The organism is Stutzerimonas chloritidismutans (assembly GCF_051486945.1).
GTDB classification, from domain to species: Bacteria; Pseudomonadota; Gammaproteobacteria; order Pseudomonadales; family Pseudomonadaceae; genus Stutzerimonas; species Stutzerimonas chloritidismutans_B.
This window is the reverse complement of the sequence record NZ_JAHVDX010000001.1, coordinates 1,083,983-1,141,216: the sequence shown is the minus strand read 5'-3', so window position 1 is coordinate 1,141,216 and position 57,234 is coordinate 1,083,983. Positions and strand designations below refer to the sequence as shown.

50 protein-coding genes (2 of these 50 only partly in view) are annotated in these 57,234 nt (G+C 62.4%); 21 read left to right on the top strand and 29 right to left on the bottom strand.

What is annotated here, in order from left to right; all coding sequences use genetic code 11:
• The 6 genes from KXR72_RS05145 to KXR72_RS05120 all read right to left on the bottom strand — a co-directional run.
• A protein-coding gene (locus KXR72_RS05145) for a DUF3325 domain-containing protein (RefSeq protein ID WP_437420004.1) crosses the window boundary here: on the bottom strand, positions 1-47 show its 5' portion. The gene continues 292 nt to the left of window position 1, outside the view; only the first 47 of its 339 coding nucleotides appear in the window; it begins with the start codon at positions 45-47; the stop codon falls past the left edge of the window.
• Positions 44-1,714: a PepSY-associated TM helix domain-containing protein gene (locus tag KXR72_RS05140; RefSeq protein WP_437420003.1), complete on the bottom strand. Its 1,671-nt coding sequence runs from the start codon at positions 1,712-1,714 to the stop codon at positions 44-46. The genes KXR72_RS05145 and KXR72_RS05140 overlap by 4 nt, the downstream gene beginning before the upstream one ends.
• Complete coding sequence (locus KXR72_RS05135; RefSeq protein WP_437420002.1) at positions 1,711-2,013, bottom strand: iron transporter; 303 nt, start codon at positions 2,011-2,013, stop codon at positions 1,711-1,713. Before KXR72_RS05135 ends, KXR72_RS05140 begins: the two co-directional genes overlap by 4 nt.
• A 131-nt stretch (positions 2,014-2,144) precedes the next feature.
• Complete coding sequence (locus KXR72_RS05130) at positions 2,145-4,226, bottom strand: TonB-dependent receptor domain-containing protein (RefSeq protein ID WP_437420001.1); 2,082 nt, start codon at positions 4,224-4,226, stop codon at positions 2,145-2,147.
• 120 nt (positions 4,227-4,346) lie between these two features.
• A complete protein-coding gene (locus tag KXR72_RS05125) occupies positions 4,347-5,678 on the bottom strand; it encodes a histidine kinase sensor domain-containing protein (protein WP_437420000.1) in 1,332 nt (443 codons plus the stop codon).
• Complete coding sequence (locus KXR72_RS05120; RefSeq protein WP_437419999.1) at positions 5,678-6,385, bottom strand: response regulator transcription factor; 708 nt, start codon at positions 6,383-6,385, stop codon at positions 5,678-5,680. The genes KXR72_RS05125 and KXR72_RS05120 overlap by 1 nt, the downstream gene beginning before the upstream one ends.
• A 172-nt stretch (positions 6,386-6,557) precedes the next feature.
• Here KXR72_RS05120 and KXR72_RS05115 point away from each other — a divergent pair, with 172 nt between their 5' ends.
• From KXR72_RS05115 to KXR72_RS05100, 4 genes are all read left to right on the top strand, one after another.
• Positions 6,558-7,403: a CAP domain-containing protein gene (locus KXR72_RS05115; protein WP_437419998.1), complete on the top strand. Its 846-nt coding sequence runs from the start codon at positions 6,558-6,560 to the stop codon at positions 7,401-7,403.
• A 418-nt stretch (positions 7,404-7,821) separates the two neighbouring features.
• A complete protein-coding gene (locus tag KXR72_RS05110; RefSeq protein ID WP_437419997.1) occupies positions 7,822-8,799 on the top strand; it encodes a hypothetical protein in 978 nt (325 codons plus the stop codon).
• 124 nt (positions 8,800-8,923) lie between these two features.
• Positions 8,924-9,076 carry a hypothetical protein gene (locus KXR72_RS05105; protein WP_437419996.1) on the top strand — a complete coding sequence of 51 codons (153 nt, stop codon included), beginning with the start codon at positions 8,924-8,926 and terminating at the stop codon, positions 9,074-9,076.
• Positions 9,077-9,200: 124 nt separating this feature from the next.
• Complete coding sequence (locus KXR72_RS05100) at positions 9,201-9,329, top strand: hypothetical protein (RefSeq protein WP_437419995.1); 129 nt, start codon at positions 9,201-9,203, stop codon at positions 9,327-9,329.
• Between the two features lie 63 nt (positions 9,330-9,392).
• Here the strand turns inward: KXR72_RS05100 and KXR72_RS05095 are convergent, their stop codons facing one another.
• Positions 9,393-9,971: a hypothetical protein gene (locus KXR72_RS05095; protein WP_437419994.1), complete on the bottom strand. Its 579-nt coding sequence runs from the start codon at positions 9,969-9,971 to the stop codon at positions 9,393-9,395.
• A 14-nt stretch (positions 9,972-9,985) separates the two neighbouring features.
• Positions 9,986-10,591 (bottom strand): hypothetical protein, encoded by a 606-nt coding sequence (locus tag KXR72_RS05090; protein ID WP_437419993.1) that lies wholly within the window; start codon positions 10,589-10,591, stop codon positions 9,986-9,988.
• A 445-nt stretch (positions 10,592-11,036) separates the two neighbouring features.
• Here KXR72_RS05090 and KXR72_RS05085 point away from each other — a divergent pair, with 445 nt between their 5' ends.
• A complete protein-coding gene (locus KXR72_RS05085) occupies positions 11,037-11,810 on the top strand; it encodes a type IV pili methyl-accepting chemotaxis transducer N-terminal domain-containing protein (protein WP_437419992.1) in 774 nt (257 codons plus the stop codon).
• A gap of 60 nt (positions 11,811-11,870) precedes the next feature.
• Here KXR72_RS05085 and KXR72_RS05080 read toward each other — a convergent pair whose 3' ends face one another.
• Positions 11,871-12,263: an ester cyclase gene (locus KXR72_RS05080; protein WP_437419991.1), complete on the bottom strand. Its 393-nt coding sequence runs from the start codon at positions 12,261-12,263 to the stop codon at positions 11,871-11,873.
• 303 nt (positions 12,264-12,566) lie between these two features.
• On the opposite strand from KXR72_RS05080, the gene katG reads away from it, so the two are divergent.
• A complete protein-coding gene (gene katG / locus KXR72_RS05075) occupies positions 12,567-14,798 on the top strand; it encodes a catalase/peroxidase HPI (RefSeq protein WP_437419990.1) in 2,232 nt (743 codons plus the stop codon).
• 140 nt (positions 14,799-14,938) lie between these two features.
• Here katG and KXR72_RS05070 read toward each other — a convergent pair whose 3' ends face one another.
• On the bottom strand, positions 14,939-15,997 hold the full coding sequence (locus tag KXR72_RS05070) for an SDR family oxidoreductase (protein ID WP_437419989.1): 1,059 nt from the start codon (positions 15,995-15,997) through the stop codon (positions 14,939-14,941).
• An 88-nt stretch (positions 15,998-16,085) separates the two neighbouring features.
• On the opposite strand from KXR72_RS05070, the gene KXR72_RS05065 reads away from it, so the two are divergent.
• Both KXR72_RS05065 and KXR72_RS05060 read left to right on the top strand, forming a co-directional pair.
• The gene (locus tag KXR72_RS05065; RefSeq protein ID WP_437419988.1) at positions 16,086-16,466 is read left to right on the top strand and encodes a winged helix-turn-helix transcriptional regulator; all 381 of its coding nucleotides are present in this window, start codon (positions 16,086-16,088) and stop codon (positions 16,464-16,466) included.
• 401 nt (positions 16,467-16,867) lie between these two features.
• A complete protein-coding gene (locus KXR72_RS05060) occupies positions 16,868-17,611 on the top strand; it encodes a class I SAM-dependent DNA methyltransferase (RefSeq protein ID WP_437420381.1) in 744 nt (247 codons plus the stop codon).
• A 70-nt stretch (positions 17,612-17,681) separates the two neighbouring features.
• Here KXR72_RS05060 and KXR72_RS05055 read toward each other — a convergent pair whose 3' ends face one another.
• On the bottom strand, positions 17,682-18,377 hold the full coding sequence (locus tag KXR72_RS05055) for a GNAT family N-acetyltransferase (protein WP_437419987.1): 696 nt from the start codon (positions 18,375-18,377) through the stop codon (positions 17,682-17,684).
• A gap of 250 nt (positions 18,378-18,627) precedes the next feature.
• Between KXR72_RS05055 and KXR72_RS05050 the strand changes: the two genes are divergently transcribed.
• Entirely contained in the window at positions 18,628-19,266 is a 639-nt protein-coding gene (locus KXR72_RS05050; RefSeq protein WP_437419986.1) for a flagellar biosynthesis protein, read from the top strand.
• A gap of 98 nt (positions 19,267-19,364) precedes the next feature.
• Here the strand turns inward: KXR72_RS05050 and KXR72_RS05045 are convergent, their stop codons facing one another.
• The gene (locus KXR72_RS05045) at positions 19,365-20,084 is read right to left on the bottom strand and encodes an FMN-dependent NADH-azoreductase (RefSeq protein ID WP_437419985.1); all 720 of its coding nucleotides are present in this window, start codon (positions 20,082-20,084) and stop codon (positions 19,365-19,367) included.
• Between the two features lie 116 nt (positions 20,085-20,200).
• Here KXR72_RS05045 and KXR72_RS05040 point away from each other — a divergent pair, with 116 nt between their 5' ends.
• Entirely contained in the window at positions 20,201-21,106 is a 906-nt protein-coding gene (locus KXR72_RS05040; RefSeq protein WP_437419984.1) for a LysR substrate-binding domain-containing protein, read from the top strand.
• A 67-nt stretch (positions 21,107-21,173) separates the two neighbouring features.
• Here KXR72_RS05040 and KXR72_RS05035 read toward each other — a convergent pair whose 3' ends face one another.
• From KXR72_RS05035 to KXR72_RS05000, 8 genes are all read right to left on the bottom strand, one after another.
• Positions 21,174-21,563: a hypothetical protein gene (locus KXR72_RS05035; RefSeq protein ID WP_437419983.1), complete on the bottom strand. Its 390-nt coding sequence runs from the start codon at positions 21,561-21,563 to the stop codon at positions 21,174-21,176.
• Complete coding sequence (locus tag KXR72_RS05030) at positions 21,560-22,822, bottom strand: hypothetical protein (RefSeq protein WP_437419982.1); 1,263 nt, start codon at positions 22,820-22,822, stop codon at positions 21,560-21,562. Before KXR72_RS05030 ends, KXR72_RS05035 begins: the two co-directional genes overlap by 4 nt.
• Before the next feature lie 271 nt (positions 22,823-23,093).
• The gene (locus KXR72_RS05025; RefSeq protein WP_437419981.1) at positions 23,094-23,417 is read right to left on the bottom strand and encodes a hypothetical protein; all 324 of its coding nucleotides are present in this window, start codon (positions 23,415-23,417) and stop codon (positions 23,094-23,096) included.
• On the bottom strand, positions 23,414-24,310 hold the full coding sequence (locus KXR72_RS05020) for a restriction endonuclease (protein ID WP_437419980.1): 897 nt from the start codon (positions 24,308-24,310) through the stop codon (positions 23,414-23,416). Before KXR72_RS05020 ends, KXR72_RS05025 begins: the two co-directional genes overlap by 4 nt.
• A gap of 163 nt (positions 24,311-24,473) precedes the next feature.
• The gene (locus tag KXR72_RS05015) at positions 24,474-24,989 is read right to left on the bottom strand and encodes an REP-associated tyrosine transposase (protein WP_437419979.1); all 516 of its coding nucleotides are present in this window, start codon (positions 24,987-24,989) and stop codon (positions 24,474-24,476) included.
• An 812-nt stretch (positions 24,990-25,801) separates the two neighbouring features.
• The gene (locus KXR72_RS05010; RefSeq protein WP_437419978.1) at positions 25,802-26,944 is read right to left on the bottom strand and encodes an FRG domain-containing protein; all 1,143 of its coding nucleotides are present in this window, start codon (positions 26,942-26,944) and stop codon (positions 25,802-25,804) included.
• Positions 26,945-27,020: 76 nt separating this feature from the next.
• The gene (locus KXR72_RS05005; protein ID WP_437419977.1) at positions 27,021-28,271 is read right to left on the bottom strand and encodes a ribonucleotide-diphosphate reductase subunit beta; all 1,251 of its coding nucleotides are present in this window, start codon (positions 28,269-28,271) and stop codon (positions 27,021-27,023) included.
• A gap of 463 nt (positions 28,272-28,734) precedes the next feature.
• Positions 28,735-31,629: a ribonucleoside-diphosphate reductase subunit alpha gene (locus KXR72_RS05000; protein WP_437419976.1), complete on the bottom strand. Its 2,895-nt coding sequence runs from the start codon at positions 31,627-31,629 to the stop codon at positions 28,735-28,737.
• Between the two features lie 766 nt (positions 31,630-32,395).
• Here KXR72_RS05000 and KXR72_RS04995 point away from each other — a divergent pair.
• Together KXR72_RS04995 and KXR72_RS04990 are read left to right on the top strand one after the other, a co-directional pair.
• Complete coding sequence (locus KXR72_RS04995; RefSeq protein WP_437420380.1) at positions 32,396-33,115, top strand: winged helix-turn-helix domain-containing protein; 720 nt, start codon at positions 32,396-32,398, stop codon at positions 33,113-33,115.
• On the top strand, positions 33,112-34,716 hold the full coding sequence (locus KXR72_RS04990; RefSeq protein WP_437419975.1) for an ATP-binding protein: 1,605 nt from the start codon (positions 33,112-33,114) through the stop codon (positions 34,714-34,716). The genes KXR72_RS04995 and KXR72_RS04990 overlap by 4 nt, the downstream gene beginning before the upstream one ends.
• 32 nt (positions 34,717-34,748) lie before the next feature.
• On the opposite strand, the gene KXR72_RS04985 is transcribed toward KXR72_RS04990, so the two are convergent.
• Together KXR72_RS04985 and KXR72_RS04980 are read right to left on the bottom strand one after the other, a co-directional pair.
• Positions 34,749-35,465 carry a 4'-phosphopantetheinyl transferase family protein gene (locus KXR72_RS04985; RefSeq protein ID WP_437419974.1) on the bottom strand — a complete coding sequence of 239 codons (717 nt, stop codon included), beginning with the start codon at positions 35,463-35,465 and terminating at the stop codon, positions 34,749-34,751.
• 4 nt (positions 35,466-35,469) lie between these two features.
• Positions 35,470-36,402, bottom strand: a complete 933-nt coding sequence (locus KXR72_RS04980) for an HTH-type transcriptional regulator ArgP (RefSeq protein ID WP_437419973.1) — start codon at positions 36,400-36,402, stop codon at positions 35,470-35,472.
• A gap of 122 nt (positions 36,403-36,524) precedes the next feature.
• On the opposite strand from KXR72_RS04980, the gene KXR72_RS04975 reads away from it, so the two are divergent.
• Positions 36,525-37,151: a trimeric intracellular cation channel family protein gene (locus KXR72_RS04975; RefSeq protein WP_437419972.1), complete on the top strand. Its 627-nt coding sequence runs from the start codon at positions 36,525-36,527 to the stop codon at positions 37,149-37,151.
• A 101-nt stretch (positions 37,152-37,252) separates the two neighbouring features.
• Positions 37,253-40,006, top strand: a complete 2,754-nt coding sequence (locus tag KXR72_RS04970; protein ID WP_437419971.1) for a response regulator — start codon at positions 37,253-37,255, stop codon at positions 40,004-40,006.
• Between the two features lie 112 nt (positions 40,007-40,118).
• Here KXR72_RS04970 and ggt read toward each other — a convergent pair whose 3' ends face one another.
• Positions 40,119-41,915, bottom strand: coding sequence for a gamma-glutamyltransferase (gene ggt, locus KXR72_RS04965; RefSeq protein WP_437419970.1), 1,797 nt, complete (start codon positions 41,913-41,915; stop codon positions 40,119-40,121).
• Between the two features lie 220 nt (positions 41,916-42,135).
• Here ggt and cysM point away from each other — a divergent pair, with 220 nt between their 5' ends.
• The 6 genes from cysM (at position 42,136) to KXR72_RS04935 (ending at position 49,212) form a co-directional block, all read left to right on the top strand.
• Positions 42,136-43,038 (top strand): cysteine synthase CysM, encoded by a 903-nt coding sequence (gene cysM / locus KXR72_RS04960; RefSeq protein ID WP_437419969.1) that lies wholly within the window; start codon positions 42,136-42,138, stop codon positions 43,036-43,038.
• A gap of 31 nt (positions 43,039-43,069) precedes the next feature.
• Positions 43,070-44,425 (top strand): 23S rRNA (uracil(1939)-C(5))-methyltransferase RlmD, encoded by a 1,356-nt coding sequence (rlmD, locus tag KXR72_RS04955; protein ID WP_437419968.1) that lies wholly within the window; start codon positions 43,070-43,072, stop codon positions 44,423-44,425.
• A 94-nt stretch (positions 44,426-44,519) separates the two neighbouring features.
• The gene (gene relA, locus KXR72_RS04950) at positions 44,520-46,766 is read left to right on the top strand and encodes a GTP diphosphokinase (RefSeq protein WP_437419967.1); all 2,247 of its coding nucleotides are present in this window, start codon (positions 44,520-44,522) and stop codon (positions 46,764-46,766) included.
• Positions 46,767-47,013: 247 nt separating this feature from the next.
• Positions 47,014-47,838, top strand: coding sequence for a nucleoside triphosphate pyrophosphohydrolase (gene mazG, locus KXR72_RS04945; RefSeq protein WP_437419966.1), 825 nt, complete (start codon positions 47,014-47,016; stop codon positions 47,836-47,838).
• A 130-nt stretch (positions 47,839-47,968) separates the two neighbouring features.
• A complete protein-coding gene (locus tag KXR72_RS04940; protein ID WP_437419965.1) occupies positions 47,969-48,508 on the top strand; it encodes a DUF2058 domain-containing protein in 540 nt (179 codons plus the stop codon).
• 548 nt (positions 48,509-49,056) lie between these two features.
• Entirely contained in the window at positions 49,057-49,212 is a 156-nt protein-coding gene (locus tag KXR72_RS04935; RefSeq protein WP_437419964.1) for a hypothetical protein, read from the top strand.
• A gap of 4 nt (positions 49,213-49,216) precedes the next feature.
• Here KXR72_RS04935 and KXR72_RS04930 read toward each other — a convergent pair whose 3' ends face one another.
• Positions 49,217-49,894, bottom strand: coding sequence for a phosphoribosyltransferase (locus tag KXR72_RS04930; RefSeq protein WP_437419963.1), 678 nt, complete (start codon positions 49,892-49,894; stop codon positions 49,217-49,219).
• Positions 49,895-49,897: 3 nt separating this feature from the next.
• On the bottom strand, positions 49,898-51,229 hold the full coding sequence (locus tag KXR72_RS04925; RefSeq protein WP_437419962.1) for an erythromycin esterase family protein: 1,332 nt from the start codon (positions 51,227-51,229) through the stop codon (positions 49,898-49,900).
• A 186-nt stretch (positions 51,230-51,415) separates the two neighbouring features.
• Between KXR72_RS04925 and KXR72_RS04920 the strand changes: the two genes are divergently transcribed.
• A complete protein-coding gene (locus KXR72_RS04920; RefSeq protein ID WP_437419961.1) occupies positions 51,416-51,649 on the top strand; it encodes a hypothetical protein in 234 nt (77 codons plus the stop codon).
• A gap of 3 nt (positions 51,650-51,652) precedes the next feature.
• On the opposite strand, the gene pdeM is transcribed toward KXR72_RS04920, so the two are convergent.
• From pdeM to KXR72_RS04900, 4 genes are all read right to left on the bottom strand, one after another.
• Positions 51,653-52,309: a ligase-associated DNA damage response endonuclease PdeM gene (pdeM, locus tag KXR72_RS04915; protein ID WP_437419960.1), complete on the bottom strand. Its 657-nt coding sequence runs from the start codon at positions 52,307-52,309 to the stop codon at positions 51,653-51,655.
• A gap of 669 nt (positions 52,310-52,978) precedes the next feature.
• Positions 52,979-55,588: a ligase-associated DNA damage response DEXH box helicase gene (locus KXR72_RS04910; protein WP_437419959.1), complete on the bottom strand. Its 2,610-nt coding sequence runs from the start codon at positions 55,586-55,588 to the stop codon at positions 52,979-52,981.
• Entirely contained in the window at positions 55,585-56,157 is a 573-nt protein-coding gene (locus KXR72_RS04905; protein WP_437419958.1) for a hypothetical protein, read from the bottom strand. Before KXR72_RS04905 ends, KXR72_RS04910 begins: the two co-directional genes overlap by 4 nt.
• Before the next feature lie 44 nt (positions 56,158-56,201).
• Positions 56,202-57,234 carry the 3' portion of an ATP-dependent DNA ligase gene (locus KXR72_RS04900; protein WP_437419957.1) on the bottom strand. 677 nt of this gene lie beyond the right edge of the window, so only the last 1,033 of its 1,710 coding nucleotides appear in the window; its start codon lies off the right edge, out of view — the gene reads right to left on this strand; its stop codon occupies positions 56,202-56,204.

The window sequence follows — 57,234 nt, the reverse complement described above, 5'->3', positions numbered from 1 at the left end:
CCGGCATAGGCCAGCACCAGGCTGGCAAGCAGTGCTGAACCGTTCATGACGAGGCTCCTGGAACCGGACGGCTGAGAGAAGTGGACCGCGCCTTGCGGGCGGCGACGGCCTTGGGGATTTTCCAGGCTGTCCACGCCAGCGACAGACCCATCGCCATCACGCTGGCCGCGAGGGACAGGCGCATGCTGTCGAGTGTCAGGTGGCCGCCTGCCAGGTCGAGCAATGGCAGACCGAGCGCCAGCACGGCGGCTGCGAACAACTGTTCACGCCAGGCGGGCAGCGGCTTGCGGACCCAACCGTGCACCCAGCTCAAGGCCCAGATGCCAAAGAAGATCCGCAGCTCCCAATCCTGGCGGCCGGCCAACTCTGCCGGCAGCAGTCGATTGGCCCACAAGAGGGCGATACAGGCCAGGGAAAGCCCGGCGACCACGGCCACGTTCAGGCTTTCAACGACTCGCAGGAAATGCGGATTGGCCTTGGTCTGCTTGCGTTGCTTGACGGTATAGAGCACCAGACCCGTGGCGATCATCGCGCAGCTGACCAGGCCACAAACGAAGTACAGCCAGCGCATCGGATAGCCGCCGAACTGCGCGAAGTGCAGGCCCGCCATCACCCGCTGGGTCAGCTGGCTGGTGCGTGACGGTTCTGGCGCCTTGATCAGCTCGCCGGTGACACCACTGAAAAGAATGCCTTCGCCCTTCGTCAGTTCGATACGGTTGCCCAGTACGGGACGCGCCGTGACCTGGGCGTTGGCCCGGCCCGGATTGCTCACGGCCAAGCCGCCGATCATGCCTTCGCCGTAATGTGCCTCGGCCCGGCTGACGATTTCGCCCAGCGCAAGCAAAGGCGCTGCCGGTGCCGCCGCCGGTCGGGCGCCACGACTGTCACCGCGAGGCGCCTGCTCGGCGCGACCGCCTTGCTCGCCACGTGCCGTCTGCCCGCCGCGCGGCGCCGGTTCGTTACGCATTGCCTGATCGCCACGGGGGACTTGCTGCTCGCGCTGGCCTTGCTCAGCGGCGCGGGCTGGCTGGGCATCGCGGAAATAGGCCTGGCGATCCCCGTCGTAGAGCGCGTCGACCGCTGCCGGCATGTAGACCAGGAAAAAGATTGCCAGGCCGGTGTAGGTGATCATCAGGTGGAACGGCAGTAGCAGGACAGCGCTGGCGTTATGGCCATCGAGCCATGACCGCTGGCCTTTGGCGGGGCGGAAAGTGAAGAACTCCTTGAAAATCTTCTTATGGATGATGATGCCCGTGATCAGCGCCACCAGCATCGCCATCGCAGCAATGCCCACCGCCCAGACGCCAACGTTGCGTGGCATATGCAGCGTGTAATGAAAGCGAAAGAAGAAATTACCACCAACGGTTTCCCGAGGTTCGATCACCTCGCTCGTCAGTGGGTCCAGCTGCGTACTGCCAGCGCCACGACGGCGTTCGCCCACGGACACGCTGAGATCGGGTGAGCGATCGGTTGGCAGGCTGATGTTCCAATTCGATTCGTCCGGATGATTTTCCATCAGCCAGCGCTGTGCCAGATTGGCGGCCGCCGCAGGCGATGGGCTGTGGTCGGTGAGCTCAGGCTGCATCCACCAGCTGATCTCCTTGTCGAACACTGCCAGGGTCCCGGTCAGGAAAATGGCGAACAGGACCCAGCCAAGCAGGAGCCCGCACCAGGTGTGCAGCCAGGACATGGATTGCGTCAGACTGCCTTTCATTTGATGGCCTCCACCAGCTGTGGCCAGAAGCCGATAGCCGCCAGTGGCAGCGATACGCATACGCCGATCAGCACGCGTCGTAGCGAAGCCGCAGCAAAAGCCCAGAGAATGAACGTCAGGTAGACCACGAACGAAAGCAGCGAGGCGATGGTCAGCGCGTCCATGGGGCCTATCGGCAGCACTCGCGCCAGAGCGGCAGTGAATGCATAGGTGAAGGCGTAGCCGCCAAAAATGGCGAGGGCGGTACGAACGGCGATGTCAGGCCAGGTACTTCTCGATTGCGATACGGAACGAGTCACGACAGGCTCCCGCTGGGAAACAGCTGAAGGTCATACGAAAACGCCCGACGCTGGCTTTACCATGCGGTCGGGCAGTCAATCCGAAGCGGTGTGACGCGCCGGTCAGGCTGCGCCGTCAGCGCATCCGAGCGTTAGAAGTCGACCGTCATGCCCACGACCAGACGGCGTCCGTCGAGCACAACCTCGTAGTCATCATTGGTCACTTCCTTGTTGGCCACGTTGTACACGCCTGCGGTCAGGTCGACATTTCGGGTCAGTTCATAAACTGCGCCGATGTCGACGAAGCCATAGCCCGGCGTTCCTTCGCTCATGCTGGTGCGGCTCAGGTAATCCGAGGTTCGGCTGCGGTAGTTGTACTGCGACCATAGGTTGAGCTTGTCCGTCAGGCGCCAGTCCAGGTTGGTGTTAAACATATGGCGGGGTTGCTTGTTGAGCGGCTCGCCCTTGAACTCACCGGTCTTCTGTTCCGAGTCGGTGAAGGTGTAGCTGCTCATCCAGGTCAGGTCGTTCGTGATGGCGTAATCGAGCGTTACCTCGACACCCTGAATGACAGCCTCGTCAATATTGCGGGTCGTGCTGAGGAAGTAATAGTTGTTGCCGCCGAAGTTACACGCGTAGTTGGCAACGTCGTTGTTGTTGGCGGCGTTAGGGCTTGTGCAGTAACGGTCTTCAGCGATTTTGTCCTTGTAAATCGTATGGAACAACATGACGCTGGTGCCCAGGCCGATCGACCTATCGTCGAACACGAAGCCGATTTCATAGCTGGTGCTGGTTTCAGGATCTAGGTCGGGGTTACCGATGCTCAGTGCCCGCGGCAGCGCCTGTCCGTTGGCGCCGACATTGAGCGAGCCGCCGCCGCCGGTACGCCCGCCGAAGCCTTCGGTAGCCTGGGTGAGGGAGGGCTGCTTGTAGCCGGTCGACACGCCGCCTTTCAGGGTCAGGGCGGGGGTCAGACTGTATACACCGTAAACGCGGGGGGACAGATAACCGCCGAAAAACTCGTCATCGTTGTAGCGCAACCCTGTGGTCACTGCGAAATCATCGGTGACGCCCCATTCCACTTCACCGTAAATGGCCGCCAGCCAGCGATCCGCCTCCCTTACGCCACCGGTGATTCCTTCGTTGTAGAGCACGTTCTGGCCGTTGACGAAACCCTCGTCTTTATATTGGCCGCCGAAGGTAAGGGTATGCGGACCCCAGAAATAGGTGCCTTGCGTGTTGAAGAGATTGACGGTCTCTTTCATCGATAGCTCCTGCACGCGCTCGGACACGTCGCGTTGGAGGTAGCTGTTGAGCAGAAGGTTGCCGTAATTGCCGTCGTGCGATAGCGTCCAGACCTCTTTTTCGAAACGGTTCGTCGACGCCTGACCCTCGAGCAGGGTGGTGGTGACGGGGGTGCTCTTGCCGGCGGTATGCCGGGATTTCTGCGTGACCTCGCGATAACCCAGCGTTATCCGGTCGGCGTCGGTTGGTGTCAGGAACAGGTCCGCCCCGAGGTTGCTTTCGCGAGCCTCCGGCTTGCTTTCGCCGGAGTTGAAGGATTCGCCGCCAACGTAATCGCTTTCGTACGTGTGCGTGTAGGCGCCGCTCAGCTGCAGTCCCATCAGACCGGGGATCAGCGCACCGCCGGCGAATAGCTCGGTGTGGTATTCGTCTTCGTTGTAATCGTTCTGGGAGAACATCTTCTGGGCCCGGACGGTGCCTGCCCATTCGCCGGACGACTTGCGGGTGATGATATTGATCACGCCGCCCATGGCTTCGGACCCATAGAGCGACGACATAGGCCCGCGGATGACTTCGATCCGCTCGATCATTGCCAGTGGCGGAAGCGCCAGTTGTTGCTTGCCGCCTGAGGTGCCGTTGGTCTGGGTCTGCCGACCGGCGGAAATCGGACGGCCATCGACCAGCACCAGCGTATATTCACTGCCCATACCGCGGATGGTGATCTCCTGCTGATTGCCCCCGCCGGACACGTAGACGCCTGGTACGTTTTTCATGGCGTCGATCACGCTTGTGTAGGACTGCTCCTCGAGCTGCTCGCGAGTGATGACCGAGATGCTCGCGGGCGCCTCGGCGATGTTCTGTTCGTAACCGGCAGCGGTCACCACCGTGGTGGGCTGCAACTTGATCGCGTCCTCGGCCTTAGCTGGCACGCTGACGTAAATCGTCAGCGCGATTGCACAAGCCAGCCGGGTCCGATTGAAAATCACCATTGCACCTGCCTCCATGAATAGCGTTACGCCAGTCCGAACCGGACGTAGCCGGGTAGGGCAGTTGCCCTGAGTGGCGCTAATGCTATTTATTCTCATTTGAGAGTAAAGCGCATTTACAATCTATACATTTCGAAGGCGGATGTTCATTCGCAGGCCGGGCTCGCCGTTTTCGGCCCAGATATCGCCGCTCTGCATCAACACCATGCTGCGAGCGATTGCCAGGCCCAAGCCGAAACCGTCGCCGCCGGGGCGGGCGGCGCTGAGTCGGGCAAAGGGATGGAAGATCACATCCAATTGTGCGGCGGGTACGCCGGGGCCCTGGTCGGCGATGCACAGGCGCCAGTAGCCCGGCTCAGGGTGTGCAGTCAGGCGCACAGAGCCGTCAGGCGGGGAGTAGCGGATGGCGTTGCGCAGGATGTTCTCCATGGCCTGGGCGAGTGCGTTGAGGTTCCCCAACACGCGGCAATGCTCCGGCACGTCAACGCGGATGCGCTCGCGCGGCCAGCCGGCCTCGAAGCAGGCGTTCTCGCTGATCACGTCCCAGAGCGCAGCCACCTCCACCGGCTCGCATTCGAAGCGTGGCTGCTCGCTGTCGAGCCAGGCGAATTCGAGGGTGCTATCGACCAGTTGCTGCATGCAGGTCACTTCGCGATCGGTACGCTGGCGCATTTCCTCGGCGCTCAGGTCGCTTTCGCAGGCCACGCGCAGCCGGCTGAGCGGGGTGCGTAGCTCGTGGGAAAGGTCGCGCAGAAGTTGTTGCTGTTGCGCGATGGTGTCGCGCAGCCGGCGCGTAAGGTATTCGAGCGATCGGCCCAGTTCGCCGAGCTCATCGTTGCGATCGGCAATCCCGGCTGGCAGCAGCGAGTCGAGCCGGTTGCCGCGCAGCGCATTGGCTTGCTGACGCAAGGCATCGAGCGGTGAGACCAGCAGGCGATAGAGCATCGCGCAGAACAGCACGGACAAGAGCACCGGCGCCAGGTAGACCGCGCCTGCCGTCAGCAACGCATGGTTGCGCCATGGCCGGAAGCGTTCCGGCAGCCGCATGATCAGCTGCGCATGGGTGCCTTCGATGGGAATGGAGATCAACGGCAGCCCCTGGTAACGCCGGCTCATCGGCCATTCGTAATGGCGGACGAACGTCAGCTGGCCGCGTTGAGCGTCGGTCAACGCCTGGCCGCCGAGCGGTTGCAGCTTCGCGTCCACGACCACCGCCCAACTCGCTTCGCGGGCCTCGACCTGCTCGCGCCAGCGCGCGAGTACCTGCGGGCCCTGCGCGAGCGCCGCGGCGGCCTCTTCCGCGTAGCCAGCGAGCACCTCCAGCGCCTCGGCCGATAGATAGGACGTGCTTCGGTCGATCTTGCGACTGACATAGCCACTGGCCCAGATCATCGCAAGGCAGAAACCGGCGACCAGCACCACCAGCCGCCAGAACAGGGAATGACGGTTGGGCATCAGCTGGCCGGCCGATCCAGCACGTAGCCCTTGCCCCAGACCGATTCGAGGTTCAGCGCGACCTGCTTGCGCGCCAGTTTGCGACGGATGTTGCTGATGTGCATATCCAGGCTGCGGTCATGTTGGGAGTAGCCCCGGCGCAACGCTTGCTGGTAGAGAAAGGGTTTGCTCAGCACCTCGCCGCTGGCTTCGTGCAGCACTTTCAATAGCCGAAACTCGGTCGCGGTCAACCCGATCCAGCGCCCCTCGTAGCGTAGGTCGCTGCGCGGATCGTCGAACCACACCAGGTCGTCGTTGGCAGCGGGGATCTGGTTGCGTGCGCTCCGCTCATAACTTACGCGGCGCAGGATCGCAGCGATACGAACCTGTAATTCTTCGAGGCTGAACGGCTTTGGAAGATAGTCGTCGGCCCCGCTATCGAAGCCTTGGATGCGGTTCGCTTCGTTGCCTAAGGCGGACATCATCAGAACAGGCGTGCACCGGTGTGCGCGCAGCCTGGTCAACAGCTCCATCCCGCTCACGCCGGGTAGCATGACATCGAGCAGGATCAGGTCATAGTCGGCCTCGCTGGCGAGCGCCAGCCCGGTGGTGCCGTCGTCGACCAGGGTTACGTTGAAGCCGTGCCCTTCCAATGCGGTCTTAAGATGATTGCCGAGAACGGGGTCGTCTTCGATCGCCAGGATCTGGCGAAGCGCCGGTGCGGACATTGGGAGAGGCCTGCAAATAAGAACGATTATAAAATGCGACCGCATGGCAATCGCAAGGCCCTTGCAGCGCCTGCGCAACCACCTTTCGCTCAATCAGGGCTCGACGAAGCACTGCCGGACGGTGCATCTTCGGCGTTTCGCCCTGTTACCTGGGTACTGCTGGAGGCCTTACATGCGCGCGTTTCCCTCGTTCCTGCTTCTGCTCACGCTTGCGGTTGGCAGCAGCCTCGCCAGGGCAGCGGGAGAGGAGACGCAGCTGGTCGAGTCGATCAACGCCTATCGCAGCGAGGTACAGCGTTGCGGCGAAGACTCGAGCGAGGAGCTGACACCGCTGGCCCTCGATGTGCGCCTGATCCTGCCTGCCACCGGGGCCGGTGACTTGCAGGGCGCGCTGGGGCGTGCCGGTTACCCGATGGTCAACGTCCAGGCGATCAGTCTGTCCGGCCCCCGTGACGCCCAGGCGGCGATGCAAGTCCTGCGGGAGAGTTTTTGCCGCGTCGTTCTCGATCCGCAGTTCGCCGATATCGGTGTCAGCCGCGAGGGACGCGACTGGCGCATCGTGCTGGCGCGCCCGCTGCTTGGCGCGCATCTGAAGGACGCACCGACCGAAGGCCAGATGCTGCTCGATGAACTCAACCGCGCGCGCGGCCAGGCGCGCCAGTGTGGCGGTGTGCCGTTTGCTGCCGCCGCGCCGCTGCGCTGGAATACCACCTTGGCCGACTTGTCCGAAACCCACAGCCGGGCGATGGCCAACGGCAATTTCTTCGGGCCACTCGACGAGGAGGGCCGCACGCCGGGCGACCGTGCAGAACTGGCCGGTTACGTTGGCGCCCGGGTGGGGCAGAACATCGCTGCCGCGCTGGATCGTTCCAGCGATGTCGTCGAAGGCTGGTTGGCCAGCCCCGGCCATTGCACCAACCTCATGAACCCCGCGTTCACCGAGCTCGGCGCGGCGTATGCGGTCGATCCTCAGAGCGATGCCGGCATCTACTGGACCGCCACATTCGGCGGCCACTAACCCTCGCTCCAGGCTGCACACCCCCGCACCACGCGTTTTCGCTCGTTGGATGGATTCTGTTGCGCAAAACCTTGCGCAAGATCACAACCCTGACAACGGACGCCAGGACGCTCCATGCAGCGGCTGATCAACTCGTTCATCCCTCCCGACACGCAGCGCCCTGGGCCCACCTCTCGCCTCGTTAGCCGGGCAATCCATCGTCGCAGTATCGGCGGCGCGTCAACCTTTCAACTCGCTATCCCGTACGTGTCGCGTACAGGCCGTCGAGTCGCGCACCGGCCACGGTGTGCCATCGAAGTCGGGCTTATAGCTGTGCCCGTCTTGCATGGGATCCGGTTTGCCTGGGCCCATGCAAAAGCACGGGAATCTCCCGTGCGGTAAGGAAGTACAGCCAATTAAAAATCATGGAGATTGCCTCATGTTCCAAATCAAACCGCTCGCTGCCGCCATCCTGACGCTGTTCGCTGCCCAGGCCTTCGCCGATCTCGACACCGCCAGGCAGATCCAGACCGGTGACAGCAATATCGCGACCGCCACCCAGAAAAACGGCCTGTACGGCACCAGCCGAAACGTTGCTGAGCAGTACCAGCATGGCGACAACGGCACGGTCGAGATCTACCAGGAGACTGATTCGTTTGCCAAAGCCGTGCAGACCCAGACCGACTCCTCCAGCTACAACACGCTGTATGCAAAGCAATTCGCTACGGCTGGTAGCTCGCTGTCCGAGCAAACCCAGACCAACGGCTCTGGCAACAACGCGAGCGTGTCGCAGCAGCATTCGACCAGCGTTGAGGCAACGCAGTACCAGAGCGGCAACAATAACCAGGCCAGCACCGACCAGTATGGCGAGACCGATAGCCTGGCGAGCACCTATCAGGTCGGCGACTGGAACACCGCGTTGGTTAAGCAGACCGGGGGCCAGGGCAACGAGGGTTATGTACAGCAGTACGGCAACTATAACGACGCAACCATTACCCAGACGAACGCCAGCGACTCGACCGCGTTTGCAATCCAGGTGGGTGATGGGAACGATCTGACCGCCACGCAAACCGGCTCGGCGAACACGCTGTACTTCACTCAAATGGGCAATGAAAACACGGGCGACTTCAGCCAGAACGGCAACGACAATGAAATCTGGGGCATGTCGGACGGGGACTTCCACAGTGTCGACGTCGCGCAGGTGGGTGATGCGCACGCGGCCGACGTCTTCCAGTTCGGCGGATCGAACAACTCGATCGACATCGACCAGGTCGGCAACGAGCAGTACGCGAGCGTCGTGCAGGAAGGGGGCTCCTACAACCAAGCCACCGTCATGCAGAACGACATGCAGGCGAACATGGCGTTCATCATGCAAAGCGGTAGCGGCAACCTGGCTACCGTGATGCAAAACCAGTAAACGAGCTACACCGGAACGCCCCGCCTCGAGAGAGTGCGGGGCGTTTTTATGTCTGGCCGAACGCTGAATGCGGCAGGGCGTCCTAATCTGTGAAAGGTGTATTCCACGCAACGAGGATCAGCCCATGACCGACCCCAACAATCCGCTCAAGGATGGCCTGACGCCCAAGGACTACGACGAATACGGCGACATGCCCCAGCAGGAGGGCAGCCAGAAGCCGAAACCCGAGGCCGAGCCCAAGGACGAACCCAACGCGGGCGAGAGCCCGCTCGGTTAAGTCACTCTAGTCCCTTCTCGGAGGCCTCTCTGGACATTCCCTGCCAGCCAGCCTAAAAAGGCGCCCTTGCAGGCTGACCGGCACGAACCTACGCACCGGTCACATATTCCAGAGGCAGGTATCCGTGAAAAAGAAAAAACCGGTGGACCCCATCCGCCAAGCGGAAAAGAACCGCGCCCATCGCATCGGCTGGCTTATCGCGCTGGCGGGGATCGTCGCCGGATTTGTATTAGTGGTGTTGAAACCCATGTGACGATCCGCTATCTGCCGCCGAATGGCTGCAAATAGCGGTGTCTAGGCTGCTGGTTGCGACAGGTCAGATGAGGCCTTTGCGGGCCGCTTCCGCCAGATTGGCTTTAGTCAAGTCACGCAGAAGCATGTCGCCCGACTCATTGAACGGCATCGCGAAGATCAGGAACAGATGCATCCAGGTCGTCAGCGTTTCCTGCTGCTCTACACTTCCGAGCTTCTTGCCGGCGCCGTCGCGAAAGGTCATGTCCATGATCAGCTTGTTATCGAACGTGCCAGGCACCAGGAAGAACGTCGCCCCAGTCAAGAAGGCCAGCCCAAGGCTGCCCGTCTCCTGATTCCTCAGCGTCACGGTGACGTAAACATCCGACTGCTCCTGCTCGGTCGTAACCCGTGAGAAGCGTGCGCTGTCGGTAAACGTTTGTGAAATGAGCGTCTCCAGCAACGCCATGTTCGGCGTGCTGGCCTTGGGCGTCCCGTTCAACGAATACTGGGTTTGCACCTTGATGAACGCTGTTGGCTTGGACTCTATCGGCTCGGCCGGTGGCCAAGGCGTGACTTCAGGCAATGAGTGATGTGAATACGTCATACAGCCCTGCAGAGCCAAGGTGGTCAGCAAGGTCAGTAGTGATAAAAGTTTGGTCATACGAAACGTCCTTGTTAGTGCGCCAGCTGTTCAGTGCCGTCTTTGAGTAAGTCTTCAATCAGTTGCGTTAGCTGACGAGCGCCGAGCGACGTATTGAAATAATCGGCATCCCATAGGCCAGTGTTCTGATTCAGCTGCAGCGTCTTTTGAGAAAGAGCCAGTTGCTTGCCAGCGGCATCCTTGATCGTCAGGTTGGCTGCCAGGTCGTATTTGTCGACGTAGATAGGGCCGTTCACCCAAATCCATACCGTTAGGGTCAGAAGCGCGCCTGGGAAGTAGCCCGGATGCGGGGTGCGCTTGCCCTTGAGCGATGTGAATTCGAATTGCAGCTCGACATCGCTCTCTCCTAGTTTCGCCGGGAACGTAATGACTCGCTCGAAGTACTCACCGCGCTCAACATGCCGCGCAATCTGCGTGGTGAGGGTATTGCTGATATTGCGACGCTGGTTTTCATCTAGTTTCGGGTCGGTAACGGCAACTTCCTTCACCAGGGCGCCCGCTGGAATCGAGTTCTCGACGATGTGTTCGGGTAGGCCGATTGGCCCTGTGGGGGTGAATGCCACACAGCCGGTCAGCGCCAGGCTCAGAAACCCGGCGGCGAGGAGTTTGGAGAGGGACATGCAGACTTCCTTGATTTCTACGATAAGCGATGGCGTGCCGTGGACAGTCGCAGGCGCTCGTACGAGCGGCGATTCGCCGTCCTTGGGCGCGGCGGAGTCTAGCGTCACATCGCCATCATTCGTAGCGCGGGCCCTGAACTATTCGGTACTGGTTCGCATTGTTGGCTGCGCTACTGACCAACGGCGTTGTCTAGCTGCGGGGCTGGGACGGCCGCGTTAGAGCTGTTGGCCTGTGGTGCGGTTGGCTATGAATGCCGGGGAGTTCGCCTAGCCGGAAAGATTGCAGCGGTTCACATTTCCAACCTCAAGCCCCGGCGCATTAAACCTGTGCAAGGTTCGAGAAAGCTCCGTACCGTCAAATGGCCAGCCCTTGGCGCCTTCAGGCGTCATTAGGGGCATCCCGCCCGGGCGGGGTGCTCTTGTTTCCATTAGAAAGGATGTCCCCTTGATCAAGAAAACGATCCGCGTGCTGCTGCTCGGCTGCAGCTTGCTGAGTACGACCTGTTGGGCCGAGATGGCACCGCTCGAATTGATGAACATGGCCGGCCTGCAGCGCACCCTGGGCCAGATCGTTGCCAAGAACTACCTGATGATCGGCTCCGGCGTGAAGGTCGATGAAGCAAGCAAGCAGTTCGCCTCGAGCCTTGCGCTGTTCGAGGATCACCATGCCACGCTCAAGGCAGCGGCGCCGAACGATGCCATCCGCACCGCGCTGGCCCAGGTTGAGCGCACCTGGACGGACTACCGGACGCTGGTTGGCGAAACGCCGCAAAAGAGCCAAGCGCCGGCTGTGCTGGCGAAAGCGGAGGAGTTGGTTCGGCAGACGCAGGAAGTGACCGACCTGTTTGAGCAGCACAACGGTGACGAAGCCTCGCACGCCATCAACCGCAGCGGCTGGAACCGCGTCCTGACGCAGCGGACCGCGATGTTCTACATGGCCCGTGCATGGGGTGTCGATGATCCGACGCTGGATGAGCGCTTCTCTGCATCGGTCAAGGAGTTTGGCGTGGTCATGGCCGAACTGCAGGCTGCCGGGGCACCCAACGCAGAAATCGCCGAAGCACTGCGCAAAACCGACGCCCGCTGGAAGTTCGCGAGCAAAGCCTTTAGCTCCAAGGATTTCGTTCCGACGATCGTCGCAGTCAACGCCGAGTCGATGTTCCGCCAGCTCAACGAGATGACTCGCCTCTACGCCGGCCTGCGCGAATACGCGCTGTAGTCGAGTAGCCCGAAGCCCGCCGTCACACCGGCGGGCTTGCAGCAATCACCGGCTAACGCTTCAAGCGCGGAGCTGCTCGCCCACCGCCGCTTTGTCGATCACCGACCAGACCTCTCTGATGCGTCCATCTTCGAACCGGTAGAACACGTTCTCGCCGAAGCGGACCCGCCGACCCGCGACCGCATGGCCGAACAGGTTGCCCACGGGCGTGCAATCGAACCACAGGCGGCACGCCACATGGGGCGGTTCTGTGAGCAGCACCTGCGGATCGAAATGCAGGTCTGGAATGGCGCGGAAATCCGCTTCGAGCATGGCGCGGTAGCCGTCCAGCCCGATCCGTTGCCCGTTGTAGTGCACCTCGTCATGGACGAACCGGCCGAGGTCGCTCCAGTGCTGGGCGTTCAGGCAGGCGAGGTAGCCGCGGTACAGGGCTGCTAGTTCAAACGTGGTCATCGCGGTGCTCCGTAGGGGTTCGCCGTTCAGGCTAGCGGCTAAAAGCCGTGACGCTACCCAAGAAGCCTGTCGTTCAGCGCCGCCTATCGCGACGATAGGAAAATTTCATATTTATCCAAACGGCCGGGTTTCATGGCCCACAAAGCCGCGCGAGCCCGCTGATCCCGGGGGATACGGCTGCGCCGAGGTGGGCTTCAAGGCGTCTCGGTGCCCAAGGGTGCTTCTGTTCAGTCACGCTCGGAATGCTACGGTTTGTAGAGCGGTGCCTGACCGCACTTACAACAATCACGTGAGGAACCGAAGATGAATGATGAGTCTGGATCAAACGCGGGTGGTGGCTGCCCCTTCGGTCATGGCGACGGCGCGCCACGCAAACGCCCATCCAACCGGGACTGGTGGCCTGAGTCGCTCAGCCTGACGTCGCTGAACCAGCACTCGCCGCGCTCGAACCCCTATGGGGGTGACTTCGACTACGCCGCCGAATTCAAGACGCTCGATCTCGACGCTGTGATCGCCGACCTGCACAAAGTGATGACCGATTCGCAGGATTGGTGGCCGGCCGACTTCGGCCATTACGGCGGCCTGTTCATCCGCATGGCCTGGCACAGCGCCGGGACCTATCGCATCACTGACGGCCGCGGCGGTGCGGGCGGCGGCCAGCAGCGCTTCGCCCCGCTCAACAGCTGGCCTGACAACGCTGCGCTGGACAAGGCCCGGCGGTTGCTCTGGCCGATCAAGCAGAAGTACGGGCGCAAGCTGTCCTGGGCGGACCTGTTCGTCCTCACCGGCAACGTCGCGCTCGAGTCCATGGGCTTTAAGACGTTCGGCTTCGGCGGCGGCCGCGCCGACACCTGGGAACCGGAAGAGCTTTACTGGGGGCCGGAAGGCACCTGGCTCGGCGATGAGCGTTACAGCGGCGAGCGGCAGTTGCATCCGGGCCTTGGCGCCGTGCAGATGGGCCTGATCTACGTGAACCCTGAAGGCCCCAACGGCAAGCCCGACCCGAAGGCCGCGGCCATCGATATCCGCGAAACCTTTGCGCGCATGGCGATGAATGACTATGAGACCGTGGCGCTGATCGCGGGCGGCCATACCTTCGGCAAGACCCACGGCGCGGGCGACCCATCGTTTATGGGGCCGGAGCCGGAAGGCGCGCTGATCGAGGATCAGGGCCTGGGCTGGCGCAGCAAGTTCGAGACGGGGGTCGGCCCACACGCCATCACCTCGGGCCTGGAAGTGATCTGGAGCCAGACCCCGGTCAAATGGTCCAACTACTTCTTCGAGAACCTGTTCAATTTCGAATGGGAGCTGACCAAGAGCCCGGCGGGCGCGCATCAGTGGGTCGCCAAGGACGCCCCGGAAATCATTCCCGACCCCTTCGATCCGAACAAGAAGCGCAAGCCGACCATGCTCACGACAGATCTGTCGCTGCGCTTCGACCCGATCTACGAGCCGATCTCACGTCGCTTCCTCGAGAACCCGGAGGAATTCGCCGACGCCTTTGCCCGCGCCTGGTTCAAGCTGACCCACCGCGACATGGGCCCAATCGCACGCTACCTCGGCCCTCTGGTACCGAAAGAGCAGTTGATCTGGCAGGACCCCATCCCCGAGTGCGATCACCCGCTGATCGACGATGCGGACATCGCGTCGCTCAAGCAAAAGCTGCTGGGCATGGGCTTCTCGGTCTCCGACCTGGTGTCGGTGGCCTGGGCATCGGCCTCCACCTACCGCGGCTCCGATAAGCGTGGCGGGGCGAATGGCGCGCGTATCCGCTTCGCGCCGCAGAAGGATTGGGAGATCAACAACCCGCCGTTGCTGGCCAAGGTGCTGGAGAAGCTCGGCCAGATTCAGAGCGACTTCAACGGCTCGGCCAGTGGTGGCAAGAAAGTCTCCATGGCAGACCTGATCGTATTGGCCGGCTGCGCCGCCATCGAGAAGGCCGCAATGGAAGGTGGGGTCGAGGTGAAAGTGCCGTTTACACCGGGGCGCATGGACGCCGAAGAGAAGTGGACCGACATCGAGTCGTTCGAGGCGCTGCGGCCGGCTGCCGATGGCTTCCGCAACTACTACCACGACTCCAACTTCATGGCGCCCGAGGAAGCGCTGGTCGACAAGGCCCACCTGTTGCGTCTGAGTGCGCCGGAAATGACCGTGCTGGTCGGCGGCATGCGCGTGCTGGGCACCAATGCAGGTGGCAGCCAGGACGGCGTGTTCACCCAGCGCGTCGGCACGCTGTCGAACGATTTCTTCGTCAACCTGCTGGACATGAAGAACGAGTGGACAGCCACCGAGCACAAGAACCGCTTCCAGTGCCTGGACCGTAAGTCCCGCCAGCCCAGCTGGACGGCGACACGCGTCGATCTGATCTTCGGCTCGCAATCGGAACTGCGTGCCCAGGCCGAGGTGTACGGCATGACCGATGGCAACGAGAAGTTCGTCCATGACTTCGTCAAAGCCTGGGATAAAGTGATGAACGCGGACCGGATGGACATCGGCAAACCCGCCGATCAGTTCAGCCAGAAGCTGTCGGCGTAAGGCTGCGGCGGCGCCTCTTGGGGCGCCGCCTGCCTCTTTCAGCGTCATGCGAGGCTGCAATGGCTGGCGTGGCGTCCTCCCCTGATCGCGGCGCTTGGCGCGACTCTTCTGTGCAGCGCTGGCCGCAGCGCCTAAGCCCGTCAGGGAATCAATTTGTCTTCGCGCAACCGGGCAAACACCTTGAAGAACGCCTCGTCACTGGCCTGGTAATCCAGAAAGCCGAGCTTGCGGCTTTTCGACATATCGGTGACCACTTCAATGGGGCGCCCCAGGTCGGCATCGGTGTGCCAGGGCGAGATGAGCGTGGCGATGTCCGCTTCGGCCAGCCCGAAGCGCTGCGCGATGTCGGCCCATATCGGCGCATCGTCCGCCATCTGCTGTTCCAGCGGGGCGGGTGCGTCGAACGGCGCTGCCTCGATGCCGAACCAGTCGGCGATGCGCGACCACATCCATTTCCAGCGAAACACATCGCCGTTGACGATATTGAATGCCTGGTTGGCCGCCGCCGGGGTGGTGGAGGCCCAGCGCAGGTGGCGCGCGAGTTGGTCGGCGTCGGTCATATCGGTCAGGCTGTTCCACTGCACCTCGGAGCCGGGGAAGCGGAAAGGCCGACCGGTGAACCGGCAAATGGAGGCGTACACCGCCAAGGTCGTGGCCATGTTCATTGCATTGCCCACGGCGACACCTGTGACGGTATGCGGGCGGTGGACGCTCCAGTTGAAGCCGTCGCGCGCCGCTGCCGCAAACACTTCGTCTTCCTGCGCGTAATAGAAGTTGTCGACGTCCAGCCGGCCCTGCTCCTCGCGGAACGGCGTCTGCGGCAGCGAGCCCTTGCCGTAGGCCTCGAACGGGCCAAGGTAATGCTTGAGGCCCGTCACCAGCGCGACATGGCGCACCGAGCCCGAAGGGCGGACAGCATCGAGCACGTTGCGGATCATTTGCGCGTTGACGCGGATGTTCTCCGCTTCGCTGGCCTGGCGAGACCAGGTCGTGAGAAAGACATGCGTCGGAGAAACGCTGCTCAGCGCTGCAGTCAGCGCGGCCGGGTCGAGCAGGTCCGCGCTGATCGGCGTGATGCCCAGCCCGGTACTAGGGCGGCGCGCGAGCCCCGCCACGGCCCAGCCCTCACTGACCAGCAGGCGAGACACCGCGCTGCCAACGATACCGCTCGCCCCGACCACCAATGCTTGATTTGCCATCTTCGAACCCCCACAAAACGAAACTGGCCTGCACCTTACCCACTCGAAAAAGCCGATCCAAGTCGGCACCAAATGGTGACCATTCCCCATGCAACCGGGCTCTGACGAAAAACAATGGCAGGAAGACTGCGCGCCGAGACGGGTGCTGGAACTCTTCTCCACCAAGTGGACGAGCATGATCCTGCACACCCTCCATGCGCGCCACGACGGCACGGCACGCAGCGGCGCACTGCACCGAAGCCTGCCCGGCATCTCCAAGAAAATGCTGATGCAGACGCTTCGCGAGCTAGAAGAGAGTGGCCTGATCGAGCGCCACACACTCGAGTCAGTCCCTCCGGCGGTGAGCTACGCGCTTTCGCCGCTGGGTCAGTTGATGGTCGAGCCTATCGAGATGATCTACGAATGGGCGAGGCAGCACTCGGGCGCGCTGGATGAGTTGCAGCCAAGACGAACGTCGCGGCGGCGTTAGATTGCGCTGGCGATTCGCGCGTGCAGCCAGTACCCGAATCGGCCAGCCCGCGTAGGGTGCAGGCGCGGATGCTGCAGTCCCGCTCGGGTGGGTTTCGATGTCTCGATCCTCAAAGCAGGGGGCGATCGGGGGGCTGTGTCCATGTTCGGTTGCAACGCCCGGCGACACGCCTGTGTACGCAGGGGACGGCTACGGCCAGGTTCGAAAGGGCAAACGAGCCCTGCTGATCGTGACCACCGTCGGCTGCTCCGAACGGCAGCGCTGGTATCAACGGGTCTGTGTCGTTTTCAAGGCCGGCGGCGCCTCGAACTCTACCAACGAAATATTGGCAGCCGCTGGTCTGTGAGGGCTCATGCCGGGATATGATGCGCGCCCCCCAAACCCGGCCACTTCAGGTCACCATGCCCGGCATTCACCTCTATACCGACCTGTCGGGTTATTACGACCTGATGTGCGCGGATATCGATTACAGCGCACAGAGCGGCTGCATCCATCGGCTTCAACAACTGTTCGGTAACGGCGGCCGCAGGCACTTGGACCTTGCGTGCGGAACGGGCCCGCACGTGCGGCATTTCATCGATGCGGGCTATGAAAGTGCTGGGCTCGATATCAACCAGCCCATGCTCGACAGGGCCACGATTCGCTGCCCGGAAGCGCGTTTTTCCCTGCAGGACATGTGTGGCTTCAGCGTGGATCGGCCCGTCGATCTGATTACCTGCTTCCTTTACTCAATCCACTACAGCGCGGGTATCGAGCGGCTGAAGCGCTGTATCGCCAGCGTTCATGCGGCCTTGGCTGATGGCGGCGTTTTCTGCTTCAACGCGGTCGACAAACAGGCCATCGACAATCGCTCATTCGTTTCTCACCGCGCCGACCATGCCGATGGCCTGTTCAGCTTCAGCTCCGGTTGGCACTACCCCGGCACTGGCGAACAACAATGGCTCAAGCTGCGCATCGAGCGAACGCTTGCCGATCAAAGCCAGGTTTGGAGCGACGAGCACCCCATGGTGGCCGTGAGCTTCGCGGAGCTAGGCGCATTGCTGGCCCCGTATTTCGAAGTACACATGCTCGAGCACGACTACACCCGGATCGTCCCGTGGAACGGGGTTTCGGGTAACGCGATATTCGCGTGCGTGAAAATCTAAGCAGCGTGCTGTCTCGCGCCGCGCGGGCAGCAAATTGGATGTTGGCGGGCGCGGGCGCGTTGACGCCCCGTCAGTGCAAGCGACTGGCGCCCGAATGCGTCTGGACGAGATGCTCGGCCTGCCGAGTCAGTTCATCGAGCAGGCGGTCGCGGTCTTTTTCTGCATCGCTCAGCGCCTCGGCGCCCTGTTGCTTCACGAGATAGGTATGGATCTGTCGCACCTCCTGCGACTGGAAGATCGGCTGCAAATCCTGGATCGCTAGCGCGCCATCCGAGGCTTGGTTGCGCGTACTCATCACCACCTGCGGGCCGCGCGCGACCAGCGGCATGAAGCCGAGCGCCTCGAAGTACGGCACCTTGGCTGCTACGCAGGCAACCTCCGCATGGGGAAAACGCGACACCATGTCCACGACCATTGCCTTACCGATGCCTTGGCCACGATGGCTGCTCTTCACCGCCAGATAGATGAGCGAGCTCGCTTCCGGGTCGTCCACATAGGGCAGATACAGCGCAAAGCCGAGTAGCGTGGCGGGATCATCCCCATCCAGCGCCAGGATCAGTTCGGGCTTGCCGGCCTGGGCACCGTCCATGCTGTCCAGGTAACGATGCACTTCTAAACCGACCACGTATTGATAGAGCGGGTACAGCGGATTGCTGGGCGGCAGCGATACGGCGCTGATGTCGCTGAGGTAATCCACCACCATCTGCAGCACCTGGCTCTTGAGCGATTCCGGTGGCGGGGTGTTCAGGTGGGTGAGGGTGAACATCGGGGTGCTCCGGGCCGGCTGCAAAACCGGCATTGTACTGGGCAAGGCGATCCGTGCCAGGCGAGCGCGTTCGATGCGCGCCAGGGTAGGCACGCGCCGTGCTACCCGTCGTGCGGTTCCGGTTAGGCATTGCTGGAAGGATCGCAGGGCAGTAGTGTGGCCCCCGGCCATCATTGGTGGTCAGACCCCAGCCTGAATCGGGGCAGCCGACTCCGGTGGCTAGGAATGCCAACTACACAAGGACTCGTACATGAACGCCGCCTCTCTAACTTCAATCAAAACGACGCTGTTGGCCGTGCTGGCTGTGACCCTGGTCGGTTGCGTCACCAACCGCTCGGTCGTCGATGTATCCGTCCCGGCACTGGCGGCCGCGACTGGGCAAAAAGTGGTTATCACGACGCTCGACGAGCGGACTTTCGAGGCCAAGCCACGCAGTGCTGATATCCCGTCCCTCAAAGGCGGCGAGATCAACGACACCTCAATCACCGAACGCGCCTATGCCCGCAAGCGGAATGGTTACGGCAAGGCATTGGGCGACGTCGTGTTGCCGTCCGGCCGTACCGTCAGCCAGTTGGTGGGTACTGCCGTAGCCAATGCCTATACGCAGGCCGGTTACCAAGTCGTGGATGGGCAAGTTGCTGACGCCCGTCACGTCAAGGTGCACGTCAAGGAGTTCTGGACCTGGTTCTCGCCAGGCTTCGCTTATGTCGCCGTCAACAACAAAGCCAACCTGGTCATCGAGACGAACGGCCAAGCGCCGATGGAAATCTCGACTGAAGTGGAAGACGGCATGCAGTTCGTGACCGACAGCGATTGGGCCAAGGTAACCAGGCAAGGCCTGAACGAAGTAACCGCGGCTGTTGCCAAGAAACTCGAAGCAGGCAAGTAACCGTTAAACGCAAGCCTATACGTCGGTAGGTGACGTATAGGCTTGCCTAAGCCGACGCCGAATCCGGCTAGGCTGAAATCTCCGCGGTTGAACCGGCGTCAACTGGGTTCCCGCTGACGCTGAGGCTGGCCCGCAGGAGCGGCCTTCAGTGCCGCTTGAAGCTCGCTCACCAACGCATCCACCTCCCGCAACGCCTGCTCCACTGACGCAGCCAGCACCTCGCCTCCGGTTTCCTGCCCTTCGATTGCGATCTGATGGATGCGGGTAATGCCGATGAAGTTGAGCGCCGTCACCAGGTTCGGCTCCAGGTGGTTCATGTGTGCCATCTCCCCGCCAGGGCCGAAACCGATGCCGCCCCGGGCGCTGAGGATGACGGCATGCCGCGGCCTGTCCTCCAATAGGGGTACGTAGGGATCCGGGAGCCGGCTTTCGTCCATTCCTACCGTACGACCCAAGCGCACGATCTGGTCGATCCACGCCTTGAGCGCCGCGGGCATGCCGAAGTTGTACAGCGGCGTACCGATGACCAGTACGTCGGCCGCGAGCAATTCGTCGACCAGCTCGTCGCTTTCGGCCAGTGCGTCTTTCATCCAGGGTTCGTGGCGCTCTGGCGGGGTAAAGGCCGAGGCGATCCAGTCGTGGTTGATGAAAGAGGGCGGGTTCTGACCAATGTCCCGATAGGTCACGCTGTCCTGCGCGCGGTGGGCCAGCCACCCACTGATGAAGCGGTGCGTGAGGTGGCGACTGTGCGAGCCATGCTCGTCCTTGCCGGCGACGCCGGGGCGGGCGCTGGCGTCGAGGTGCAGTAGGTGCGTCATGACGGGTCTCCTCTGTGACTGAATTCATCTGTGTTCGCGTTGAATTCAGGCTATGGCTAGGCTGTGTGGGCGACAAACGACCATTTCTTCCCGTTACGCATGAGGAAAACTCAGCCATGGCGCATCGCTGGTTACCTTCGTTATCCGCCCTGCGCGCGTTCGAAGCGGCCGCACGGCACGAGAGCGCAAAGCTGGCGGCTGAGGAGCTGCACGTCACCGCCACGGCGATCAGCCACCAAGTTCGCTCGCTGGAGGAGTCGCTCGGCGTCTCATTGTTCGTGCGCAAACCCCGCAAGCTGGAACTGACCGCTGGGGGCCGTGAACTCCAACAGACGCTGGAAACGGCGTTCGACAGCATCAGCACCACGGTCGAACGCCTCAGCGCCGCGCCGTGCCGGCAAGCCATCACGCTCAGCACCACACCGGCCATCGCCGTGCGCTGGCTGGTGCCTTGGGTGTGCCTGCTGTTGGAATCGCACCCCGATATCGACCTGCGCTTTCACACCTCGCACGAACCGGTCGCGCTGGATGGCGTTACGGCCGACATCGCCATCCGCTATGGCGACGGCCGCTGGCCCGGGCTTGTAGCCGAGAAGCTGATCGACAACACCTTCGTCCCGATCTGCAGCCCGTTGCTAGGCCTGCACGACGCCAACGACCTGCCCAGCCATCCTCTCATTCACTTCCAGGCACGGGGCGCCACCTCAGCGCCGATTCATTGGGCATCGTGGCAAAAGCTCGCCAAGGTGCCAGAGCTGGACGTCAGCGCCGGGCTGGTCTTCTCCGACGAAACCCATGCCATCTCGGCTGCGATTGGTGCGCAGGGCGTGGCCCTGATGAGCCGTCAGCTGATCGAGGATGAATTGAGGGCAGGGCGGCTGGTGCAGCCCTTCGGGCCGGAGATGGAGGGCAAGCCGTTTCATCTCGTTTATCCCGAGAGTCGGAAGGATGACCCGGCAGTGCAGGCGGTGAGGGAGTGGGTGATGAAGGTGCCGGGTGGGTTGTGTGAGGTGACGGGCTGATACAGGCAATGTCGAGTCTATCGGGCAGGTTCCTTTTGGTTATCGCCCGGATGGCCGGCCCCCGTCATCAATTTCCAGTGAGCTTTAGCAGGCCAACCGCAAGACACAGCCATGCCATGCCGACACATGCCAGCTTGGTCGATAGGGTCATAAGGCGGCGCAGCGGAGGGGGGAAGTTGCTAACGTCGTTGGCATCAAGCACCCCTTTTCGAACATTGAAATCCGAAAGAAGTAAGGCTCCGCTTAGCGACCCGACCAGATAGAAACGGGAAGTAAAGTTTCTTGTTCCCAAGATGTGCTGCTGCTTAGCCCACGCACTGTTTGGAAGAGCTGACAGCATGATGTTGAAGTGGCGACTACAAGCGATGTAGACACCAATCGCTACGCCAGATAACCCAATAACGAAGGGTGTCAGCATAAAAGCGAATGCCCACCACGAATTCCAAAAGTCAGTCATGGTTTAGTTTGCTCATATAGAAACTCTCCCATCCACTCCCCACCATCACCCCCAATTGATCCACCAGCAGCCGAAGCGCCGCCAACCACAACCAAGCCACAAATCATCCCGCCAATACCTGCAGAGCCCATGCCGATTGCTGCACAGATGGCCGGCGCGGCGGCGCTTCCAATCCAGACGCCGACAGATCCACCACCCAGCGCTCCAGCAAAACTCCCTGTCTCCGTAAATCGAATCTTCTGACACGCCTGGGTTTCGCCAGCCTGACAGACCTCTTGAACTTTCAAGACAGAGGCCGTACCACCTAGGGCAATACCTATATAGCTGCCGTTCTTGAGGTACTTCGCCGCCTTGGCAATTTCATTCATGTGGGTCGCGTATCCGGGTATCTGGCCTGGCGCGCCGCCTTTGCTCCAATGGTGCACCAAGCTACGAGTGGAAATACCAAGATCCTGGCGCAGGGTTGGGTAGTTACCCAGGCCCAGTTGCTTGCCAAGAAATGTCGCCTTCAGCTGACTGTCGAGCTGGCGGTACAGCTGTTGACGGGACGTGAAGAATTGCTGGCTGCGCAGATGACCATGCGCTGCGAACTCGCGCTGATGAAGGTATTCGATATCGCGCAGCGTGTTCTCGATTTGCTTCAAGCCGTTCCCAAGCACGTCGGTGCCGAGCCCCAGCGACCCGCTTGCGCCGCCGACCATCAAAGCGATTTCGGCTTGATGGTCGGCCATGAAATTGGCTTCGTTCTCGCTCAATGGCTCCAGAGCCGCGCGCACCTCAGCGGCGGCAGCCATCAGGTCAGCTTCTTCGCGTGAACAAGCGGCTGGATTGATCAGGTTGCCGAGGACGAACATTTTTCCGGCTTTGAAGCCTTTCGCAAAGGTCGGATTTAGCGCCTTGATGCGATTGACCAGGTGTTTGTGCGGCGCGTCGGCGAACAGCCTGGCAAGCACCTGCTCGCCGGACATGCTGCGCGGCACCCTGTAGAAGCCGGGCGGAAGGGCCTCGGGAAGCTTGAGCAAATCGGGCGGCGGCCAATCCGATTGTTCTGGAGCGGCTTCGATCTTTTGCTCCCAGGCGGCAAAGGAGGCGCCGCCGTTGCCTGGCTTGATCTTCGGCATCTCAGCCTGGCGGCCCCAGCCATGATCAGGCAGCCAGCTTGAATCGCGGCTGCCGGTGCTGTCAGGCTTCCAGCCGGTGTCCAGATCCCACCCCTGATCGACTGGGTAGGCCGTGTCTTTGAGGGTGTCCGTCCCCATGAAAATCTTCCCTGTGCTGTTGAACCGGGCCGCAGTCTATCTGTTTGATGGCCTTGGCTAACCAGCCCTTGTTCACGGAACTTGGGCTTAAGCACTGTCGAGGGCTGTTAGATTTCGAATCGCGGCCTGCCAGCATCACTAGCGTTTCGTTCGGCACGGCGGAAAATGAGCGGGTTGGGGGTTAGAGCGTAGGGTGGAAAACGGCGAAGCCTTTTCCACGCGTTATCTCCAGACTACCCCGCTGCCGGTGTTACGGTCCCTTGGGTATTGCTTACCAAGTCCTTTCCTTTGCCCCGGTTACGCATGCCTGGACGTCTTCGTCGATCACGTTGCCCGGCTTTAGGCATTCATTGATGGGCCTAAGCGCTGTACCAGCGGCCGGTTTAGCGCGCTGCTTGAGGGCTGACCTTGCACCTTCGGCCAAGAGCCCATCACCGCCTGCCATGAACTCAAGCATCGTTTCGGTATACACACCCGCAGCACGCTTGGTCAGTGGTGCCATGGCTTCGCCCAGTTGCGTGGCGACCGGCTTGTCGTCTTGCGCGTGCGCGGGCACAGAAAGTGCCAGCAAGAGCAGAATGTAACGACCAGTCATGCTGGCATCTCGTTTCGTGTGGTCTTGCACTTCGGGTATTGCGAGCAGCCCCAGAACGAGTTGCCGACGTTGCTCCCTCGTTTTGCTACGCGCTGAACCATTGGTGCTTGGCAAGCAGGGCAGGAGGGTGCTGTTGCATGAAGCGTTTGCGCCTGCGATTCGGGTGATGCCACCGCTGGCTGACAGGGTGCTGGGCTGGCTGTTGAATGAGGCTTTCGCCGAGCCGCATTTGCTCGGCTTTGGCGAATCATGTCGTTCAGCTCTGGGCCTTCGATCAGATGCAGATTCTTGCCTCGCGCGAAGAGCTTTGCGTCTTCGGTAAACCGGCCGGAAATCACCACGAAGCCGCCATTCGCGCCTTCGGCAGCCATTACCCCGAAGAGCTCGCGCACTACGTTGACCTGCACCAACTGGCGCCGCCATTGCTTGCATTGCACCAGATGCTTTTCCCCGTCCTTCAGCAGCACTAGATCGATACCGCCATCAGCCCCACCTTGGCCAGTCTCCTGAACGGTAAAGCCTTTACGCCGGAAGGCTTCACCGACTAGCAACTCAAACTCGCGCCAGCTGATGGATTCGAGTGCGTTTGCGCTGCTTGCTACGGAGTCAAAAAGCTTCTTGCGGCGCAAGCGACCGAAGATCGACGCGATGGCTCCGACTACCAGCGCAGCAGAGACGAAGTACTGCGCCGGTACTGCCAATCCGCGCAGCATCATGCCGGACATCTGTCCGCCTAGGTCGGCGGGGTTGGCTGGTGTCGGGATTGGTGATGTTGCGATGCTGTTGAGCCACAGATACGCAATCAGCGCCATCGGCAGGCTAACCCACCAGGGCAACAGCGCGGCGAGATCGATCAGGTCTTCGAAAGGGGATTGCTTGCGGCGGCGTGCCATATCGCGTCCTTGTGATGGCTAAATGCTTTCGCCAGGCAATGTGCCGACAGAAAGTGGGATCGGCAAGGGGTTTGTGCGCTTGGGTGACAGTCGGTTGGTTTACGCCAATATAGGGTGGAAACGGCAAAGCCTTTTCCAAGCGATTGCGGTTCGCCTCCCTTATTCAGCCGGATCCCGTCAATTCGCCACACCACTCTCGGGGATATACGCCGGCCCTGACGGCCCGATGAAAGCTGGAGTAGGGCCAGTCAGAGACGCGGGTGACCCATCCATGCTTCAGTGGGTTGAGGTGAACATAGTCAACGTGATGCCGGTAATCGCGCTCGTCACGAATCAGATGCTCCCAATAACGCCGTTGCCAGATCCCTCGCTCGCCACGGGATCGTTGCGTTGCCGTCAGCACCTCGGTTTTTGGCAACCGCCTAGCAAATGAGAACTTGATGACCTTCCAGCGCAGCGCAAAATCTGCATCGTCGTCGGGTAGCGTCCAGACGCAATGCATGTGGTCAGGCAAGACGACCCAGGCATCGATATGAAAGGGGTGTCGTTCCCTGGTGGCCCGCACCGTCTTGCGGAGAAGGTCGATGTGACGGACAAGAAGATCGCTTCTGCGGTTACGCAGATTGACCGTGAAGAAATAGGTCGCACCCGGCACCTGGGCACGGCGGTATCGAGACATGCGGCTCATCCTTGAGCGTCGTGTTGGCAGGAGGTCCATATTCGGTGGATAAGCAAAGCGTTATCCACCCTACGCCATCTCACCCGCCCACACCGCCGACGCATCGACGTTACCGGAGGTAGGGTGGAAAACGGCGAAGCCTTTTTCACACGTTATGCCCAGGCTACCTCGCTACCTCGCTACCTCGCTACCTCGCTACCTCGCTACCTCGCTAAGAGCTCGGGAAAGATCACTTCCGAAACTTCTCATATTAAAATTGTTCTTGGTTTTAATTTTTTCGCTATACATTGATGTGTATTCAAGGGTAAGCATTAAGTCGTGCTGGCTTAGAAACTTGGATGCTTCTAGTAAGCAGCGTGAGGATTCCACTGACGATAGTTTTATTAGTGGGATCTCTTTGTCTGCAGGGATGATTGAGCCTTGGGGTATCCAAGACTTAGAGAAGCATAGGTCATCTATATCTATGGATTTGAGTGCGTGCTCCCATATGTCTTTAGAAAGTGAGTGAGTAGTTCCGTCTATGCTTATGGTGGCTTTGTTTAGTATTGCGGGGCCCAGGCCGTAATTCGAAATGTATATTCCGTTTCGTTTGCCGGGCCCTTCAAGATAAGGAGTGCTTTGTAAGTACGGCCTTACTGACAGGCGATTGTGTTCTCGTGATGCATAACCTTGCCATACAGAGATGGTTAGAGCTAAGACTGAGATACTAATTGTCGCAATTGTACCTATTTTATTCATTTGTTACCTTTTGTGCCGATGCGAGGGGCGGGGTGAGGATTCGGCTTACTTCACATCTGTTTACTCGCATTTGGCTAGTATCCTTGCTGTTTTTTTATGTGAGCGCACAGGCCGTCAAGATCTGGGAATATAGTTGAGTTGTTAATTCCATACTTTGTCAAATTCTTTAGAAAAAAGGATTTTTGATTGCTTGGAATTATTAATTTTAAGATCTTTGGTTCGTCTATTTCCTGGCAGCAGTCTGGGTGGATCGTGAATGCTCCAGATTGAGCTGTGATTCTTTTCGAACCGTGCGCTGGAAGAAACTCAACAGGTTTGGTTAGCTTCTGTATGTTGATTTTTTCTTCTCTTTTGTATTCCCTGGCTTCGTAAAGGTAAACGGCTCCGTCGCGCTCTGGAAATTCTCTTACGGCAAAGAAGCACGCAACAAGAGGGCTGAAAGTGCAATCAAGAAGCCGCGTGGGAAGGCCGTGATGCTGAGCAAGTGTCAGCCATTGGATATCATTGTCGGGCTGCTTTTCGAGATGAGGCCGAGAGTGCGCTTTGAAGACCCACATCATCTTATCTTCTCGGGCTTTATGCCCAGTAGTTTCATGTCTGAATAAAGAAGGTAGTAGTTTGAAATTTCTGTCGGGAACGCCTCGGAATAGGTCGTTAGGGTCTGACGTACTAACCCGCTCTAGAAAATCACCAATGCTGGAAACTATAACTTCATTCTTTGTGGCAGTTAGGTAGGCGTCAGCAAATATCTCTGCCTCCAATAAAGCACCATACAGATCCCGGCACTGAGATCTATATACTTTCTCCGCCTCTTTGTACTGTTCGTACGAGCTGCTAGTCAGGAGGTCTTGTACGGTGCCTGGCCTGCTAGATCTTCTTAATTGGGGGTTTTTGGGGAGCGTGCGGAGTAAAGCGAACTCACTCTGTAGAAGCTGTAGCTCTGCCTGTGTGTTTACGAGAATTTCGGCGGAATCTAAGAAGTCGTCTAGCTCGTTCGCAACTTGGCTGAAAAGTGGCTTGTCTGAAAGGAATTCATCCGTGATGCCATGCTTGGTGATTGCGCGTTCTTGCACATTGCTTGATGGATTCACGTAGCAGTGAAAATGTTTTCCTGTAAGTTCCCGGCTACTGATTTCTATAGCGCCAATTTCGACAAGACGATCTTCGTTTCCTTGCAGTAAGCCAGTGGAGTTAGCGCAAATGAATACTTGTCTCATATGTGCAGTCTCAAAAAAGCCCCGCTTAGCGGGGCTTATGTCCTTTCCTTGGCGGCGCTCGAATTACTACCGTTGATCAATCCCAGCTCAAAGCCCCACCCGTCTGATACTCAATAACCCGCGTCTCAAAGAAGTTTTTCTCTTTCTTGAGGTCCATGATCTCGCTCATCCACGGGAACGGGTTGGTGGTACCCGGATACTCTTCCTTCAACCCAATCTGCGTCAGACGGCGGTTGGCGATGAATTTGAGGTAGTCCTCCATCATCGAGGCGTTCATGCCGAGGACGCCGCGGGGCATGGTGTCGCGGGCGTATTCAATTTCCAGTTGGGTGCCCTGGAGGATCATCTGGGTCGCTTCGTCCTTCATGGCGGCGTCCCACAGGTGTGGGTTTTCGATCTTGATCTGGTTGATCACGTCGATGCCGAAGTTCAGGTGCATGGACTCGTCGCGCAGGATGTATTGGAACTGTTCGGCGGTGCCGGTCATCTTGTTGCGGCGGCCCATGGAGAGGATCTGGGTAAAGCCGCAGTAAAAGAAGATGCCTTCCAGTACGCAGTAGTAGGCGATGAGGTTGCGTAGGAACTCTTTGTCCGTCTCGACGGTGCCGGTCTGGAAGGTCGGGTCGGAGATGGAGCGGGTGTACTTGAGGCCCCAGCTGGCTTTTTTCGCGACGCTCGGGATCTCGTGGTACATGTTGAAGATCTCGCCTTCATCCATGCCCAGCGATTCGATGCAGTACTGGTAGGCGTGGGTGTGGATCGCCTCTTCGAAGGCCTGGCGCAGGATGTACTGGCGGCACTCGGGATTGGTGATCAGGCGGTACACGGCCAGCACGAGGTTGTTGGCGACCAGGCTGTCGGCGGTGGAGAAGAAGCCGAGGTTGCGCTTGACGATGCGGCGCTCGTCCTCGGAGAGGCCGTCCGGGCTCTTCCACAGGGCGATGTCGGCGTTCATGTTCACTTCCTGCGGCATCCAGTGGTTGGCGCAACCATCCAGATACTTCTGCCAGGCCCAGTCGTACTTGAAGGGGACGAGCTGGTTGAGGTCGGCGCGGGCGTTGATCATCTGCTTGTCGCCGACGTGAACGCGGGCGGATTCGCCTTCGAGTTCGTCCAGGCCTTCCTGGATGTCGAGGTCGTCCAGGGCCTTCTTGGCACGGGCGACGGCAGCGGAGTCGTCAGAGGCAACGGCGCGTGCTTCTTCGACAGAGCCGGCGGCGTCCTGGTCGAGTTTGGCGGGGGCTTCGTTGCTGGCGGCAGCGGCTTGTGGGGCAGCCGGAGCGGCGGTGGTGGTTTCTTCTTCGTCGAATTCGTCCCAGCTCAGCATGGCGGTTTCTCCTGATTGGGGACCGGCGCGGCCGGTCGGGAATGTTCTGGGCTTTTGTGTGTGCACGCAAAAGCGGGTGTTTTGTTGGGTCGGGGTTTGGGCCCGGCCTTTGTTTTGTTCTGAGGGTTTTCCCCTCACCCTAGCCCTCTCCCCGGAGGGGCGAGGGGACTGGAGCAGGGCTGGCCTCTGCTATTGCACTAACTCAGATCGGGAGTTGGCGGATAGCTGATCGCGAGCAAGCTCGCTCCTACGAAAAGCGAAAAGCGAAAAGCGAAAAGCGAAAAGCGAAAAGCGAAAAGCGAAACTGGTCGCAGCAGCTCGGTGTGAGCGCGAAGCTGAGCGAGGCAGCGCTAGGCGCCGGGCGGGTCGGAGCCCCTGAGCGTACGCATGTACGTGATGGGGGCCGGCCTGACCGGCAACAACGCGCGGTCCGCTCTGGGGACCGCGACTTTCAACTACTTACTTATTGGCAGGCTTCGCAGTCTGGCTCATCGATTGCGCACGCTTTTGGCACCGGTGCCGGACCTGCCGACATTTCTGGCGCTGGTGCGGCTTTCGCCGGCGCAGCACTGGCGCCGCTGTTGCCACCGCTGGACACGGCGTTGAGCTTGCCGGTGTTGACGGTGGACTTCTCGGTGCTGGTCGCGGCCAGGGCACGGAGGTAGTAGGTGGTTTTCAGGCCACGGTACCAGGCCATGCGGTAGGTCACGTCCAGCTTCTTGCCCGAGGCGCCGGCGATGTAGAGGTTCAGCGACTGGGCCTGGTCGATCCACTTCTGGCGGCGGCTGGCGGCGTCGACGATCCACTTGGTTTCCACTTCGAAGGCGGTCGCGTAGAGGTCCTTCAACTCCTGCGGGATGCGCTCGATCTGCTGTACCGAACCGTCGTAGTACTTGAGGTCGTTGATCATGACCGCGTCCCACAGGCCGCGCGCCTTGAGGTCGCGAACCAGGTAGGGGTTGATCACGGTGAATTCGCCGGAGAGGTTCGATTTCACGTACAGGTTCTGGTAGGTCGGCTCGATGGACTGCGACACGCCGGTGATGTTGGCGATGGTCGCGGTCGGTGCGATGGCCATGATGTTGGAGTTACGGATGCCGTTCTTGACGCGGGCACGGACCGGCGCCCAGTCCAGGGACTCGGTCAGGTCGACGTCGATGTACTTCTGGCCACGCGCTTCGATGAGGATCTGCTGCGAGTCCAGCGGCAGGATGCCCTGGCTCCACAGCGAGCCCTGGAAGCTCTCGTAGGCACCGCGCTCGTCGGCCAGGTCACAGGAGGCCTGGATGGCGTAATAGCTGACCGCTTCCATGGACTTGTCGGCGAAGTCGATGGCGGCATCGGAGCCGTAGGGGATGTGCTGCAGGTACAGCGCGTCCTGGAAGCCCATGATGCCCAGGCCCACCGGGCGGTGCTTGAAGTTGGAGTTCTGCGCCTGCGGCACGGAGTAGTAGTTGATGTCGATGACGTTATCGAGCATCCGCACGGCGGTGCGCACGGTGCGCTCCAGCTTGGCGGTGTCGAGCTTGCCGTCGACGATGTGGCGCGGCAGGTTGATCGAGCCCAGGTTGCAGACGGCGATCTCGTCCTTGTTGGTGTTCAGCGTGATCTCGGTGCAGAGGTTGGAGCTGTGCACCACGCCGACGTGCTGCTGCGGGCTGCGCAGGTTGCACGGGTCCTTGAAGGTCAGCCATGGGTGGCCGGTTTCGAACAGCATGGACAGCATCTTGCGCCACAGGTCTTTGGCCTGCAGGGTCTTGTAGTTCTTGATCTTGCCGTATTCGATCAGGGCTTCGTAGTACTCGTAGCGCTCCTCGAAGGCCTTGCCGGTGAGGTCGTGCAGGTCGGGTACTTCGCTCGGCGAGAACAGGGTCCACTTGCCGTCGTCGAAGACGCGCTTCATGAACAGGTCCGGAATCCAGTTGGCCGTGTTCATGTCGTGGGTACGGCGACGGTCGTCACCGGTGTTCTTGCGCAGCTCGAGGAATTCCTCGATGTCCAGGTGCCAGGTTTCGAGATACGCGCAGACCGCGCCCTTGCGCTTGCCGCCCTGGTTGACCGCCACCGCGGTGTCGTTGACCACTTTCAGGAAGGGCACGACGCCCTGGGATTTGCCGTTGGTGCCCTTGATGTAGGCGCCCAGTGCACGTACCGGGGTCCAGTCGTTGCCCAGGCCGCCGGCGAACTTGGAGAGCAGGGCGTTATCGCGAATGGCGTCGTAGATGCCGCCCAGGTCGTCCGGCACGGTGGTCAGGTAGCAGGAGGACAGCTGCGGACGCAGGGTGCCGGCGTTGAACAGGGTCGGCGTGGAGGCCATGTAGTCGAAGGACGACAGCAGGTTGTAGAACTCGATGGCGCGGGCTTCGCGCTGTTCTTCCTCGATGGCCAGGCCCATGGCGACGCGCATGAAGAAGATCTGCGGCAGCTCGAAGCGCACGCCGTCCTTGTGCAGGAAGTAGCGGTCGTAGAGGGTCTGCAGGCCGAGGTAGGTGAACTGCTGGTCCTGCTCGTGGTTGATCGCGGCGCCCAGCTTGGCCAGGTCGAATTCCTTCAGGCGCGGATCGAGCAGTTCGAACTCGACACCCTTTTCCACGTAGGCAGGCAGGGCTTTGGCGTAGAGGTCAGCTATTTCGTGATGAGTGGCGGCTTCTGCGACATCGAGGAAGCTCAGGGCTTCGGCGCGCAGGGTGTCCATCAACAGGCGTGCAGTGACGTAGGAGTAGTTCGGCTCACGCTCGACCAGGGTGCGGGCGGTCATCACCAGGGCGGTGTTGACGTCGGTCTGCTCGACGCCGTCGTAGAGGTTCTTCAGGGTTTCTTTCTGGATCAGCGCGCCATCGACTTCTTCGAGGCCTTCGCAGGCTTCGGTGATGATGGTGTTCAGGCGTCCCAGGTCCAGCGGCGACAGGCTGCCGTCGGCACGCTTGATGCGGATGCTCGGGTGGGCGTCGACCGGTACGTCGACCGCGCCGCGCTTGCGCTCCTGGGTGCGCGATTCGCGGTAGATCACGTAGTCGCGGGCAACCTTCTGCTCGCCGGAACGCATCAGGGCCAGTTCGACCTGGTCCTGGATTTCCTCGATGTGGATGGTGCCGCCGGAAGGCATGCGGCGCTTGAAGGTGGCGGTGACCTGTTCGGTCAGGCGCTGCACGGTGTCATGGATGCGCGACGAGGCGGAGGCGTTGTTGCCTTCCACTGCGAGAAACGCCTTGGTGATGGCGACGGTGATCTTGTCATCGGTGTAGGGGACGACGGTACCGTTGCGCTTGATCACGCGCAGCTGGCCCGGCGCCGTGGCGGCCAGGTCCAGCGTGCCATCGGCTGCCAGCGGGTTCTCGCGAATGGACTCGTTCTGCATGGGGTCTCCGGATTCTCTCTGTCTCGGTAGATCGTGGGTGTTGGGCCTGCCTCGGGGGCGGCCGCGTTCTCGTACGGTCGGTCTGGCACTGCATGAACCATGCCCCGGCGAACCGGCACATGGGTCTGAAAAATGAAAACGATCCGGCACCAGTGGGTGGCGAATCGAATGCTCCGAGCATAGTCAGGCGTTGTTAACTTCTCAACCTCGAAACACAAGATGTTGTGTGACGCATCTATCGCGTTCGCTACTGCTGGTCTTGATTGCAATCAACGTTAAGGGCTGTCAGCCCGGGGCCCGCCTGTGCTTTTTGCGTGCTTAGGCGAGGCCGGCGCCGGCAGAAAGCGAGTGCAAAATTTTTTGCTTGCTTTTTTCGCCGTTTGTGTCTGCTTCGCTAAATACACCCAACATATGGGGTTAAAGCGGCTAGGGACGACAAGATAGTGCCCGTTTCACACGTGCGCAAGGCGCGAGAGCGGAACAACCTGTGGATAAGATGTGGGTGAGCTGTGCGCCATTCGGTCTATGCCTTGCCAGTACAGGGCTTGGCGGCGTTCGGATGAAATACCGGTCGCTCAGCCTCGTTTCGAGTGATGAAACGGCTGGGACGCAAACACTATATGTGGTGTTTTGTCAAAGTCGGGTTTTTGGATATCCAAGGCGCTGTGAGCGGACTTTTGACGGCGGTTATCGGGCCGTTCCGCGGTGCTGCACCAAGGCGCTGCGCTGGCGCTACAATGCCGGGCCGTTGTCTGGAGGGCGCATGGTGGATCAAGAGTCGTGGAACATCCTGATTGTCGAAGATGACCAACGGTTGGCCGCGCTCACGCGCGAATACCTTGAAGGCAACGGCCTGCGGGTAGCGATCGAGGGCGACGGTGCTGTCGCTGCCGAGCGCATCCTCACCGAACGCCCCGACCTGGTCGTGCTCGACCTCATGCTGCCCGGCGAAGACGGCCTGAGCATCTGCCGCAAGGTGCGCCACCGCTACGACGGCCCAATCTTGATGCTGACCGCGCGAGCGGATGACCTCGACCAGGTGATGGGGCTCGAGATCGGCGCCGATGATTATGTCTGTAAACCGGTGCGACCCCGGCTGCTGCTGGCGCGCATCCGTGCCTTGCTTCGTCGGCGGGAGGGGAGCGAGGCTGCGCCCGCGCCGAACAAGCGCCTGCAGTATGGGCCGCTGGTAGTCGACAGCGCGCTGCGTGAAGCCTGGCTGCGTGGAGAGAGCATCGAATTGACCGGTGCCGAATTCGACCTGCTGTGGCTGTTGACGTCCAACCCGGGCCGGATCATGTCTCGCGAACAGATCTTCGCCGAGCTGCGCGGTATCGAATACGACGGCCAGGATCGCTCCATCGATGTGCGCATCTCGCGCATCAGGCCCAAGATCGGGGACGACCCCGATCACCCGCGCCTGATCAAGACGGTGCGTGGCAAGGGCTATCTCTTCGTTTCCGAAGCAGCCGAAGCGCTGCAGTGAACTCCATATTCCTGCGGATCTACGGCGGCATGCTCGCCGTGCTGGTGCTGGTCGGCCTGCTGGGCACGGTTGCCTTGCAACAGCTCAACGAAGTCCGCGCCGACCACCATCGCGAAACCCTGGCCGCAGGTACCTTCCGCCTGATGGCGTACAACATGCAGAGCATGACGCCCATCGAGCGGCGCCAGGCAGCCAACCTTTGGGGTCGCTTGCTGGGCATCCCGCTGCGGGTGCGTACCTTGGAAGACGTCCGGTTGGAGCCGCGACTGGAAACGCGCCTGCTCAACGGGCAGGTGTTGGTCGAGCAGCTGCGGCCGAACAGCGTGACGGTGTATTCCTTGGTCAGCGGGACGGACCGGTTGGTGCTCACCGGCGAGGTCGAACAGCTCAGTGAGCAGCTGGCGCGGGCGACCATTTACCTGTTGATCGACGAGCTGGTCCGCTATCCCGAGGAGGAACAGCCGCAGCGCTTGGCTGAACTCAAGGAGGATCGCGGTTTCGGTTATGACCTGGAGCTGCTGACGCGCAACAGTGCCAGCCTCGACGACGACCAGCGTCGCCGACTCGACGAGGGCGATACCGTGATGGCGCTGGTGCGGGGTGGCGAGGCGATTCACGTGTTCGCGGCGGTCGCCGGCACGCCCTGGATCATGTCGATGGGGCCGCTGCATCAGTTCAACCCCTATCCCGCCGAATTGCTGATCGCCATCGCCGTGCTTGGCCTGTCGTTGATCGGCCTGACGGTTTATCTGCTGGTTCGCCATTTGGAGCAGCGCATGCGCGTGGTGGAGCGGGCGGCGACGCGCATCGCTGGCGGCAACCTCGAAACCCGCGTACCGGATGCCGGCACCGACTCGGTCGCACGGCTGGCTCGGGCGTTCAACGGCATGGCCAGCCACTTGCAACGCCTGCTGGCGGTGCAGCGCGAAATGGTCAGCGCCGTAGCCCACGAGCTGCGCACCCCCGTGGCACGCCTGCGCTTCGGGCTTGAAATGGCTGCTGACGCGCAAACTGCCGAAGCGCAGACCAAGTACCTGCACGGGATGGACGGTGACATCGATGACCTGGACCGGTTGGTCGATGAGATGCTCGTCTACACGCGCCTGGAACGCGGCTCGCCAGAGCTGAATTTCCAAGCGGTGGACTTGGCCGCGCTTGTCGATCAGGTCATCGGCGAGTTGGCGCCGTTACGCGCTGACGTTCAGGTCCTGCGTGGGCCGAGCAGCGAAGGCGACAGCCTTGTCGAGGGGGAGCCGCGTTACCTGCGCCGGGCGCTGAGCAACCTGGTCACCAATGCCATGCGCCATGCTGAATCACGCGTGGAGGTCAGTTTTCACCTCGATGCCGAGCGCGTGACGCTCTCCGTTGACGATGATGGCCCAGGCGTACCGGAAGAGGCGTGGGAGAAAGTGTTCACGCCCTTCCTGCGGCTGGATGACAGCCGCACCCGCGCCTCCGGAGGGCACGGTCTGGGCCTGTCGATCGTGCGGCGCATCACGTATTGGCATGGCGGCCGCTCTCACATCGGTCACAGTGAACTCGGTGGGGCGCGCTTCAGCCTGACATGGCCTCGTCGGCAGACGGCCAAGGTGCCGCGATAGCGCGACGGCAATGGCCGATGCCCAGCTACCAGCTAAGCGTGTGGAACGCTGATCAGGCTGAGCAGGTAACCGTCGAACAGGCAGAACTGGCCGTCGAGTTCGCTCCCGGCGCGCCACTCGGCGGACAGGTCTGTCAGCAGGCGCAGGCCGGCCGCCCCTTGGTCATCGTGATGAATGAGTTCCGCGTCCTGAAAATAGAAGCGCTTGTTCACCAGTGGGTAGAGCGCCTTGAACAGGCTTTCCTTGAAGGAAAAGGTCAGGGTGACGCGATGTGCGCGTTGCGTTTCGTCCAACGCGGCGTAGTCATGTAGCTCTGTGGGCGTCAGGATCTCGGCCGCCAGTCGATCGGCCCGGGCCACTGGCAGCAACTTTTCCACATCCAGCCCCAAGCCGCGCCAATACTCGTCGCGTGCGGTGATGGCTGCTGCCCAGCCGGCGCCATGGGTGATCGAGCCGACGGCGCCCGGCGGCCAGCAGGGCGCACGGTCCTCGCCGACTGTGGGAATGGCAGCCGTTCCGAGGGTGCGCTGTAGCGCCTCGCGTGCACAGAGCCGGCCAGCGAGAAATTCGGTGCGGCGTTTGTCTACGCCGTTTACCGGCGGCATGCCCCAGCGCAACAGGTCTTCCGGATCGAACCGGGTGGGGTCAAAGCGCGTACTGATCAACTGGGCGCCAGGCAACCGCTGGCGGAATGGCCAGGCGTCGTGCAATGGCGAGCAACAGGCGGGATGGGGCGAGTGGGCAGTCATGGCGCTAGTCTGCCGTATTCCCAGGCTTGCCGGGAGCGGCTGTGGCCGGGCGGGCCAGAATTCTGGGGGCGGCTTCGATGATCTGGCGCGACAGGTTCTCCATCCGCGGCGACTGCACTTTCCAGGTGTGCCAGTACAGCGCGATGTCCAGTGGTGCGTCGGGAGCCAGATCGACGACGTCGCCGTGCGCCAGTGCCTCTCCGAGCAGCAGCTCCGGCACCATGCCGTAGCCCAGCCCGTAGCGAATCGCGCTGAAGTGCGGTTCGGCGCCGGGTACGAAGTGGCAGGGGTAGGCGCCGTCCGGCAGGCCTAGCTGGTTGAGCAGGAAGGAGGCGGTGAGGCTGTCCTTGCGCGTGTAGGCAACGACCGGTGCCTTGCGTGCCGCCGCTCGGGTCAGGCCGTTGCCAAAGTGCTGCTGGCGAAAGGCGCTGGAGGTGACCAACCGGTAGCGCATGCTGCCCAGCGGGCTGGCGGTGCAACCGCGCATGGGCTTTGGTTCGGTGCTGATGCAGCCGATCGCCAGGCCAGTTTCCAGCAGGTTGTAGGTGTGGTCCTGGTCTTCGACGGTCAGGTCCAGCAGCACGCGTTCGCGAATCAGCACCTCGGACAGCGCCGGGAAGAACCAGGTGCCGAGGCTGTCGGCATTCAGCGCGGCGACCACCACTAGCGGCGCATCGCTGCGCTCGGCCAGTTCAGCAAGCAGATCGGCTTCCAGCAATTTCGCGCGTTTGAGGTATTGCAGCAGCCGCCGGCCGGTCTCGGTCGGGCGGCACGGCCGGCTTCGCACGACCAGGGCATTGCCCAAGGCACTTTCCAGTGCGCGCACGCGTTGCGAGATGGCCGGTGGGGTGAGGTGTAGCTGCACGGCGGCCTGCTCGAAGCTGCCGGTACGGATGACCGCGCGAAAGGCCTCAGTCTGCTTGGGGTCGAGATTCAAGCGGGTTTTCCTTGATTAAGGAAATATTTGTATAGCCTACATTTGCTTAGCCAGGCCGATTGTTCGGAAGTGTGCCCCATAATCGCGCGCCTTTCACCCGCCGTGCCCCGTTTGGAGTCGCCATGGAACTGCTGCATGTCATCTACCTGGTCGCCATTACTGCCGAAGCCATGTCCGGCGCCATCATGGGGATGCGCCGGGGGATGGACCTGTTCGGCATCTGCCTGCTGGGCACCGTGACGGCATTGGGCGGTGGAACGGCACGCGACGTGTTGCTCGGCCATTACCCCATCGGCTGGATCGCTCACCCGGAGTACCTCGCGTTCACCGTGGGGGCGGCGATCGTGACTGCCATGGTGGCGCGGCATATGCACCACCTGCGGCAGGTATTTCTGCTCGTCGACGGATTGGGACTGGTGGCCTTCACAGTGATCGGCTGCGGCGTGGCGATGGAAATGGGCGTTCACCTGTCGATCGTCGTGCTGGCGGGCGTCATCACCGGTGTTTTCGGCGGCCTGCTACGCGACATCCTGTGCAACGAGGTACCGATGGTGTTGCAACGCGAGCTGTACGCCACCGTGGCCTTGTTCACCGGCGTGCTCTACGTCGGGCTGCTGTGGTTGGGCGTCAGCAATTCGATCGCTTCGCTGGCGACGCTTTGCGCCGGCTTTCTCTTCCGCGTGCTGGCCATGACCTTCCACTGGAAACTGCCGGATTTCCAGGGCCGGGATATTCGCGGTCTGGACTGACCGGCAAGCCGGGTGCGCCCCGTCGCCTGAGCGCGCTACTGAGCAGATTCCAGCCCGCCGAGCCGCTACACTAGCGCGCTGGTTAACAAGGGGATGGATCCGTGCTCAAAGACCTGGGAATCAAAAGTCGCGTACTGGCGCTGACGCTGCTGCCAGCCACGGCGTTGGCCGTGATACTGGGCATCTATTTCACCTGGATGCAGCTGTCGGAAATGCGCCACCAGCTCGACGAGCGCGGCCAGTTGGTGGCCCAGCAACTGGCGCCTCTGGCGGCGCCGGCGATGGCCCAGGGCTACAGCAAGCGGCTGCAGCGCATTCTCAACCAGGTGCTCGACCAGCCCGACGTGCGCGCCGTGACCATCCTCGATACCGAGCGCAACGTGCTGGCCCACGCCGGGCCGAATATGGTCACCCCCTCGCCGCCGGCCGATCCCGAGGCCCTGACCCGCGTCAGCAGCGTCGATACGACGCGCATCCTGCTGCCGATCCTCGGCAAGCACCTCAACCTGGCGGCGGACAGCCTCGGCAACGACATGCGCCAGATCGGCTGGCTCGAACTCGAGCTGTCGCATCAGGGCACCCTGTTGCGCGGCTACCGCAGTCTATTCACCAGCTTGTTGCTGATTGGCGCGGGCTTGATCATCACCGCGCTGTTGGCGCTGCGCATGAGCGGTGCCATCAGCCGGCCGCTGCACAAGGTCAAGATGGCCGTGGCGCAGCTCAAGGAGGGCCATCTGGAAACCCGCCTTCCTCCGCTCGGCAGCCATGAAATGGACGAGCTGGCGGCAGGCATCAACCGCATGGCCGAGGCGCTGCTCAGCGCCCGTGAGGAGCTGCAGCAGAGCATCGACCAGGCCACCGAGGACGTACAGCAGAACCTCGAAACCATCGAGATCCAGAACATCGAGCTGGACCTGGCGCGCAAGGAAGCCCTGGAGGCCAGCCGCATCAAGTCCGAGTTCCTGGCCAACATGAGCCACGAAATCCGTACGCCGCTCAACGGCATCCTTGGCTTCACCCATTTGCTGCAAAAAAGCGACCTGACACCGCGTCAGCAGGATTACCTGTCGACCATCGAAAAGTCCGCTGACAGCCTGCTCGGGATCATCAACGAGATCCTCGACTTCTCGAAGATCGAGGCCGGCAAGCTGGTGCTCGACAGCATCCCGTTCAACCTGCGCGACCTGATCGAAGACACCCTGACCATCCTCGGGCCAGCGGCACATTCCAAACACCTGGAACTGGTCAGCCTGGTTTACCGCGACACGCCGCTGTCGCTGGTGGGTGATCCGTTGCGGCTCAAGCAGGTGCTGACCAACCTGGTGAGCAATGCGATCAAGTTCACCAACGAGGGCACCATCGTCGTGCGGGCCATGGTCGAGGACGAGCGCGGCGACCGTGCGCAGCTGCGCATCAGCGTGCAGGACACAGGCATTGGCCTGACCGACCAGGACATGCGCTCGCTGTTCCAGGCCTTCAGCCAGGCGGACAATTCGCTGTCGCGCCAACCAGGCGGCACCGGCCTGGGCCTGGTCATTTCCAAGCGCCTGATCGAACAGATGGGTGGCGAGATCGGCGTCGACAGCATTCCAGACGAAGGGTCCGAGTTCTGGATCAGCCTCAGCCTGCCCAAGGCGCGCGACGACATCGAGGACTTGCCCCGTGCCGTGTTGCTCGGTCGCCGGGTCGGCTTGTTGGAAGCACACCCGCTGGCGCGCCAGGCACTGCAACATCAGCTGGAGGGCTGTGGCCTGGAGGTGTTGTCGTTCGACACGCTCGACCAGTTGCAGGACGCCGTCGCCGAGGCGCGCACGGGCGACACGCCGATCGAAATCGCCGTGCTCGGCGTGACCAGCCGCGAAATCGCACCCCAGCCGCTGTGCCAGCGGTTGTGGGAGTTCGAGGGGCTGGGCTGCAAGTGCATCGTGTTGTGCCCGACCACCGAGCAGGCGCATTACCACGAGGCCTTGCCGGAATCCCACACTCATACCCAGCTGCAGGGCAAACCGGCCTGCACCCGCAAGCTGCAGCGCGTGCTGCTCGATCTGCTGCGCCCGGCGCAGGCTATTGTCGATCTGCCGTTGCTGCCGGAAAGTCGCCCACCGCGTGTGTTGTGCGTCGACGACAACCCCGCCAACCTGCTGCTGCTCGAAACCCTGCTCAACGACATGGGCGGGGAGGCCGATGCGGTCAGCAGCGGCCAGGAGGCGCTCGAAGCAGTCAAGCGCAAGAGCTATGACATGGTGTTCATGGACGTGCAGATGCCCGGCATGGACGGCCGCCAGACCACTGAGGCGATCCGCCAGTGGGAAGTCGACAGCGGCCAACCGCCGTTGCCGATCATCGCCCTGACGGCGCATGCGCTGTCCAACGAGAAGCGCTCGCTGTTGCAGAGTGGGTTGGACGACTACCTGACCAAACCGGTCAGCGAGCGGCAATTGGCGCAGGTCGTGCTCAAGTGGACCGGCTTGCCGCTGACGCGAAGCTTCCTGGCCGCGCCCATCGAGCCAGTACCGCTGGAAAACAACCTCAAGGTATTGGATGCCGAAGAGGGCTTGCGCCTAGCCGCCGGCAAGGCTGATCTCGCAGCGGACATGCTGAGCATGCTGTTGGCAACGCTGGAAGACGACCGCCGGGCGATCCGTGACGCCCGCCTGGCCGGCGACCAGCAGGGCATGATCGACCGCGTGCACCGCCTGCACGGTGCCACGCGGTATTGCGGCGTGCCTCAGCTACGCGCGGCGTGCGAGCGCAGCGAGACCTTGCTCAAGCAGAACCACCCCAGCGCCGCGCAGGCGCTGGACGAGCTGGACAGTGCGATCGAGCGACTCGAACACGAAGCGCGGGTAGTCTGATCGCGCCTGCACGCTGAGTTCGGCCCGGGGTCGGGCCTCCACGAAGTCAGGCGTGAGCACGGCTTTGTAGGAGCCGCGCCCTCGCGGCGAATGCGTAAGCGTCCCTGGCGGGTTATTCGCCCATCACTACGCCTTCCCGTCGCGGGTCGGCGCCGCCGAACCAGCCGTCCTCGGTGCGCTGGATGGCCTGAAGGCCGCTGGTCATTTCCATCTCGTTGACCTCATGCCCACGCGCCTCGAGCGCTCTCGGCGTGGCGGGTGGGAAGCGGCCGGCTTCGAGCACTGTGGGGCCGTTGAAGCTACCGAAGTTTGGCAGGTCGATGGCTCGCTGCGCATCGAGCCCCCACCCGTACATGCCGAGCAACGTCTTGGCCGTGAAATGAATGATGGCCGCGCCGCCCGGCGAGCCAACACTTGCCAGCAGCGTCTCCCCAGTGGCATCGAACACCAGCGTCGGGCTCATGCTCGAGCGTGGCCGTTTATTCGGCTCGACCCGGTTGGCAACTGGGCGGCCGTCGGCGTCACGTGGCTCGAAGGCGAAGTCGGTCAGTTCGTTGTTCAGCAGGTAGCCGCCAGGTAGGCCCGTGCCGCCATCGTTAAGCAGGCGAGACCCGAAGCCTTGCTCGATGGTGGTGGTCATGGCGAGGGCGTTGCCGTCGGCATCGACGATGCTGATGTGGCTGGTTCCATACTCAGGCTGTTCAGGCTGAGACGCCAAGGCGACCGGAATCGGACCCGGCTCGCCGGGCTGCGCGGTGCCCATGCTGCGTGGGCCGATCAGCTCAGCGCGTTGGCGAAGGTAGTCAGGGGCCAGCATGCTGTTCCACGTGCGCCCCGGAACCGGCACGAAATCCGGGTCAGCCAGGTATTTCGCACGGTCGGCATAGGCCAGGCGCGAGGCTTCGCTGTAGCGGTGCAGGAAATCGACGGAGGGCACGCCCTGGTCCAGCGGCGGCAGCGGGCCGAGGTGTTCGAGGATGCCAAGGATCTGCATCTGGGTGATGTGCCCGGACGATGGCGGCGGGAATCCACATACCTGGTATTGCGACTGCCAGAGCGTGCAGATCGGGTCGCGCTGGCGGGGCTCGTAGACGTTCAAATCGCTCAAGGCGATCTGCCCCGGGTTGGTCGGATGGTCGTTGACCTGCTTGACCAGCGCATAGGCGTTCTTGCCTTCGTAAAAAGCGCTGCTGCCGTCCTCGGCGATGGCCTGAAGCAGCTCCGCCAGCGCAGGATTACGCAGGCGATGGCCCACGGGCCAGGGCGTACCGTCCGGTTGGTAATAGAAAGCAGCAGCGGGCGGGTTGTCGCGCAGCGATGGGTCGCTCTGCAGCAGTGCATGCAGCCGCGGGCTCACCTCGAAACCGTCTTGTGCCATGCGGATCGCCGGTTGCAATAGATCGCGCCACGGCAACTTGCCGTACTGGCTGTGTGCCTTTTCGAGCATCTTGAGGGTGCCCGGCACGCCAACGGAGCGGCCGCCGACCACCGCTTTCTGGAACGCCATCGGCGTGCCGTCGGGTTCGAGAAACAGCGTCTCGTCGACCGCGGCAGGCGCGGTTTCGCGACCATCGAGCGCGACGATCTCCTGGCCGTCCCAGTGCAGCAGGAAGGCGCCGCCGCCGATGCCGCTCGACTGCGGCTCGACCAGGGTCAGCACCATCTGCACCGCGATGGCAGCGTCCAGCGCGCTGCCACCGGCCTTGAGAACGTCGTAGCCGGCTTGGGTCGCCAGCGGGTTGGCCGCTGCCACGGCGAAGCGGTCGGCCTGCCAACCGGGCTTGGGTGTGTAGCCGCTGCCTGCCTCGGGCGAGGGGGGCGTGGTGTCGTCGGTTCGATCGTTGTGGGTGCAAGCGGCGAGCGCCGCGAGAAGGGCGGCGGGGACCAGTAAGGCACGTCCGTTGAGCATGCGGTGTTCCTTGTCATAGAGCGGGATGTCGGTTCTATAGACCTAGACGACGAAGCAGGTTCTGCCAAGGCAGATCGAAACGAGGCGATACAGATAACCGGGGCAATGCCAGCCCGCTCGCGGCATTCATGCGGTGCGGCAACGGAGCAGCGGTCTGCCCGACGCCTCGGGTTGCCGGTATCATGTGCGCCTTTCTCATGCCGTGCGGTACATCGAAGTCATGACCATTCAGTACCCGACCATCGCCGATTGCGTCGGCAATACCCCACTGGTTCGTTTGCAGCGCCTGCCTGGCGAAACCAGCAACACCATCCTGCTTAAACTCGAAGGCAACAACCCCGCCGGGTCCGTGAAGGATCGCCCGGCCTTGTCGATGATTGCGCGCGCTGAGGCTCGGGGCGACATCAAGCCTGGCGATACGCTGATCGAGGCCACTTCCGGCAACACCGGTATCGCCCTGGCGATGGCCGCTGCGATCAAGGGTTATCGCTTCATCCTGATCATGCCGGACAACTCCAGCGCCGAACGCAAGGCCGCAATGACCGCCTACGGCGCTGAGCTGATCCTGGTCAGCAAAGAGGAGGGCATGGAGGGCGCGCGTGACCTGGCGTTGCGCATGCAGGCTGAGGGGCGTGGCAAGGTGCTCGACCAGTTTGCCAACGGCGACAATCCAGAAGCGCACTACACCAGCACCGGCCCGGAAATCTGGCGGCAAACGGGCGGCAGCATTACCCATTTCGTCAGCTCCATGGGCACCACCGGCACCATCATGGGCGTGTCGCGCTATCTCAAGGAGCAGAGCCCGGATGTACAGATTATCGGGCTGCAGCCGATGGAGGGCGCGGCGATCCCCGGCATCCGCCGTTGGCCGCAGGAGTACCTGCCCAAGATTTACCAGGCCGACCGGGTCGATCGCATCGTCGACATGAGCCAGGCGAAGGCGGAGGACGTCATGCGCCGATTGGCGCGCGAGGAGGGCATCTTCTGTGGCGTCTCTTCCGGCGGCGCGGTGGCGGCGGCCTTGCGTCTGTCGCAAGAACTGGAGAACGCGGTGATCGTGGCGATCATCTGTGACCGAGGCGACCGCTACCTGTCCACAGGTGTCTATGATCAGCCGCGCTGAAATACGCGTCCGCCGGCAGGGTGTACGTTAAATGGCCAGACGCAGCAGCGGATTGCGCTTCCAGCCCAGCGGCGGCGAACGCAAGGCGCAGATTCCGACCGGCAAGAAGCAGCGCGTAGAAGTACAGCGCCTGGCCAATGATGGCCGCGGCATTGCCTTTGTCGAGGGGCGCACCTGGTTCGTCGAGGGCGCGCTGCCGGGCGAAAGCATCGAGGCGCGTGTGCTTGGCGCGCGCAGCCAGATCGTAGAGGCGCGCACCGAACGGGTGCTTACCGCCAGTTCGGTGCGTCGCGAGGAGCCGTGCATCCATGCTCGCGTCTGTGGCGGCTGCAACCTGCAGCACCTGCCGGGCGCCGAACAGCTGGCACTGAAACAGCGCAGCCTCGCCGAGCAATTGTCGCGGCTCGCTGGAGTCGAGCCGCTGCAGTGGGCCGACCCGCTGAGCGGGCCGGACTTCGGCTACCGCCGCCGCGCACGGCTGGCGGTGCGCTGGGACCCACAGGCGCGTCGGCTGAACGTTGGCTTTCGCGCCAGCGCGAGCCAGGACATCGTCTCGATCCAGGAGTGCCCAGTGCTGGTACAGCCCTTGCAGACGCTGTTGCCGGCATTGCTGGCCGTCTTGCATGGGCTCGCTCGGCCGCAGGCCATCGGGCATGTCGAACTCTTCAGCGGAACGGCCGAAGCCGTGCTGGTGTGGCACACCGCGCCGCTGGTGGATGACGATGTACAGCAGTTGAAGGCGTTCGCCGATGCGCAGGGCGTGCAGCTCTGGTTGCAGGGTGACGGCGAGCCGCAGCCAGCCGAGGTGGGCGCGACGCTGGGGTATCGCTTGCCGGCGTGGGCATTGGAACTGGCATGGCGACCGGGCGACTTCGTGCAGGTCAACGCGCCGGTGAACGAGGCGATGATCGCCCAGGCGCTGGATTGGCTGAAACCGGCGCCGGGTGAGCGGGTGCTGGATCTGTTTTGCGGCCTGGGCAACTTTGCGTTGCCGCTGGCCCGGTCCGGCGCGGAGGTCACCGGCGTGGAGGGCGTGGCAGAAATGGTCGATCGAGCGCGCACCAATGCCCAGCGCAACGGTCTGGATAATGCGCACTTTCATCAGGCGGACCTGTCGAAGCCGCTGGCCGAGGCCCCGTGGGCATCGGGCGGCTTCTCAGCCGTGCTGCTCGATCCGCCACGTGATGGCGCCTTGGAGGTCGTCAGGCAAATCGAGACCATTGGCGCAGAGCGTGTGGTCTATGTTTCGTGTAACCCTGCGACCCTCGCGCGTGATACGGCCGAGCTGGTTCGTCAGGGGTATCGGTTGGAGCGGGCAGGCGTGCTGGACATGTTCCCGCAGACCGCGCATGTCGAGGCCATGGCGCTGTTTCGGCGGCCTGCCTAGCGCAGCGATTGCAGGCATATGCCTGAGGTTTTATCGACCGACCCCAGAAAGTCGGCGTATTCGACGCAGCGATGCGTAAAGGGAAGGCAGAAAGATGGTCCAGGTCAGAGCGCTTCAGCCAATCAACACCGACGGCAGTATCAATCTCGAAGGCTGGCTCGATCATGTGCTGGGGATGGACCCGGCACTCAACCGCGACGCGCTCAAGCAGGCGTGCGAATTTGCGCGTGCGGCCGAGCAGCAAGCCAACGCCGCGCAAAACCTGTGGAGCGAGGGCACGTCTAGCTACCAGACAGGGCTGGAGATTGCCGAGATTCTCGCCGACCTCAAGCTCGATCAGGACAGCCTCGTCGCTGCCGTGATGTACCGCGGCGTGCGAGAGGGCAAGATTCAGCTCGCCGATGTGCAGCAGACATTCGGTCCGGTGGTGGCCAAACTGATCGAAGGCGTGCTGCGCATGGCTGCCATCAGCGCCAGTCTCAACCCGCGCGAATCGCTGGTGCTCGGCACCCAGACGCAGGTCGAGAACCTTCGCAAGATGCTGGTGGCGATGGTCGACGACGTGCGCGTTGCCTTGATCAAGCTGGCCGAACGTACTTGCGCCATCCGCGCGGTGAAGCATGCAGACGACGACAAGCGTCATCGCGTTGCCCGCGAAGTGTTCGATATCTACGCGCCGCTGGCCCATCGCCTGGGCATCGGCCATATCAAGTGGGAGCTGGAAGACCTCTCCTTCCGCTACCTGGAACCAGAACAGTACAAGCAGATCGCCCAGTTGCTGCATGAGCGACGGTTGGATCGCGAGCAATACATCCAAAGCGTCGTGCAGCAACTGAAGGACGAGCTGAACGCCGCCGGCATCCATCCCGAGATCGACGGTCGCGCAAAACACATCTATTCCATCTGGCGGAAGATGCAGAAGAAGGGCTTGCAGTTCAGCCAGATCTACGACGTTCGCGCCGTGCGGGTGCTCGTCCCTGAGATCCGCGACTGCTACACCGCGCTCGGCATCGTGCATACCTTGTGGCGGCACATTCCGCGCGAGTTCGACGACTACATCGCCAACCCCAAGGAAAACGGCTATCGCTCGCTGCACACCGCGGTTCTCGGCCCGGAGGGCAAGGTGCTCGAGGTGCAGATCCGCACCCAGGCCATGCACGAGGAAGCCGAGCTGGGCGTGTGCGCCCACTGGCGCTACAAGGGCACGGACGTCAACTCCAGCTCCAACCACTACGAGGAAAAGATCGCCTGGCTGCGGCAGGTGCTCGAGTGGCATGAAGAGCTGGGTGACATCGGCGGGCTGGCCGACCAGCTGCGCGTGGATATCGAGCCGGACCGTGTCTACGTGTTTACCCCCGACGGCCACGCCATCGACCTGCCCAAGGGCGCCACGCCGCTGGACTTTGCCTATCGGGTGCACACCGAAATTGGCCACAACTGCCGGGGTGCCAAGGTCAACGGCCGCATCGTGCCGCTCAACTACAGCCTGCAGACCGGCGAGCAGGTCGAGATCATCACCAGCAAGCACGGCTCGCCCAGTCGCGACTGGCTGAACCCTAACCTCGGCTACATCACCACCTCGCGCTCGCGCGCCAAGATCGTTCACTGGTTCAAGCTGCAGGCACGCGACCAGAACGTCGCGGCCGGCAAGGCGCTGCTGGAGCGCGAGCTGGGGCGCCTCGATCTGCCGCCGGTGGACTTCGACAAGCTCGCTGAAAAGGCCAATCTCAGGACCGCCGAAGACATGTTCGCCGCGCTCGGGGCTGGCGACCTGCGCCTGTCTCAGTTGGTGAACCATGCGCAGCAGCTCGTCGAGCCCGAGGATGGCGGCACCGACCAGCTCGAACTGATTCCCAAGCGCCCGACCAGCACCAAGCCCGGCAAGCGTGGCGATGTGCAGATTCAGGGCGTCGGCAACCTGCTCACTCAGATGGCGGGCTGCTGCCAGCCGCTGCCGGGCGACCCGATCGTCGGCTATATAACCCTCGGGCGCGGGGTCAGCATCCATCGCCAGGACTGCGCGTCCGTGCTGCAGCTGGCTGGGCGTGAGCCGGAGCGGATCATCCAGGTCAGCTGGGGGCCGATCCCCGAGAAGACATACCCGGTCGACATCATCATCAAGGCGTATGACCGCTCCGGCCTGCTGCGCGACGTCTCGCAGATCTTGCTCAACGAGCGGATCAATGTGCTGGCCGTCAACACCCGCTCCAACAAGGAAGACAGCACTGCGCTGATGTCGCTGACCATCGAGATTCCCGGGTTGGGCGCGCTGGGGCGCCTGTTGGGGCGGATATCGCAGCTGCCGAACATCATCGAGGCGAAGCGTCAACGCACCACCTGACCTGCTCCGAGCTGCTGCACTCGATCTGGGGTTGTTGAAGCCTAACCCGCTCTTTGCTCGCGACGCGCGTGGCCAGATGCACGAGTGGAGAGAGTCCGGATGGCAACAGCCAAATCCGGTCGTTCAGCAGGCGGTGGCCTTGTCTGGCCTCGGCACGCGACGGTTCGCTTCTTCGAAGGGATGTCGCGCTCGCCTGCACCGCAACTCGCCCGAGCGCAATACGCCCCATGCTTCAAGAGGATTTTGCATGTACCACCTCCCTGACCTGCTGCACCTCATGGCCCGGCTACGTGATCCGCAGCACGGCTGCCCATGGGATCTGAAGCAGGACTACGCCAGCATCGTCCCGCATACCTTGGAAGAAGCCTATGAAGTGGCCGATGCCATCGAACGTAGCGATTTCGACCATCTGCCCGGCGAGCTGGGCGACCTTCTGTTCCAGGTCGTCTACTACAGCCAACTGGCGAAAGAGGAGGGACGGTTCGGCTTCGATACGGTAGTCGATGCCATTACCCGCAAACTGATCCGCCGCCATCCGCATGTATTTCCCGACGGTGATCTGTATGGTTCGCCCGAGCTGCCGCGCCTGGACGATGTCCAGATCAAGCAGCGCTGGGAAGCCATCAAAGCGGAGGAGCGCGCTGAGAAGGCCGATGCACCCGAGCAGTTGTCGCTGCTCGACGACGTGCCTCATGCCCTGCCGGCGTTGAGCCGCGCGGCCAAGTTGCAGAAGCGTGCGGCCCAGGTGGGGTTCGATTGGCCAGAAGCGCTGCCGGTGGTGGACAAGGTGCGCGAGGAGCTGGGCGAGGTGCTCGAAGCCATGAGCGCGGACGATCCACAGGCCATCGCCGAGGAGTTGGGTGATTTGCTGTTCGTCACGGTGAATCTGGCCCGCCACCTCAAGGTCGATCCCGAGGATGCCTTGCGGGCAGCCAACCGCAAATTCGAACGGCGCTTTCGCTTTATCGAAACGACATTGCGCGAACGGGGCCAGCCCATCGAACGATGCGACCTCGCAGCGCTCGACGCGCTGTGGGATGAAGCAAAAAAACAGCTGGAAGCGAAGGGCTAAACGCCAGCGAAGCCGGTGGCACCCTATTCACGCGTCGTTGAGTCGGGTAGCACGCTTTCGTCTTCCGGCATCGGGCGCCAGCCGTTAAGCTCCATCCCGTCTTTTCAATCCCGATAGTACGAGCCGACACATGAGTCTTTCCCTTCGCGACCAGCTACTCAAAGCCGGGCTGGTCAATGAGAAGCAGGCCAAGCAGGCCGGCAAGCAGCAGCAGAAACAGCAGCGCCTTGTAAAAAAGGGGCAAGCCCAGAAGGACGACTCTCAGCGCGAAGCGGCGCTGAAGGCGCATGCCGAAAAGCAGGCCCGCGACCAGGAATTGAACCGCCAGCAGCAGGAAAAAGCCGAGCAGAAGGCACGTGCAGCGCAGGTCAAGCAGCTGATCGAAGGCAGCCGCCTGCCCAAGCTGACCACCGAGGATTACTACAACTTTGTCGACGACAAGAAGGTCAAGCGCCTGTCGGTCAACAAGCTGATGCGCGATAAGCTGTCCAGTGGATCACTGGCGATCGTGCGTCACGGCGGTGGCTACGAAGTGATTCCGCGTGAAGCCGCGTTGAAGATCCAGGAACGCGACCCACGCCGCATCGTTCAGCTCAATACCCAGACCGAAGCACCGGACGCCGACGATCCGTACGCCGCTTACCAGATTCCTGATGACCTGATGTGGTAAGCGTCCGCTGAATTGAGGGCGCGTCTGCACGCTCAGCAACCTTAGTGGTGTTGCTGTTGTATGGGCTGGGCTGATCGCAAACGCGCGCCGGTTCGCGAGCAAGCTCGCTCCTACAGACAGGGGATGAGAGTGCTTCGCGTCGCTATGGATCGCCAGCAAGCTGGCTCCTACGGATGGGGGACGGCTGTGCTTCGCGCTGTTTTGGTCAATCGTGACGCGTCCCCCAAACCAACAGCGTTGGCCAGCCACTTGTGTAGGAGCGAGCTTGCTCGTGATCAGCAGGTTCGGCGTCGCCATGGATCGCCAGCAAGCTGGCTCCTACAGATGGAGGCGGGTGTGCTTCGTGCTTGTGCCGACCCGTTGATGCCGCATCCAGCAGCCCAGCGGCATAGTGCGGTTGATTTTGTAGGAGCGAGCTTGCTCGCGATCCGGAGTTGCAGTATGGCGACCCGCTTCCACGCCCGACAGATGGACGGATTTATGGCGCTTGCCGGACCTCTACTGCTATAGCCCATCCGGGCTTGTGGAACCAGCAGGAGGACAGCGACATGGAAACCCATCCTTACGTGGACGAACTCGACACGTACAGCTTGCAGGCCAATGGCGTACCGGGTGACCCGGAAGAACCAGGTGTCCCAGATCTGCCCAGCGAGCCAGGCGAGCCGACCATTCCCGACCAGCCACCGCCAGCGCCCGTCGCGTGATCTGCTAGGCAGGCGATACCTGAGACGCCCGCGCGAGCAGGTCGACCACCTGCTCGTCAGGGGTCTGTTCGAAATTGCCGTAGTGGCAACCGACCCCGATGAACGGCTCGGGCATCGCCAGGCATATCAACTCGTCGACTTCCTCCCTCAGCATCTCGATTACGTCCCGCGGACCGACCGGCACAGCCAGCACCACGTGGCTTGGTTTCGATTGCTTGAGCCCTTTTAGCGCCGCCCGCACGGTAGCACCCGTGGCAATGCCATCGTCGATCACGATGACGCAGCGATTGGTTATCACAGGTGCCGGCCGCTCGCCGCAGTAGCGATGGCGTCGGCGTTCCAGTTCGCTGAGTTGCCGCTGCATTTCTTCGTCGAACCAGTTCGGCGGCGGTGCGATCTGGTTGAACAGTTCCTGATTGACTACCCACTTTGGCTCGGCACCATCGATAACCGCGCCCAGCGCCAGCTCCTCGTTGCCAGGCGCTCCGATCTTTCGCACCAGTACCAGATCGAGCGCTGCGTTGAGGCGTTGCGCCACCTCGAAGGCAACCGGAACCCCGCCGCGCGGCAGGGCAAGCACCAAGGGTTGTGCTTCTGCCAAGTGCTGCAGAGCTTCGGCTAATTCCAGGCCAGCATGGCTGCGGTCGCGAAACAGGTGGGACTCGGGCATTAAGGCGCGCATGGCTCACTCTCCGAATGGGTAGGTATCCGGAACGCTCTGATCATCGATCTGCTGTGGGCCGATCGGTTTGACCGCGGTGGTCTGTTCGAGCCAGAGCAGGGCGTCGAACTGTTCGGCAAGTATGGCTTGGAAATAATGGCTCTGGCGTTCAGTGGCCGGACGGTAGATCACGCCGATCGCCCGCTCCAGGCGGGGTTGTGCCAGCGCTTCGCGCAGCACGGGGTCGTCGCGCCAGTTGGTCAGGGACGCGGCGACTCCCGCCCGCAGAAATAGCTGCTCCCAGCTGCCCTCGAGGGACGGGCGGACCTGCTTGATCTGCATGGGCTCGTCCCAGTTGTCCGCGGCAGCCACCTCGCCGCGGTCGGTGCTCATGCCGATGAGTACGGCGTCGCGCCCATAGGCGGTGCGACACAACTCGCCAATGTTGAATTCGCCACGCCAGCCCATGGAGGTCGCTGCTGCGTTACCGATATGCGAGTTGTGGGCCCAGACCACCGCCTTGGCGGCGTCACCTCGACGCGCGAGCAGTGCGCGAAGTGTGTCGAACATGTGCCGGTCGCGCAGGTTCCAGGATTCGGTCGAGCCGCGGTACATCGCGCGGTAATACTGTTCGGCCGCTAGCACCACCCGCGCATTCTGCTCAGCATTGAAGAATTGGCCTCCGTCCTTTTGCAGATAGTCCAGTCGTTGACCAAGCAGAGCACGCAGCTGCTCCACCACTGCATCCTCGCAGGACGGCTCGCCGCGCATCACCTGGTGGCCATAGGCGGCCGGCTCGTCATGCCAGGGGCTCAGGCAGCCATAGCGCTGGCGGGCAGCCTGTGCAGCCGATGGGTCGACTTTGTCGAGATAGGTCAACACTTCCCGGATCGAGCTGCCTAGGCTGTAAACGTCCAGCCCGCGGAATTCGACGCGCTGCTCGGGCGCTTGCGCCGCGTTGTGCTCACGCAGCCAGGCGGTGAAATCTGCGACGTCGCGGTTGCGCCACATCCAGGTCGGAAAGCGGCGGAAGCCCTGCTCGAGCCATTCTGCCGGCGCCTGGTGGCGCACATCGCGGTCGATCATCGCGGCGTCCGGCCAGTCAGCCTCGGCGGCAACGATGGTGAAACCGTGCTGTTCGATCAGCCGGCGCGTAATGGCCGCGCGGGCTCGGTAAAACTCCGAAGTGCCGTGGCTGGCCTCGCCGATCAGCACCACGCGGGCATCGGCGAAACGGTCGAAGGCCTCGGCGAACGAGGGGGCGTCTATCGACGGCAACGGTTCAGCCTTCTGCTGTAGCAGGGTGATCAACTGCTCATCAGCCTGTTGCGGCGCGCGCGTGCGGGTGAGCGGCATGGCGTCATCTCCTTGGGCTTTCTACCGATGACCGACGCCGAACGGGGCTGTTCAGACCACTCGGCGGCTCGTCTACCGGCCAGCGGAGCGGCAGAACTAGATATCTGCAGCTAGCCTCTAAACACAGGCAACGCCGTTTCGGCCAGCCATTGCTGCCGAGGGCGCTATTGTTCAGAGGGGATATTCATGACGACCTGGATCATTGCTTACAGCAAAGACGGCAACACATCCATCCTCAGGACCGAGTCCGACCATAAGCCGGACATCGAAGAGGCCGTCGAATTGGTGACACGCAAGGCCGAGCAGGACTATGGCGATGAGGAAGACGCCTACGAGCACGATCCGGACGTCGAGGAAACACCCGCCACCCGGCTCGCCGAACGGTTCGGTATCACTGTGACCGGTATCAGCCAGGCCTGACCGTCAGGCCACCCGCCACACGCACTCGTCCCCAACCACATAGAGACGCCGGCCCGGGTCGGCGTCCAACTCCATCATTCCGGTGAAACTGCCAAAGGCAGGCAGAATGCTGACGTGTTCACCAATGCTGAAGCACGGCAGGCGTAGCCGCTGCCGGCCGCGGCCGCGCAGGCAGAAGGCCGGGTGCAGATGCCCGGCCAGGACGTGGTGGGTGGGGTGCGGGTGGGGCTCGTGTTGCAAGGCGAACGGCCCGAGCAGCAATGGCTCCGGGACGACGTCCAGGCCCAGGCTGGCCGGCGGATCGCCTGCGCGGCGGTCATGGTTGCCGCGCACGAGGGTAATCCTCAGCTCCGGATGGGTGCGACGCCAGTCGTGCAGCGGCGCGAGTGTGGACGGCACCTGCGATTCGGGGGCGTGAAGGAAGTCGCCAAGGAAGATCAGCCAGTCACTGGGATAGCGGGCCAGCAGCGCGTCGAGCTGCTGCAGGTTCGCTTGCGTCGTGCCGTGCGGCACCGGTTGGCCGAGCCGACGGTAAGCCGCTGCCTTACCGAAATGGATGTCGGCGACCAGCAGCGCCCGCCGTTCAGGCCAGTAGATGGCCTTGTCGGCAAGAAGCCACAGCTCGGTCTGTTGCAGCACGATGGGTAGGGAAGGGGACATGCGCGCCAGTGTATCGGCGTTCGGCGGCGCGCCCAAACTATCCAGCACGCCCTGTAGGAGCAGGCTCTGCCTGCGACTTGGCCGTTCAACCACCACGCCCGGTCGCAGGTAGAACCTGCTCCTACATGGAGCGGGCGCGGGTTTCCTGATCTGGCCTGGAAGCTTTGGGTAGGAGCAGGCTCTGCCTGCGACCTGGCCGCCCAACCACCACCCCCGGTCGCAGGTAGAACCTGCTCCTACATCGAGCGGGCACGCGGTGTTCCTGATCCGGCCAGGAAGCTTTGTGTAGGAGCAGGCTCTGCCTGCGACTCTGGCCGCTCAACCCTCACCCTCGGTCGCAGGTGGAACCTGCTCCTACATGGAGCGGGCGCGGGGTTCCTGATCTGGCCACGAAGCTCGTGTAGGAGCAGGCTCTGCCTGCGACGTTGGCCGCTCAACCCTCACCCTCGGTCGCAGGTAGGACCTGCTCCTACATGGAGCGGGCGCGGGTGTTCCTGATCTGGCCAGGAAGCTTTGTGTAGGAGCAGGCTCTGACTGCGACCTGGCCGCTCAACCCTCACCGTCGGTCGCAGGTAGAACCTGCTCCTACATGGAGCGGGCGTGGGGGTTCCTGATCTGGCCAGGAAGCTTTGTGTAGAAGCAGGCTCTGCCTGCGATCAAGCTGGCGCGTCAGCGAGCGGCTTTCTTCTGGCGGGGTGTGCCGTCCTTGGTCTGCCGCGGTTTGCGTTTGGGGGTGGTTTCGCGCTCGACGGCAATGCTGGCATCGGCCTCGGGCTGGTAGCCGCCGGGCCCGGCCGCCTTGTCCAGCTCGGCGACCATGCGGCGGATGCGGTCGGCCAGTTTTTCCGAGGTCATGCTTTCGCGGAAGCGTTCGACCATCAGCGGAAAGGCCAGCGGCGTGGTGCGCTTGACGACGTGCACGTCCAACGCTCGCTGCTGCAAGCGGCTCAACGTCTGCTCCAGCCGCTCGACCTCCAGCTCCTGGCGCAGCACCTCTTCTTCGGCCTGGGTCAGCAGCAGGTTAGCCGGGTCGTACTGGCGGAAGACGTCGAAGAACAGTCCGCTGGAGGCTTGCAGCTGCCGCGCACTTTTCTGTGCGCCGGGGTAGCCGGAAAACACCAGCCCGGCGATGCGCGCGATCTCGCGAAAACGCCGGCGCGCCAGCTCTCCGGCGTTGAGGCTGGCGAGCACGTCGTGCAGCAGGTTGTCCCGGCTGAACAGCGTTGGTGTGAGCCAGTGCAGCCAGTCCACCTCGGTCGCCGAGAGCAGCTCGAAGCCGTAGTCATTCACGGCAATGGAAAAGGTCAGCGGTTGGCGCTGGCCCATGCGCCAGGCCAGCAGGCTGGCCAGCCCCAGATGCACGTGTCGACCGGCGAAGGGGTAGAGGAACAGGTGCCAGCCCTCGCGCGACTTCATCACCTCGGCCAGCAACGTGCTTTCCGTGGGCAACGTCGACCAGTCCAGCTGCACGCGTAACAGCGGCTCGACCAGCTGCATCTCCGCGCTCTCGAACTGGCCGCGTGAAGCGGCACCGAGCTGCTCGACCACCGCATCGGCCAGTTCGCTGGACAGTGGCATGCGGCCGCCATTCCAGCGCGGCACGGCGGCCTTCTTGCCGGTGGCGCGGCTGACATAAGCAGTCATGTTCTCGACCCGCACCAGCTCCAGCAGGCGCCCGCCGAAGAGAAAGTTGTCGCCGGGGCGCAGGCGGGCAATGAAGCCTTCCTCGATAGTGCCCAGCGAGCGGCCGCTGCCACCCTTGGCCCAGAATTTCACCGTCAGGCTGGCGTCGCTGACGATGGTGCCGATGCTCATTCGGTGGCGCAGCGCGACGCGGCGGCTGGGGACTTTCCACAGCCCGGTCTCGTCCGGCTCGACGCGCTGATAGTCCGGGTAGGCCGTCAACGAATGCCCGCCATGACGCACGAACGCGAGCGCCCACTCCCAGTGGTCAGCGGTGAGTTCGCGGTACGACCAGGCCTGGCGCACTTCGGCGAACAATTCGTCCGGCCGGAAGCCTCCGCCCAATGCCATGCTGACCAGGTGCTGCACCAGCACATCGAGGGGACGATGCGGGGCGCTGCGGGCTTCGATGCGGCGTTCGGCGATGGCCACCTGCGCTGCTGCGGCTTCCACCACTTCGAAACTGTGCGTCGGTACCAGCGTGACCCGTGATGTCCGTCCGGGTGCGTGACCGGAGCGACCGGCGCGCTGCATCAGGCGCGCCACGCCCTTCGGCGAGCCGATCTGCAGCACCCGCTCGACCGGCAGGAAGTCGACGCCGAGGTCGAGGCTCGAGGTGCAGACCACTGCCTTCAAGGCGCCTTGCTTGAGGCCCAGTTCCACCCAGTCGCGCACCTCGCGCGCCAGCGAGCCATGGTGCAGGGCGATGAGTCCGGCCCAGTCCGGGCGGGCCTCGAGAATCGCTTGATACCAGATCTCGGACTGCGAACGGGTGTTGGTGAAGACCAGCGTGGTGGCGGCCGAATCGATCTCCTCGACGACCTGCGGCAGCATGCGCAGCCCCAGATGGCCGGCCCAGGGGAAGCGCTCGATGCTTGGCGGCAGCAGGGTGTCGACGCGCAAATCCTTGTCGACCTTGCCTTGCACCAGCTTGCCGGTGCCCGGATGCAGCAGCACGTCAAGCGCGTGCGGTTGGTTGCCCAAGGTGGCCGAAAGCCCCCAGACGATCAGCTCCGGCATCCACTGACGCAGCCGGGCCAGCGCCAGTTGCAGTTGCACCCCACGCTTGTTGCCCAGCAGTTCGTGCCACTCATCCACGACCAGCATGCGCAAGCCGGCAAACGCCTGGCGCGCGTCGGCGCGGGTCAGCAGCAGAGTGAGGCTTTCCGGCGTGGTGACCAGCGCACTGGGCAATCGCCGACCCTGGCGCGCCCGCTCGGCGCTGCTGGTGTCGCCGGTGCGCAGGCCGATGCTCCAGTTGATCTGCAGATCATCCAGCGGGGCTTGGAGGGCGCGGGCCGTGTCGGCGGCCAGGGCGCGCATGGGCGTGATCCAGAGGACGGTGAGTGGAGCGGGTTTGTCGGAATGCGGGACCGAGTCCTGCGCCGCCTTCGCGGGCAAGCCCGCTCCCACAGAAGCGAAGCGGTTGAGCGCGCCCATCCAGACGGCGTAGGTCTTGCCCGAGCCTGTGGTGGCATGAAGCAGGCCGGACTCGCCTTCATGGACCGCTTGCCACACCTGTTGCTGAAAAGGGAACGGCTGCCAACCGCGGGTGGCGAACCAGTGTTCGGCAAGGGAGGCGGGCGGCACGCTCATTCTTTGGTCCGCCCCCGATTCGAACCGAGGCCATGCCCCTGCTTTTCGTAGAAGCGAGCTTGCTCGCGATCATGGGCGTGCGCAGCGATGGGGATCGCCAGCAAGCTGGCTCCTACAACGGCGGGGTGCTTTTGCTCATCGTAGGAGCGAGCTTGCTCGCGATCATGGGCCTGCGATTCGACACGGATCGCCAGCAAGCTGGCTCCTACCGTGGCGGGCTGCTTTTGCTTTTCGTAGGAGTGAGCTTGCTCGGAATCATGAGGTTCCGCGCCGATGCGGATCGCCAGCAAGCTGGCTTCTCCAGTGGCGAGGTGCTTTTGCTTTTTGTAGGAGCGAGCTTGCTCGCGATCATGGGCCTCCGCGGCGACACGGATTGCCAGCAAGCTGGCTCCTACGGTGGCGGTGTGCTTTTGCTCTTCGTAGGAGCGAGCTTGCTCGCGATCATAGGGCTGCGCGGCGATGGGGATCGCCAGCAAGCTGGCTTCTACGGTGGTGGGATGCTTTTGCTTTTCGTAGGAGCGAGCTTGCTCGCGATCATAGGGCTGCGCGGCGACGTGGGTCGCCAGCAAGCTGGCTCCTACACAGGGCAGTCCGGCTTTTCCAGCTGATCGGATCATCCCAGCAATTCCTTCAGCGTTTCCAGGGTGTCGGCTTCGTCCACCGGCTTGTCCAGGCGCCAGCGCAGCATGCGCGGGAAGCGCACGGCGATGCCGCTCTTGTGGCGACTGCTGGCGGCGATGCCTTCGAAGCCGAGTTCGAACACCAGGGTCGGGGTCACGCTGCGCACGGGGCCGAATTTTTCCACGGTGGTCTTGCGCACGATGGCGTCGACCTTGCGCATTTCCTCGTCGGTGAGGCCGGAATAGGCCTTGGCGAAGGGCACCAGCTTGCGCTCCGGATCGCCCGGTTCTCCGTCCCAGACGGCGAAGGTGTAGTCGGTATAGAGGCTGGCGCGACGCCCGTGGCCGCGTTGCGCGTAGATCAGCACGGCGTCGACCGAATACGGATCGATCTTCCACTTCCACCAGACGCCTACGTCCTTGGTCCGGCCGACGCCGTACTGGGCGGCGCGGGCCTTGATCATCATGCCCTCGACACCTCGAGCACGTGACGCCTCGCGTTGTTGCGCGAGATCGTTCCAGTCGTTGCCGGTGACCAGCGGTGAAAGCATCAGTCGCGGGTTGGGGCATTGCCCAACTACCGTTTCGAGTTGTTGCCGGCGCTCGCGATGTTCACGTTGCCGCCAGTCGTCGCCCTGCCATTCCAGCAGGTCATAGGCGAGCACCGCGACGGGGGCGTCCTGCAGCACCTTGGCGGTCAGGTTCTTGCGGCCGATACGCTGCTGCAGCAAGGCGAAGGGCTGCACGCCGACGCGCTCGGTGGTTTCGCCATCTTCGCCTTCCGGTTGCTCGAAGAGCGCTTCCGTCGGCTCGCCGGGCGCGTGCTTCCAGACCAGGATCTCGCCGTCGATCACGGTGCCGTCCGGCAGGCAGCCGGCCAGTTCGCAGAGTTCCGGAAAGCGTTCGCTGACCAGCTCTTCGCCGCGCGACCAGACCCAGATCTGCCCGTCACGCTTGACCAGCTGCGCACGGATGCCGTCCCACTTCCATTCGATGAACCAGTTCTCCGGTGCGCCGAGCAGGGTG

Bases quoted from the DNA above. Each gene is read 5' to 3' on its own strand.
- KXR72_RS05140 (WP_437420003.1), bottom strand. From the start codon at position 1,714: ATGAAAGGCAGTCTGACGCAATCCATGTCCTGGCTGCACACCTGGTGC.
- KXR72_RS05130 (WP_437420001.1), bottom strand. From the start codon at position 4,226: ATGGTGATTTTCAATCGGACCCGGCTGGCTTGTGCAATCGCGCTGACG.
- KXR72_RS05125 (WP_437420000.1), bottom strand. From the start codon at position 5,678: ATGCCCAACCGTCATTCCCTGTTCTGGCGGCTGGTGGTGCTGGTCGCC.
- KXR72_RS05120 (WP_437419999.1), bottom strand. From the start codon at position 6,385: ATGTCCGCACCGGCGCTTCGCCAGATCCTGGCGATCGAAGACGACCCC.
- KXR72_RS05115 (WP_437419998.1), top strand. From the start codon at position 6,558: ATGCGCGCGTTTCCCTCGTTCCTGCTTCTGCTCACGCTTGCGGTTGGC.
- KXR72_RS05110 (WP_437419997.1), top strand. From the start codon at position 7,822: ATGTTCCAAATCAAACCGCTCGCTGCCGCCATCCTGACGCTGTTCGCT.
- KXR72_RS05105 (WP_437419996.1), top strand. From the start codon at position 8,924: ATGACCGACCCCAACAATCCGCTCAAGGATGGCCTGACGCCCAAGGAC.
- KXR72_RS05095 (WP_437419994.1), bottom strand. From the start codon at position 9,971: ATGACCAAACTTTTATCACTACTGACCTTGCTGACCACCTTGGCTCTG.
- KXR72_RS05090 (WP_437419993.1), bottom strand. From the start codon at position 10,591: ATGTCCCTCTCCAAACTCCTCGCCGCCGGGTTTCTGAGCCTGGCGCTG.
- KXR72_RS05080 (WP_437419991.1), bottom strand. From the start codon at position 12,263: ATGACCACGTTTGAACTAGCAGCCCTGTACCGCGGCTACCTCGCCTGC.
- katG (WP_437419990.1), top strand. From the start codon at position 12,567: ATGAATGATGAGTCTGGATCAAACGCGGGTGGTGGCTGCCCCTTCGGT.
- KXR72_RS05070 (WP_437419989.1), bottom strand. From the start codon at position 15,997: ATGGCAAATCAAGCATTGGTGGTCGGGGCGAGCGGTATCGTTGGCAGC.
- KXR72_RS05065 (WP_437419988.1), top strand. From the start codon at position 16,086: ATGCAACCGGGCTCTGACGAAAAACAATGGCAGGAAGACTGCGCGCCG.
- KXR72_RS05060 (WP_437420381.1), top strand. From the start codon at position 16,868: ATGCCCGGCATTCACCTCTATACCGACCTGTCGGGTTATTACGACCTG.
- KXR72_RS05055 (WP_437419987.1), bottom strand. From the start codon at position 18,377: ATGTTCACCCTCACCCACCTGAACACCCCGCCACCGGAATCGCTCAAG.
- KXR72_RS05050 (WP_437419986.1), top strand. From the start codon at position 18,628: ATGAACGCCGCCTCTCTAACTTCAATCAAAACGACGCTGTTGGCCGTG.
- KXR72_RS05045 (WP_437419985.1), bottom strand. From the start codon at position 20,084: ATGACGCACCTACTGCACCTCGACGCCAGCGCCCGCCCCGGCGTCGCC.
- KXR72_RS05040 (WP_437419984.1), top strand. From the start codon at position 20,201: ATGGCGCATCGCTGGTTACCTTCGTTATCCGCCCTGCGCGCGTTCGAA.
- KXR72_RS05035 (WP_437419983.1), bottom strand. From the start codon at position 21,563: ATGACTGACTTTTGGAATTCGTGGTGGGCATTCGCTTTTATGCTGACA.
- KXR72_RS05030 (WP_437419982.1), bottom strand. From the start codon at position 22,822: ATGGGGACGGACACCCTCAAAGACACGGCCTACCCAGTCGATCAGGGG.
- KXR72_RS05025 (WP_437419981.1), bottom strand. From the start codon at position 23,417: ATGACTGGTCGTTACATTCTGCTCTTGCTGGCACTTTCTGTGCCCGCG.
- KXR72_RS05020 (WP_437419980.1), bottom strand. From the start codon at position 24,310: ATGGCACGCCGCCGCAAGCAATCCCCTTTCGAAGACCTGATCGATCTC.
- KXR72_RS05015 (WP_437419979.1), bottom strand. From the start codon at position 24,989: ATGTCTCGATACCGCCGTGCCCAGGTGCCGGGTGCGACCTATTTCTTC.
- KXR72_RS05010 (WP_437419978.1), bottom strand. From the start codon at position 26,944: ATGAGACAAGTATTCATTTGCGCTAACTCCACTGGCTTACTGCAAGGA.
- KXR72_RS05005 (WP_437419977.1), bottom strand. From the start codon at position 28,271: ATGCTGAGCTGGGACGAATTCGACGAAGAAGAAACCACCACCGCCGCT.
- KXR72_RS05000 (WP_437419976.1), bottom strand. From the start codon at position 31,629: ATGCAGAACGAGTCCATTCGCGAGAACCCGCTGGCAGCCGATGGCACG.
- KXR72_RS04985 (WP_437419974.1), bottom strand. From the start codon at position 35,465: ATGACTGCCCACTCGCCCCATCCCGCCTGTTGCTCGCCATTGCACGAC.
- KXR72_RS04975 (WP_437419972.1), top strand. From the start codon at position 36,525: ATGGAACTGCTGCATGTCATCTACCTGGTCGCCATTACTGCCGAAGCC.
- ggt (WP_437419970.1), bottom strand. From the start codon at position 41,915: ATGCTCAACGGACGTGCCTTACTGGTCCCCGCCGCCCTTCTCGCGGCG.
- cysM (WP_437419969.1), top strand. From the start codon at position 42,136: ATGACCATTCAGTACCCGACCATCGCCGATTGCGTCGGCAATACCCCA.
- rlmD (WP_437419968.1), top strand. From the start codon at position 43,070: ATGGCCAGACGCAGCAGCGGATTGCGCTTCCAGCCCAGCGGCGGCGAA.
- relA (WP_437419967.1), top strand. From the start codon at position 44,520: ATGGTCCAGGTCAGAGCGCTTCAGCCAATCAACACCGACGGCAGTATC.
- mazG (WP_437419966.1), top strand. From the start codon at position 47,014: ATGTACCACCTCCCTGACCTGCTGCACCTCATGGCCCGGCTACGTGAT.
- KXR72_RS04940 (WP_437419965.1), top strand. From the start codon at position 47,969: ATGAGTCTTTCCCTTCGCGACCAGCTACTCAAAGCCGGGCTGGTCAAT.
- KXR72_RS04935 (WP_437419964.1), top strand. From the start codon at position 49,057: ATGGAAACCCATCCTTACGTGGACGAACTCGACACGTACAGCTTGCAG.
- KXR72_RS04930 (WP_437419963.1), bottom strand. From the start codon at position 49,894: ATGCGCGCCTTAATGCCCGAGTCCCACCTGTTTCGCGACCGCAGCCAT.
- KXR72_RS04925 (WP_437419962.1), bottom strand. From the start codon at position 51,229: ATGCCGCTCACCCGCACGCGCGCGCCGCAACAGGCTGATGAGCAGTTG.
- KXR72_RS04920 (WP_437419961.1), top strand. From the start codon at position 51,416: ATGACGACCTGGATCATTGCTTACAGCAAAGACGGCAACACATCCATC.
- pdeM (WP_437419960.1), bottom strand. From the start codon at position 52,309: ATGTCCCCTTCCCTACCCATCGTGCTGCAACAGACCGAGCTGTGGCTT.
- KXR72_RS04910 (WP_437419959.1), bottom strand. From the start codon at position 55,588: ATGAGCGTGCCGCCCGCCTCCCTTGCCGAACACTGGTTCGCCACCCGC.